Raw genomic sequence first — 55,200 nt, 5'->3', positions numbered from 1 at the left:
GCATATTCGGACGAGCCGCTCGTCTCGATCGACCTCAACCACTCGCCGGCGAGCTCGACCGTCGACAGCCTCGAGACCGCCGTGCTCGAGGGCAAGCTGGTTCGCGTCGTCAGCTGGTACGACAACGAGTGGGGCTTCTCGAACCGCATGGTCGACACGGCCTGCGCCATGGCCAAGCTGGGCTGAAGCCACTTCCCCTCCCGCGTGCGGGAGGGGGCAGGGGAGGGCCTGTTCCTCCTCGAAACTCCCTCCCCCGGCCCCTCCCGCGAGCGGGAGGGGAGAAGGACGACGATGAGCCAGTTCCGCACCCTCGATGACCTCCCCTCCGACCTCCAGGGCAAGCGCGTGCTTGTCCGGGTCGACCTCAACGTGCCGATGCAGGACGGGGCGGTCAGCGATGCGACGCGGCTGCAGTCGGCGCTGCCGACCATCCTCGAGCTCGCCGACCGGGGGGCGATCGTGCTGCTGCTGAGCCACTTCGGGCGGCCCAAGGGGCAGGTCCGGCCGGACATGTCGACGGCGCTGCTGGTGAAGCCGCTGACCGACCTTGCCGGACGGTCGGTCCGCTTCATCGAGAATTGCGCGGGTCCCGAGGCGGCGCGGGCCATCTCGACCATGACTCCGGGGTCGATCGGCGTTCTCGAGAACACCCGCTTCCACGTGGGCGAGGAAAAGAACGATCCCGAGCTCAGCCGCGGGATCGCGGCGCTCGGCGACTATTATGTCAACGATGCCTTCTCCGCGGCGCACCGGGCGCACAGCTCGACCGAGGGCGTCGCGCATCTCCTCCCGGCCTTTGCGGGCCGCGCGATGGAGAAGGAACTGAAGGCGCTCGAGGCGGCGCTGGGCAGTCCCGAGCGTCCGGTCGCGGCAGTCGTCGGCGGGGCCAAGGTCTCGACCAAGCTCGCCGTGCTCGGCCACCTCGTCAGCAAGGTCGATCATCTGATCATCGGCGGCGGCATGGCCAACACCTTCCTTGCGGCGCGCGGGGTCGATGTCGGCAAGTCGCTGTGCGAGCATGACCTGACGGGCGAGGCCGAGGCGATCCTCGAGCGGGCCGATCAGGCCAATTGCACCGTCCACCTTCCCTATGACGTGGTCGTCGCCAAGGAATTTGCGGCCAACCCGCCGAGCCTTCGCACCTGCAACGTCCATGAGGTGGCGGCCGACGAGATGATCCTCGACGTCGGTCCCTCGGCGGTCGAGGCGCTGGCCGATGCGCTGAAGACCTGCCGGACCCTCGTCTGGAACGGGCCGCTCGGCGCGTTCGAGACCGAGCCGTTCGACGCGGCGACGGTCGCGCTGGCGCGGACGGCGGCGGCGCTGACGCAGGACGGGAGCCTGATCTCGGTCGCGGGCGGCGGCGATACCGTGGCCGCGCTCAACCACGCCGGGGTGGCGGGGGACTTCACCTTCGTCTCGACCGCGGGCGGGGCCTTCCTCGAGTGGATGGAAGGCCGGACCCTGCCGGGGGTGGCAGCGCTCCAGCGCTAGCCCGGTTGCGCCGGCCATGACCCGCCGTTAGAGCCCGCCGCATACGTATGCAGATGGGTTCAGGAGCGTCATGACGAGCGAAGAAATGCGGGCCAAGATCGCGGCGGGCCAGGGGTTCATTGCGGCACTCGACCAGTCGGGCGGTTCGACCCCCAAGGCGCTCAAGGGCTATGGCGTCGAGGAAGATGCCTGGGGCTCGGACGAGGAGATGTTCGGCCTCATCCACCAGATGCGCAGCCGGATCATCACCTCGCCCTGCTTCTCGGGCGAGAAGGTCATCGGCGCGATCCTGTTCGAGCGGACGATGGACGGCGAAGTCGACGGCCAGCCCACCCCGCAGGCGCTGGTCGAGCGCGGCATCGTGCCCTTCATCAAGATCGACAAGGGCCTCGAGGACGAGGCCAATGGCGTCCAGCTGATGAAGCCCATTCCCGGGCTCGACGACCTGCTCAGCCGCGCCAAGGGGCTGGGCGTGTTCGGGACCAAGGAGCGCTCGGTCATCAACCTCGCCAACGAGGCGGGGATTGCTGCGGTCGTCGGCCAGCAGTTCGAGGTCGCGGCGCACGTGCTGCGGCACGGGCTGGTCCCGATCATCGAGCCCGAAGTGAACATCAAGAGCGCCGAGCGTGACGCCTGCGACCGGCTGCTTCGCGACGAAATCCTGCGTCACCTCGACCGGTTGGCCGAAGGCACGCAGGTCATGCTCAAGCTGTCGATCCCGGCGGAAGCGGGGCTCTTCCAGCCGCTCATCGACCATCCCCGCGTGCTTCGCGTCGTCGCGCTGTCGGGCGGCTTCAGCCGCCAGGACGCCTGCGCCGAGCTGGCGAAGAACCCGGGCATGATCGCGAGCTTCAGCCGTGCGCTTCTCTCGGACCTGCGGCACGGGCAGTCGGACGAGGAGTTCGACAAGACCCTCGGCACCGCGATCGACGAAATCCACGCGGCCTCGGTCGCCTAACGACGGCTCCGTAGCGCCAGCGCGTAGGCGAGGGTGAGGGCGGCGACGAAGATCGCCCCCTCGGCCGCCGCGCTGGCGAAGCGGGCGAGTGGCGGCAGGCCGCCGAACAGTTGCCCGAGCGGTGCATCGGGATGCATGGCCGCCAGGGCGGCGAGGCTCCCGGCCATCATCTTTCCGCCGCCCGCCGTCACGAGCAGCCCGGCCGCGGCCCCCAGCGCTCCGCCGATTGCGCTGAGCTGGGTCAGCGGCTTCGCCGCGGCGCGTTCGACCATCCAGTAAGCGGCGCCGGCAATGGCCCCGAGCAGGAGCCCTTCGCTCCCGCCGGTGATGGCGAGCGGGCGGCTGCCGGTGACGAGCGTGAAGGCGTCGAGGCCGATCAGCCGACCGATCGCGCCGATGGCGAACCCGCCGGCCGCCCCGCCGAGCATCAGCGGGAAGAGACGACCCGACGCGACGCGCCGACCAACGGCGATGCCCGCGCTGACCCCGAGGCTTCCGAGCATGGCGATCAGCAGGCAGAGGCAGGTCATCACCAGCACTACCGAGATCGCGCCGGTGGCGGGTGGGGGATCGTTGGCGGCGAGAAGACCATAGCCGATGCCGCCGACGAGGCCGGCCGCGGCTCCGCCGGCAAGGCCAGCCCCGGCGAGCAGCAGGTCGTCGGCAAGCGCGGCCTGCCGGCCTTCGGGCAGGGGAGGCGGTGCAGCGCCGGGCGTGGCGATGAAGCGATAGCCGTGCTTGGGCACGGTTTCGATGAAGCGCGGGCGGGCGGCCTCGTCGCCGAGCGCCCGCCGGAGCGAGCGGATGCACTGCGTCAGCGCTTCGTCGGTGACGGGGACGCCGCGCCACACCTCGCCCATGAACCGGTCCTTGGTGATGAGCTCGCCCGGGTGCCACGCGAGCAGGCAGAGCGCGTCGAAATAGCGCTGGCTGAGGTCGACCGGGGCTCCGTCGCGGCTGAGTCGGCGCTCGGCGGGATCGAGGCGGAAGGGCCCGAAGGCGAGGATCGCATTACTCACGCCGCTCAGTCACTCCTCATCTCCTGCTCATGCCTTTCAGCAGATGCGCGGCGAGGGTGGCAAGCATCGCACAATGACAAGGATGCTTGGGACATGACCACGACCGCCTCTTCCAGCCGGCCCTTCCTCAACACCTGGCGGATCGCCGGCTGGGGCATACTCGCGCTTCTCCTCGCGCTGCCCGCGATCCTGCACTTTCCCTGGAGCGGGGGCGACTTCGTGGTGATGGGGGTCATGCTCGCCAGCGTCGGCGGTGGAATCGAATTCCTGCTGCGTCGCTCCGGCAATGCGCTCGTGCGGCTCGGCAGCATCGTCGGGGTCGTGAGCTGCTTCCTCACGATCTGGGTCAACCTTGCGGTCGGGATGATCGCGAGCGAGGACAATCCCTATAACCAGCTCTTCCTTCTGCCGATCCTCCTCTTCGTCGGCGGCGCGCTGGTGATGCGGTTCCGCGCGTCCGGAATGACCTGGGCGACCCTGCTGGCCGCCGCGGCGCAGTTCCTCCTTGGCTTCGGCGGGCTCGGCACCGACCAGCGCGGGGCGATCTTCTCGATGGCCTTTGCCCTGCTGTGGCTGTTCGCCGCGGCCCTGTTCCGGGCGGGAGCGACGCGCTAGGGCGGCGCGATGGACGACGAACCCGAACTTTCGATCACCGGCTTTTCCGATCGCTTCGACCCGCAGGGGCGGGGCGACGCGTCGCTCTACCTCATCAGCCCGCAGGAGGTCGGAGGCGACTTTCCCGATCGGCTTCGGGCGGTGCTAGACGCGGGCGAGGTGGCGGCCTTCCAGCTTCGGGTGAAGGGGCTCGACCAGCATGCGCTCGCCCGCCTTGCCGAGCCGCTCCAGGCGATCTGCGCCGAGCGCGAGGTCGCCTTCATCGTCAACGACGACATGAGCCTCGCCAAGCGCATCGGTGCCGACGGCGTGCACCTCGGGCAGGAGGATGGCGATCCGCGCGAGGCCCGGGCGCTGCTGGGCCCCTCAGCACAGATCGGGGTGACCTGCCATGACAGCCGGCACCTCGCGATGGAAGCGGGCGAGGCGGGGGTCGACTATGTCGCTTTCGGGGCTTTCTTCCCGACCAGCACCAAGCCGGTGAAGCACGTTCCCGAGCCCGACATCCTCGGCTGGTGGACGACCCTCTTCGAACTGCCCTGCGTGGCGATTGGCGGGATCACGCCCGACAACGGGCGGCGGCTGGTCGAGGCCGGCGCCGACTTCCTCGCGGTCTGCGGGGCGGTATGGAACGCGCCCGATCCGGCTGCGGTGGTGCGGGCGTTCGGACCAATCCTCAAGCGGACCTGAGCGGGCTTTCGTCGAAGCCGGCGAGGATCGCCGCGACATTGTCGTAGATGGCGATGGCGCCGGTCAGGCTTCGGTCCGAGAACAGCCCAGAGCGGACCGCGACGGGCCTGATCCCCGCCGTCCGCGCAGCGGCGACATCATAAGGAGTGTCCCCGACGACGAGGGCCTCCTCGGGCGCGACGCCGGCCTTGTCGGCCGCGGTGAGGAAGACGTCGGGACAGGGCTTGGAACAGCCGACGTCGTCGGCGCTGCTCCACCCATCGACGAGGTCGCGGGCATCGAGCAGGTCGAGATGGTGCTTGAGCTCTTCCGCGCTGGCCGAGGTGGCGAGCATCACCTTCATTCCTTCCGACCGGCAGCGTGCGAGGAGATCGTGGGCGCCATCGAACGGCTTCAGCCGGTGCCAGTAATGCTGGCGAAAGAGGTCGCGATGCGCGTCGGCGAGCGCCTTCGCCTCGGTGTCGCTGCAGTCGGGGAGAAGAGCGCGGACGAAATTGTCGGCCCCCTGTCCGACCTGGTCGTGAAGCTGCTTCAGGCGGAAGTCGTGGCCGGCGCGATGAAAGGCTTCAGCCCAGGCGAGGACGTGGAAGCTGTTGCTGTCGACGAGCGTACCGTCGATGTCGAAGAGGATGGCGCGGGGCATGGGCCCTGAACGACGCACGCGGCGGACCGTTGCCCGCGCCCAGAACGAACGCGCGGAAAGAAGCGCGGCTTTGCTCGTTACGGGTGCAGTTCAACGGAAAAATGATTGAGGTGTGCTGGTGGCGAAATTGCGTGCAACGAGTATCGCGTTGGTGTCGGCCGCCGCCATTGCGGTGGCAGCTCAGACCTTTGCCCAGTCGCCCGCTCCGGCGCCGCGGCAGACCGCCGCGGCCTGGGTCCCGCCGGGATCGCCCGGTTCGCCGATCGACGGCACTGTCTTCCATGCGCAGGTGCTGCTCGACGTCGCCGGTTTCCCGAGCGGGGTGATCGACGGCAAGAAAGGCATGGTCTTCGCCCAGGCGCTCAAGGGCTTCCAGCAGAGCCGCGGGCTCAAGGTCACCGGGGAGCTCGATGGCGCGACCCGGACCGAGCTTTTGAAGCTGGGCCGGCCGAGCACCAAGCTCCTCCAGCTGACCGCGACCGACGTCGGCGGGCCGTTCGTCTATCCTTTCCCCAAGGATGCCGCAGACCAGGCCAAGCTCGACGGACTTTACTATCGCAACATGCTCGAGAAGCTTGCTGAGCGCTTCCACACCACGCCCGACACGATCGTCGCGCTGAACGGGCCGGACAAATTGATCGGTGCGGGCCAGACGCTGCGCCTGCCCAACGTCCTGCCGGGCTCGCGCGACTATGCGAACAGCGTCGACGACAAGCAGCAGGCGCTGCTCAACCTCTACAATGTCGATCCGACCCAGCCGACCGGCGACTTCATCGTGGTCGACAAGTCGGAAGGGGTGATGCGGGTCTATGCGGGCGAGGTGCCTTCGTCGAACAGCCTGCCCGACGACGCCGGCAAGCTGGTCGCGCAATTCCCCGTGACCATGGGCTCGGCGCAATATCCGCTTCCCATCGGGCGCTGGAAGGTCACCACCTATGCCTTCGACCCGCCGTTCAAATATCAGCCGCGCCTGCTCAAGGGCAAGGACCCGAACGAGCCCGAGCAGATGCTTCCGCCCGGGCCCAACGGGCCGGTCGGGGTCGCCTGGCTCGACCTCACCAAGGAGCATTACGGAATCCACGGCACCGACAGCCCGGAGACGATCGGCCGGGCCGAGAGCTCGGGCTGCATCCGCCTCGCAAACTGGGACGTGATCCGTCTGTCACGGATCATGAAGCCCGGCTTCACGGCCATTTTCCAGAGCTAGGAGCCGAACAGGGGATGAGCGGGCGGGCCCTCAGCGTCTTCGGCAATGCGGTCGTCTTCGCGGTGCTCGCGATCGGCGCCTGGGTGTGGTGGAGCAACGTCAGCAAGACGGCCGATCCACCCTCGGGCACGGTCGCGATCTTCGCCGAGACCGCCGAGAAGGTCGGGGTCAACAGCGCCCGCGGTGCGCCGCGAGTCGCGCCCAAATTGCCGGTCGGCCCGCTCCAGCTCGGCCCCACCGGTCTTGCGCTGCCGGTGGCCGGAATTCGCCCGTCCGAACTGGTCGACACCTTCACCCAGAGCCGTGCCGGGGGCGCACGCGTCCATAATGCGATCGACATCATGGCGCCGCGGGGCACCCCGGTCATCGCCGCCAGCGACGGCACGGTCGAGAAATTGTTCTTCTCGAACGGCGGGGGCGGGATCACGGCCTATGTCCGTTCGCCCGACGGCCAGTGGCTTCACTATTATGCCCACCTCGACGCTTATGCCCCCTCGCTCCGTGAAGGGATGCGGATCCGCCGCGGTGATCCGATCGGAACGGTCGGAAGCACCGGCAATGCCAGTCCGTCCGGCCCGCATCTCCATTATGCCATCTACCGGATGAGCCCGGGCGAGCGCTGGTGGCAGGGCGCGCCGATCAATCCCTACCCGCAACTTGCCGGACGGGCGCCGAGGCGCTAGGGGCGGCGGCTGTTCCGGCATCTGCTCCCCGCGGAGGCCGGAGGCTCTTTCAACTCGGTTCAGCGGAAAGCGGTGATCGCATGAAGATCAGCGGCGTGGACATTCGTCCCGGCAATATCATCGAATATGAAGGCGGTATCTGGCGTGCGGTGAAGATCCAGCACACCCAGCCCGGCAAGGGCGGCGCCTACATGCAGGTCGAGATGAAGAATCTCATCGACGGCCGCAAGACCAACGTCCGCTTCCGCAGCGCCGAGACGGTCGAGCGTATCCGCCTCGACACCAAGGACTTCTCCTATCTCTATGCCGAGGGCGACGACCTCGTGTTCATGGACAAGGAGACCTATGAGCAGATCACCCTCCCGCGCGACACGCTGGGCGACGCCGCGGCCTTCCTTCAGGACGGCATGGACGTGGTGATGGAGCTCCACGACGAGCGCCCGATCAGCGTCCAGCTTCCCGACCAGGTCGAGGCGACCATCGTTGAGGCCGATGCGGTGGTGAAGGGGCAGACCGCCTCCTCGAGCTACAAGCCCGCGATCCTCGACAATGGCGTGCGCGTCATGGTTCCGCCGCACATTTCGAGCGGAACGCGGATCGTCGTCGACGTTTACGAACAGACCTACGTTCGCCGCGCGGACTGAGCCTCTTTCCCCTCCCGCTCGCGGGAGGGGCCAGGGGAGGGCCTGTTCGCCGCCCTCCCGATCACAATCCCTCCCCCAGCCCCTCCCGCACGCGGGAGGGGAGGAGAATGACATGGTTTCCCACTCCGGCCTCATCGCCGTCATGCAGAAAGCGGCCCGCAAGGCCGCTCCCCGCCTCCGCCGCGACTTCGGCGAGGTCGAGCAGCTGCAGGTCTCGAAGAAGGGGCCGGGCGACTTCGTCAGCATGGCCGACAAGCGCTCGGAGCAGACGCTCGTCGAGGAACTGCGCGCGGCGCGTCCCGACTGGGGTTTCCTGCTCGAGGAAGGCGGCGAGATCGAGGGCAACCCGGCCAAGCCGCGCTTCATCATCGATCCGCTCGACGGTACGACCAACTTCCTCCACGGAATTCCGCACTTCGCCATCTCGATCGCGGTCGAGGAGAAGAAGCCGAACGGGCAGGGCGACATCACCCATGCGGTGGTCTACCAGCCCCTGACCGACGAGACCTTCTGGGCCGAGAAGGGGCGGGGCTGCTGGCTCCACGACCGGCGGCTCCGAGTCTCGGCGCGGCGCTATCTCGACGAGGCGCTGATCGGGACCGGGATCCCGCACCTCGGCCGCTCGGACGCGGCCAAGTGGACCCGGATCTACAATGCGATCGCGCCCGAAGTCGCCGGCATCCGCCGCTTTGGTGCTGCGAGCCTCGATTTCGCCTGGGTCGCCGCCGGCCGGATGGACGGCTTCTGGGAAGACGATCTCGACAGCTGGGACAGCGCGGCGGGCATGCTGCTGGTCAAGGAGGCGGGCGGATTCGTGTCCGACTTCCGCGGCCAGGACCGGATGAGCGAGCGACGCGAGTATCTCGCCGCCAACGGCGACCTCCACAGTCGCCTGCACAAATTGGTGGCGAACGCGCTGCGCGGCTGAGGCAACTTCGCAGCTCACGCACGGTTGTCTCGCCAAAGCCCCTGTTCTAGAGGGCGCCCAAGCTTTTTTCCGGAGTCTTGTCCGTGGCCGCAGTCGCCGCACAATATCTGCCGATCCTGCTGTTCCTGGGCGTTGCGCTCGGCCTCAGCCTGCTCTTCGTGGTGGCGCCGATCGTCGCCTCCAAGTTCACCGGCACCGATCGGCCCTATGCCGAGAAGCTGACCGAATATGAGTGCGGTTTCCCGGCCTTCGAGGACAGTCGCAGCCAGTTCGACGTGCGCTTCTACCTGGTCGCGATCCTGTTCATCGTGTTCGACCTCGAGGCGGCCTTCCTGTTCCCCTGGGCGGTGACGCTCGAGGAGACCGGCTGGCTGGGCTGGGGCGCGATGATGGTGTTTCTTGCGGAACTCGCGCTCGGCCTTGCCTATGCCTGGAAGAAGGGAGCGCTCGAATGGGAGTGATGCTTCGCCCGAACGAGGACCCGTTCCCGAGCGAGGATGAGCGCGCCCGCGCGCTTGGCCTCGTCCCGGGTTCGCCCGAGCACCAGCGGCTGACCGAAATGGGCCGCGATCTCGACGAGAAGGGTTTCCTGGTCACAAGCGCCGAGGACCTCTTCACTTGGGCCCGGACCGGTTCCTTGTGGTGGATGACCTTTGGCCTCGCCTGCTGCGCGGTCGAGATGATCCACGTCAACATGCCGCGCTACGACCTCGAGCGGTTCGGCGTCGCCCCGCGCGCCAGCCCGCGCCAGTCCGACGTGATGATCGTCGCCGGCACGCTCTGCAACAAGATGGCGCCGGCGCTGCGCCGGGTCTACGACCAGATGGCCGAGCCGCGCTACGTCATCTCGATGGGCAGCTGCGCCAATGGCGGCGGCTATTATCACTACAGCTACAGCGTCGTTCGCGGCTGCGACCGGATCGTGCCTGTCGACATCTATGTCCCGGGCTGTCCGCCGACCGCGGAGGCCTTGCTTTACGGGATCATGCAGTTGCAGCGGAAGATCCGCCGCGAGGGGACGGTCGAGCGGTGACCCATTCGGCTCCCAGGACCGCGTCCGACGAGGGCGTCATTGCCGCCGCCGAGCAGGCGCTCGGCGCACTGATCCTCGAGACTAAGGATCATGCCGACGAGATCACGCTGACCGTCGCCCGCGAGGGCGTCGCCGAGGCGTGCCGCCTGCTTCGCGATACGCCGGGCCTCGAATATCAGCAGCTGATGGAGATTGCCGGGGTCGACTATCCCGACCATCCCGAGCGGTTCGAGGTTAACTACCACCTGCTGTCGCTGACCCGGAACCGGCGCATCCGCGTCAAGGTCCGAACGGACGAGCGCACCCCGGTGCCGACCGTGACCACCCTGTGGCCGGTCGCCGGCTGGCTCGAGCGCGAGGTGTTCGACCTTTACGGCGTGACCTTTGCGGGCAATGCCGATCTTCGCCGCATCCTCACCGATTATGGCTTCGAGGGCCATCCGCTCCGCAAGGACTTCCCGCTGACCGGGTTCACCGAGATGCGTTATTCGGAAGCCGAGAAGCGCGTGATCTACGAGCCCGTCAGCCTCGCCCAGGATTTCCGCTCGTTCGACTTCCTGACGCCGTGGAACGGGCCCGAATACAAGCTTCCGGGCGACGAGAAGGCCGAGCCGCAGGCGGCCGGCGCGCCGTCGCCGGCTCCGGCCAAGGCCGAGGAGCCCAAGCTCAAGCCCGCAGCCGGCGTGGGCGAGCGGGCCGGCGAGAAGCCCTACAAGACCGACAATGAGGATCGGGCGACCGCGGGGGCCAAGGAAGCCGAGGCCGAAGCGAGCAAGTCGAACGAGGCCAAGGCCGCACAGGTCGGTGGCAAGGCGACCGGCACCGACGAGCCGATCCCGGACAGCCCCAATGTGACCCGCGACAGCGGGGAGGCGCAGTAATGGCAAGTGAGCAAGACGTCCTGCGGTTCGCGGACCATCCGCTGACGGTGAGCGAAGTGCAGAAGGCGACCCGCACGGTCGAGGTCGGAGTCCAGTCCGAGCCGGGCGACGACGTCATCAACAATTACACGATCAACTTCGGCCCGCAGCATCCGGCGGCGCACGGCGTGCTTCGCCTGATCATGGAGCTCGACGGCGAAATCGTCGAACGCTGCGATCCGCATGTCGGCCTGCTCCATCGCGGCACCGAGAAGCTGATCGAGTACAAGACCTACGCGCAGGCGATCCCTTACTTCGATCGGCTCGATTACTGCTCGCCGATGTGCATGGAGCACAGCTTCGTGCTTGCGGCCGAGAAATTGATGGGCCTCGAGGTCCCGCTTCGCGCCCAGTATATCCGGGTGCTGATGGCGGAACTCACCCGCATCAAGAATCACATGCTGAACCTCGGCTCCCACGTCATGGACGTGGGCGCGATGACCCCGAACCTGTGGCTGTTCGAGCTTCGCGAAGATCTGATGCAGATCTACGAGAGCGTGTCGGGCGCGCGGATGCACGCCAACTATTTCCGGGTCGGCGGCGTCCATCAGGACATTCCGCCCAAGGTGCTCGACGAGATCGGGACCTTCCTCGACACGCGCCTGCAATTGTTCGAGGACGCGATCAGCCTCGTCGCCGACAACCGCATCTTCAAGCAGCGCAACGTCGACATCGCGATCGTTTCCAAGGAAGACGCGATCCGCTGGGGCTTCTCGGGGCCGATGATCCGCGGCTCGGGCATCCCCTGGGACATCCGGAAGTCGCAACCCTACGAGGTCTATGACCGGATGCAGTTCGACGTGCCGGTGGGCACGCGCGGCGACTGCTACGACCGCTTCATGGTCCGGGTCGAGGAGGTCCGCCAGAGCTGGCGGATCGCGCGCCAGTGCCTGAGCGAGATGCCGGCCGGCGAGATCGGCACCACCGACCGCAAGGTCTTCCCGCCGAAGCGAGCCGAGATGAAGACCTCGATGGAGGCCCTCATCCACCACTTCAAGCTCTACACCGAAGGCTATCACGTGCCGGCGGGCGAAGTGTATGTCGCGACCGAAAGCCCCAAGGGTGAGTTCGGCGTCTATCTGGTCGCAGACGGCACCAACAAGCCCTACCGCTGCAAGATCCGGCCGACCGCCTTCAGCCACCTGCAGGCAATGGATTTCATGATGAAGGGTCACATGCTGGCCGATACGACCGCCGTCCTCGGCGCGATGGACATCGTGTTCGGGGAGTGCGACCGGTGAGTGCGGAAAGCGCAGGATATGCGGTCGGTCAGATGATCGGCTATTCGCTGCCGCTGCTGATCGGCATCGGCGCCTCTTTCTATCTTCGCAAGCGCCGCGGCAGCGCGAAGCTTCCGGCATGGCCGATCGTCATCGGCCTCGTCCTGACGGTGCTGGCCTGCACCAGTGCGTCGCGCGCGCAGGATCTCACCGTCAGTGGAGTGCAGTCGGGTGGCTGAGCGTCATTTTGCGCCTGATGTCCCCGAGCTTCGCGCGCGCTGGGGCAATTTCGCCTGGGACAAGGATCATGCCCCGGAAGCGCAGCGCGCGCTCGGCAAGTATCCGGAAGGCCGCAAGGCGTCGGCGGTGATCCCGTTGCTCGACCTCGCCCAGCGTCAGGTCGGCGCCGAGACCGGCACGCAGGGATGGCTGCCCATTCCCGTGATCGAGTTCGTGGCCGCCGAATGTGGCCTGCCGCCGATCCGCGCGATGGAAGTCGCCAGCTTCTACACGATGTTCAACCTCGTTCCGGTCGGCAAGTATCACGTCCAGGTGTGCGGCACGACGCCGTGCATGCTGCGCGGCTCGGACGACGTGCTCAAGGCCTGCTACGCCAAGGGCATGAAGAAGGGGAAGACGACCCCTGACGGCCTCTGGACGCTGACCGAGGTCGAATGCCTCGGCGCCTGCGCCAACGCGCCGATGGTGCAGATCAACGACGACAATTTCGAGGACCTGACCGAGCAGAGCATGACCGCGGTGCTCGACGCGCTGGCGTCGGGCAAGCCGGTCAAGGCGGGGTCGCAGATCGGCCGGCAGACGAGCTGCGCCGAGGGCGGTCCGACCAACCTCAAGAAGATGACCGAGCGCAACTACGACTATCGCCCGATGTGGGCGGAGTCGTCGCCGGCTGGCGAGGGCGCATGAGCATCGCCGTCATCGTGCTGGCGCTGCTCGCCGTCTTCCTCGCCTTCCGCTTCATCACGGGCGTGGTGAAGTTCGCCGTGATCCTGCTGATCCTGGGCGCGGCTTTCTATTTCCTCAGCCAGGGCGGCATCTGATGGGTTACACCGGACCTCTCGCGGACAAGGACCGCATCTTCACCAACGTCTACGGCTTCCAGTCGCCCGACCTCAAGGCGGCGCAGCAGCGGGGCGACTGGGACAACACCAAGGCGCTGATGGCCGTCGGCCAGGATGCGATCATCGACGCGGTCAAAGCGTCGGGCCTCCGCGGGCGCGGCGGCGCGGGCTTCCCGACCGGCATGAAGTGGAGCTTCATGCCCAAGGAGCCGAAGCCGGGTAAGCCGAACTTCCTCGTCATCAACGCCGACGAATCCGAGCCCGGTTCGTGCAAGGACCGCGAGATCATCCGCCACGATCCGCACAAGCTGATCGAGGGCGCGCTGATCGCCAGCTTCGCGATGCGTGCGCGGGCCTGCTACATCTATATCCGCGGCGAATATATCGCCGAGGCGCAGGCGCTCGAGAAGGCGATCGCCGAGGCTTATGCCGCGGGCCTGGTCGGCAAGAATGCCGCTGGCTCGGGCTATGACTTCGACATTTTCTGCCACCGCGGCGCGGGCGCCTACATCTGCGGCGAAGAGACCGCGATGCTTGAAAGCCTCGAAGGCAAGATGGGCCGGCCGCGCCTCAAGCCCCCGTTCCCGGCGGGCGCGGGCCTCTACGGCTGCCCGACCACGGTCAACAACGTCGAATCGATCGCGGTCGTCCCGACCATCCTGCGCCGCGGCGCGAGCTGGTTCGCGGGCTTCGGGCGCGAGAAGAACGAGGGCACCAAGCTCTTCCAGATCAGCGGGCATGTGAACAAGCCCGCGGTGGTCGAGGAAAGCATGAGCATTCCCTTCCGCGAGCTGATCGACCGCCATTGCGGCGGCATTCGCGGCGGCTGGGACAATCTCCTCGCGGTGATCCCGGGCGGAAGCTCGGTGCCGCTGGTGCCCGCGGCCGAGATCATGGATGCGCCGATGGACTTCGACGGTCTGAAGGCGCTGGGCTCGGGCCTCGGCACCGCGGCGATCATCGTCATGGACAAGTCGACCGACATCGTCCGCGCGATCAGCCGCATCAGCTACTTCTACAAGCATGAGAGCTGCGGCCAGTGCACCCCGTGCCGCGAGGGCACCGGCTGGATGTGGCGGATTATGGAGCGCCTTCGCGAAGGCGATGGCAGCCCCGAGCTCATCGACCGCCTGTTCGACGTGACCAAGCAGGTCGAGGGCCACACCATCTGCGCGCTCGGCGACGCCGCGGCCTGGCCGATCCAGGGCCTGATCCGCCACTTCCGCCCCGAGCTCGAGCGCCGTATCGCCGAGCGCAATGGCGGCGCGATGCTGGAGGCGGCCGAGTGATCGCGCTTCCTCTTTTCCTTGCCGCTGCCGCACAGGCGGGCGCGACGCCAGACGCGGCCGTGCTTGCGCTCCATAATTACGGAAAGTGCGCTGCAACGCGCCAGCCGACCCTTGTCGGCAAGCTGCTCGACCAGGATTATCGCTCGACCGAATATGGCCGCCTGCGCAGCGAAATCTTCCGCAGCGCGACGGGCTGCATGGCGGCCGGCGACCGCCTGTCGTCGACCGGCCTGCTGCTGGCCGGCGCGCTCGCCGAAGGAATGATGGCGCGCACGTGGGGTGGCTCGCTCGCCGCCAATCTCGGGACGCCTGCCCAGCCGATCGCCTCGCGCAACGAAAGCGAGACGATGGGCCTGTGCGTCGCGATGAGGGCGCCGGCGGAGACCGCCGCCTTGTTCGCGACCACGCCCGCCAGCGCCGAGGAAAGCGCCGCGATCAAGCCGGTCGTCGCGCAGCTTCCCGACTGCCTTGCAGCCGGGCAGCAGATGACGCTCAACAAGCCCGCGCTCCGCGCCGTGCTGGCCCTTGCTGCGCACCGCATCGCCGCGCTGCCCAAGGCGCCCGCCGGGGCGAGTGAAGCAGGACAGAAGTAATGCCCAAGGTTACCGTCGACGGCCAGGAAATCGAGGTCCCCGCAGGGGCGACCGTGCTGCAGGCCTGCGAGCTTGCCGGCAAGGAAATCCCGCGCTTCTGCTATCACGAGCGGCTGAGCATCGCCGGCAATTGCCGCATGTGCCTGGTCGAGGTCGCGCCGGGGCCGCCCAAGCCGCAGGCGAGCTGCGCACTCCCGGCCGCGGACAATCAGGTGATCCGCACCGACACGCCGATGGTCAAGAAGGCGCGCGAAGGGGTGATGGAGTTCCTCCTCATCAACCATCCGCTCGACTGCCCGATCTGCGACCAGGGCGGCGAATGCGACCTCCAGGACCAGGCGATGAGCTATGGTCGGTCGGCGAGCCGGTTCGACGAGAACAAGCGCTCGGTCGACGACAAATATATGGGCCCGGTCATCAAGACCGCGATGACGCGCTGCATCCAGTGCACCCGCTGCGTCCGTTTCGCCGAGGAAGTCGCCGGCACGCCCGAGATCGGCATGCTCTATCGCGGCGAGGATGCGCAGATCAGCGCCTATCTCGAGCGCGCGCTGACCAGCGAGATGAGCGGCAACCTCGCCGACCTCTGCCCGGTGGGCGCGCTGCTGCAGGCGCCGCAGAGCTTCGAGGCGCGCCCGTGGGAGCTTCGGAAGATCCCGTCGATCGACGTGATGGACGCGGTCGGAAGCAACATCCGCCTCGACATGCGCGGGCCGCAGGTGATGCGGATCCTGCCGCGCATCAACGAGGACGTGAACGAGGAGTGGATCAGCGACAAGACGCGGCACCATGCCGACGCGCTGGTCCGCAACCGTCTCGATCGCCCGTGGGTGCGCGAGAACGGCAAGCTGCGCGCGGCGACCTGGGCCGAGGCGCTCGAACTGTTCGCGACGAAGCTCAAGAGCGCCGGCGCGAAGGTCGCGGCGGTGGCCGGCGATCTCCTCGACGCCGAGACCATGTTCGCGGCCAAGAAGCTCCTCGAAGTTCAGGGTTCGTCGCTGCTCGAAGGCCGCCAGACGGGTCTCGACTATGACGTGACGAGCCTGTCGGCGGTGGCCTTCAACTCGACCCTCGCCGGGATCGAGGAAGCCGATGCCATCCTCCTGATCGGGACCAATCCGCGCTGGGAAGCGCCGCTGGTCAACACGCGCCTCCGCAAGGCGGTGCGTCGGGCCGGAGCGCAGGTGTTCAGTGTCGGCCCGATGGTCGATCTCACCTACGCCGTCACCGACCTCGGCGACGACCTTTCGATCCTCGGCAAGCTGCCCAAGGCGGTGACCGAAGCCTTCGCCAAGGCCGAGCGCCCGGCGGTCATCGTCGGTCCGGGCGCGCTTGGCGCCGGGGCGCTCGGTGCGGCGCTGGCGCTGGTTGACAGCCTCGGCCTCATCAAGGGCGACTGGAACGGCTTCAACGTCATTCACACCGCCGCGAGCCGGATGGCCGGGCTGATGCTGGGCTTCGCGCAGGCCGGCGGCATTGCCGATCTCGAGGCGGCATCGCCCGAACTGGTCCTGCTGCTCGGCGCCGACGAAGTCGCCGCGGAGCGCTTCGCCGGTGCGTTCAAAGTCTATGTCGGCCACCATGGCGACAAGGGTGCGCGCATGGCCGATCTCGTCCTTCCGGGCGCGGCCTACAGCGAGAAGCATGGCACCTTCGTCAATCTCGAGGGCCGGGTGCAGCGCGCCGAGAAGGCGAGTTTCCCGCCGGGCGAGGCGCGCGAGGACTGGACGATCTTCCGGGCCGTGTCCGATCTCACCGGCACGCCGCTGCCGTTCGACCGTTTCGACCAGCTGCGCGCGGCAATGATCGCCGAAGTGCCGCAGCTCGGCGCCGAGGGGCTGATCAACCTGCCCTGGCAGGCGCCCAAGCTCGATGCCAAGGCGAGCGGAACGGTCGGCCTTGCGGTCAAGGACTTCTACCTCACCAACGCCATCACGAGGGCGAGCCCGACCATGCACCGCTGCTCGGCCGAACTCATCCACGGCCAGACCTTCGCGGAGGCCGCGGAATGACTGCGACCTTCCAAAGCTGGGGCCTGACCTACGACTGGTCGTGGTTCCTCGCGACCATCGCCGGGATCCTCCTCATCGCGCTTCCGCTGATGCTGGCGGTGGCGATGATCATCTATGCCGAGCGCAAGATCTGGGCCGCCATGGCGCTTCGCCGCGGGCCCAACGTGGTCGGCCCGTTCGGCGTGCTGCAGAGCTTCGCCGACGGCCTCAAGGTCTTCCTCAAGGAAACCATCGTCCCGACCAGCGCCAACAAGGGCCTGTTCCTGCTGGCGCCGATCATCAGCTTCACCGTTGCGCTGATCGTCTGGGCGGTCGTGCCGTTCGACGTCGGGGTGGTGCTCAGCGACATCAACGTCGGGCTCCTCTACATCCTCGCGGCCTCGTCGCTCGGCGTCTACGGCATCATCATCGCCGGCTGGGCGTCCAACTCGAAATATCCCTTCTTCTCGGCGCTCCGCGCAGCCGCGCAGATGGTCAGCTACGAAGTCTCGATCGGCTTCGTCCTGATCTGCGTCGTGCTCTATGCCGGCACCTTCAACATGACGGGCATCGTCATGGCGCAGCAGGGGCATATCTTCGGCCTGCTCAACGGCTTCGGCTTCAATCCTTTGCTGTTCCCGATGGCAGTCGTCTTCCTGATCAGCTCGATGGCCGAAACCTTCCGCACGCCGTTCGACCTGACCGAGGCGGAGAGCGAACTCGTCGCCGGCTTCCAGACCGAATATTCGTCGATGAGCTTCGCGCTGTTCTGGCTCGGCGAATATGGCAACGTCATCCTGATGTGCGCGCTGAACGCCATCCTGTTCTGGGGCGGGTTCCTGCCGCCGCTCAACATCGACCTCATCCCGTGGTTCGATATTCCCGGCATCATCTGGCTGTTCGTCAAGATGATGTTCTTCTTCTTCGTCTTCGGCTGGGTCCGCGCGACGGTGCCGCGGTACCGCTACGACCAGCTGATGCGGCTCGGCTGGAAGATCTTCCTGCCGCTGAGCCTCGTCTTCGTCTTCCTCATCTCGGGCTGGCTGATGCTGACGAGGTATGCCGCCTGATGCCCATCGCGACGCTCCTTGCCAGCCTTTCTGTCTTCCCGGTGTTCCTCGATTGCGAGGGCATGGCGACGCTGCCCAATCCGACGCCCTACAAGGCGGCGCGGGCGATGTTCGCCGGCGGCGAGATCGGGTTCGATCCCACCCTTACGACCCTGATCGGCGCGCAGCGTGCCAAGGGTGAATGGGACGGGAGCGCCTGGCAGATGGCGGCCGATCTTCCGGAAAAGGGCAAGCTCGCCCTGAGCCTGGAATTGGCCGACAAGGACAAAGCGATATTCGTTCTCGACTGGAAGGCCGTGGAAGCGGCTGGAGGAGCGGTCCGCACCAGCGGTGTGGGCAAGTGCGTGGTCGTTGATCCAAGCAAAAAGGAAAGCGGCAAGTGATTGCCCAGTTCATCAAGTCGTTCACCCTGTGGGAGCTGGTGAAGGGTCACGCCCTCACCCTGAAGTATTTCTTCAAGCCCAAGGCGACGATCAACTATCCCTACGAAAAGACGCCGCAGAGCCCGCGCTTCCGCGGTGAGCATGCGCTGCGCCGCTATCCCAATGGCGAAGAACGCTGCATCGCCTGCAAGCTGTGCGAGGCGGTGTGCCCGGCGCTCGCGATCACCATCGAGGCCGAACCGCGCGAGGACGGCAGCCGCCGCACCACGCGCTACGACATCGACATGGTGAAGTGCATCTATTGCGGCCTCTGCCAGGAGGCCTGCCCGGTCGACGCAATCGTCGAGACGCCCAACCTCGAATTCTCGACCGAGACTCGCGAGGAGCTGCTCTACGACAAGGCGAAACTGCTCGCGAACGGCGATCGCTGGGAGCAGGCGGTTGCGGCGAACCTTGCCGCCGATGCGGCCTACCGCTAGGCGCCCGGCAATCCCATGATCGCGCTCCTCGCCTTTTACCTGTTCGCGGCCGTGACCGTCACCAGTGCGGTGCTGGTCATCTTCGCGCGCAATCCCGTCCACTCGGTCCTGTGGCTGATCCTCGCCTTCTTCAACGCGGCGGGACTGATGCTGCTGGTCGGCGCCGAATTCATCGCCATGCTGCTGGTGATCGTCTACGTCGGCGCCGTCGCGGTCCTGTTCCTGTTCGTGGTCATGATGCTCGACATCGACTTCAGCCAGCTACGTTCGGGCTTCAACCGCAACCTGCCGTTCGGCCTGCTGATCGCGCTTGTGCTGCTGAGCGAGATCATCATCGCTTTCTCGGCCTACAAGGCGGGCTATGCCGGTTCGGCGCCGGTCGCGCAGGCGGTCCCGAACATCGAGGCGCTGGGGGCCGAGCTCTACAGCCGCTACCTGCTGCCGTTCGAACTGGCGGGCTTCATCCTGCTGGTCGCGATGATCGGCGCGATCGTGCTCACCCATCGCAGCCGCGGCGACGCGCGCGGCCAGAATGCCAGCCGCCAGATCGGCCGGCGTCCGGAGGATGCGGTGAAGAACGTCAACCAGCCGGTGGGCGAGGGGATTAAGCTGTGATCGGGCTCGCCCATTATCTGACCGTCTCGGCGATCCTGTTCGTGATCGGCGTGCTCGGCATCTTCCTCAATCGCCGCAACGTCATCCTGATGCTGATGGCGATCGAGCTGCTGCTCCTCGCGGTGAACATCAACCTCGTCGCCTTCAGCGCCTTCCTCGGCGACATGAAGGGGCAGATCTTCGCCATGTTCGTGCTGACCGTCGCCGCTGCCGAAGCGGCGATCGGGCTCGCCATCCTGGTCATCTTCTTCCGCCGGCGCGGGACCATCGCGGTCGATGCGGCCGACAGCATGCGCGGGTAACATGCATCCGATCCTCTTCATCGTCTTCCTGCCCCTGCTCGCCGCGATCATCGCGGGGCTGGGCGGGCGCGCCATCGGCAAGGTGCCGGCCAAGGTCGTCACCACCGGCGCTTTGTTCATTAGCTGTGCGCTGAGCTGGCCGATCTTCATCGCCTTCATGAGCGGTGCGGCCGAGGCGCAGGTCGTGCCCGTGCTCGACTGGATCCGCTCGGGCGACCTGGTGGTCGACTGGAGCCTTCGGGTCGACACGCTGACTGCGGTGATGCTGGTGGTGATCACCACCGTCTCGAGCCTCGTGCACCTCTACAGCTGGGGCTACATGGCCGAGGACCCGAGCCAGCCCCGCTTCTTCGCCTATCTGTCGCTATTCACCTTCGCGATGCTGATGCTGGTGACGGCCGACAGCCTGATCCAGATGTTCTTCGGCTGGGAAGGGGTGGGCCTCGCCTCCTACCTGCTGATCGGCTTCTGGTACTACAAGCCCTCGGCCAATGCCGCGGCGATGAAGGCCTTCGTGGTCAACCGCGTCGGCGACTTCGGCTTCAGTCTCGGCATCTTCGGCACCTTCATGGTGTTCGGCACGGTGTCGATCCCGGCGATCCTCGAGATGTCGCCGGGCATGGCCGGCTCGACCATCGGCTTCGCCGGTCTTCGGGTCGACACCATGACCCTGCTCTGCCTGCTGCTGTTCGTCGGCGCGATGGGCAAGTCGGCGCAGCTTGGCCTTCACACCTGGCTACCGGACGCGATGGAAGGCCCGACCCCGGTCAGCGCCCTCATCCACGCCGCGACGATGGTCACCGCCGGCGTCTTCATGGTCTGCCGCCTCTCGCCGATGTTCGAGATGAGCGAGACCGCGACCACGGTCGTGACCTATGTCGGCCTTGCCACCGCCTTGTTCGCGGCGACGGTCGGCCTCGTGCAGAACGACATCAAGCGCGTGATCGCTTATTCGACCTGCTCGCAGCTCGGCTACATGTTCTTCGCCGCCGGCGTCGGTGCCTATGGCGCGGCGATGTTCCACCTGTTCACCCACGCCTTCTTCAAGGCGTTGCTGTTCCTCGGCGCGGGCTCGGTCATCCATGCGATGCACCACGAGCAGGACATGCGTTACTATGGCGCGCTCCGGAAGGAGATCCCGCTGACCTTCTGGGCGATGGTGCTCGGCACGCTGGCGATCACCGGCGTCGGGATCATCGGGATCTTCGGTTTCGCGGGCTTCTATTCGAAGGACGCGATCCTCGAGAGCGCCTTTGCCAGCGGAAGCACGGCCGGGACCGTCGCCTTCTGGGTCGGCGCCTTCGCCGCCCTCCTCACCAGCTTCTACAGCTGGCGCCTGATCTTCCTGACCTTCTTCGGGAAGGCGCGCTGGGCAGGCAGCGAGCATATCCAGCATGCCGTCCATGGCGATCACCATGATCACCCGGACGAGGAGCATGGCGACAGCAGCCATTCAACCGCGACCCCGGTGACCGGGACCGCCGGCTACCATCCGCACGAGAGCCCGCTCTCGATGCTGGTCCCGCTCGCCATCCTCAGCCTCGGCGCGGTGTTCGCAGGCTTCGGCTTCCATCACTTCTTCGTCGATGCCGAAGGTGGCCTTGAATTCTGGCGCGGGAGCCTCGTGTTCGACGAGCATCTGATGCATGCCGCGCACGAAGTGCCGCTGTGGGTGAAGCTCACTCCCGGGCTCGTCATGCTCGCAGGCCTCTTGATCGCCTGGAACAACTATATCCGCGATCCATCGGCGCCCGGCCGGATCGTCGCGGCCACCGGGCCGATCCACAACTTCCTGATGAAGAAGTGGTATTTCGACGAGCTCTATGCCGCCATCTTCGTCCGTCCGGCGCTGGCCCTCGGCCGCTTCTTCTGGAAGCGCGGCGACCAGCAGACGATCGATCGCTTCGGCCCGCACGGCGCCGCCGTCGCGGTCGGGGTCGGCAACCGCATGACCGCCCGGCTTCAGTCGGGTTACCTCAACTCCTATGCACTGGTGATGCTGCTCGGCCTGGTCGGCGCGGCCACCTGGGTGATGACCCGCTAAGATGGCCTTTCCCATTCTCTCCCTGATGATCGCCCTGCCGCTTCTGGCGGCGCTCGGTTGCCTGTTCCTCAGCGCCAATGGCGCGCGCTGGCTGGCGCTCGGCGCGACGCTCGCGCTGTTCGTGCTCGGCCTCGTGCTCTGGGCCAATTACCAGGTCGGCGGCCCCGAGTGGCAGTTCATGGAGCGGGTCAGCCTCGGCACGCCCTATCTCAACTGGAACCTCGGGATCGACGGCATCGCGCTGATGCTGATCCTGCTGTCGGTGTTCCTGATGCCGATCTGCATCGGCGCGAGCTGGCGGGCGATCGACAAGCGCGTCCCCGAATATATGGCGGCCTTCCTGCTGATGGAGGCGCTGATGCTCGGCGTCTTCATGGCGCAGGACCTGCTGCTCTTCTACATCTTCTTCGAAGCCGGCCTCATCCCGATGTACCTGATCATCGGCATCTGGGGCGGGGTCGAGCGGATCAAGGCCGCCTACAAGTTCTTCCTCTACACCCTGCTCGGCTCGGTGCTGATGCTGATCGCGATGCTGGTCATGATCGGCCGGGCGGGCACCGGCGATATCCCGACGCTGATGGCCTACGACTTCGCGCCGGGGCTCCAGACGTGGCTGTGGCTGGCCTTCTTCGCCAGCTTCGCGGTCAAGATGCCGATGTGGCCCGTCCACACCTGGCTTCCCGACGCGCACGTCCAGGCGCCGACCGCGGGCTCGGTCATCCTTGCCGGCGTGCTGCTCAAGATGGGCGGCTACGGCTTCATCCGCTTCTCCCTGCCGATGTTCCCCGATGCGAGCGCGCAGCTCGTGCCGCTGGTCTTCGGCCTGTCGAGCGTCGCCATCGTCTACACCAGCCTCGTCGCGCTGGTGCAGGCCGACATGAAGAAGCTGATCGCTTATTCGTCGGTCGCGCACATGGCCTTCGTCACCTTCGGCCTGTTCGCCTTCAACCGGCAGGGGATCGAGGGCGCGCTGATCGTCATGCTCAGCCACGGCCTCGTCTCGGGCGCGCTCTTCCTGTGCGTCGGTGTCATCTACGACCGGATGCACACCCGCGAGATCGAGAAATATGGCGGCCTCGCCGACAACATGCCGGCCTATTCCTTGCTCTTCCTGCTGTTCACCATGGCCGCCGTCGGCCTCCCGGGGACCAGCGGCTTCGTCGGCGAATTCCTGTCGATGATGGGCACCTACAAGGTGTCGACCTGGGGCGCGATCTTCGCGACCACGGGCATCATCCTCGGCGCCGCCTACATGCTCTACCTCTACTGGCGGATCAGCTACGGCACCGCCCGGACGGCCGAGGCCAAGGCGATGGTCGACCTCGACCGCCGCGAATGGCTGCTGCTGGCGCCGATCGCCGCGGTGGTCATGTGGATGGGCGTCTATCCCGAAAGCTTCATGGCGCCGATGCGCGACGATGTCGGCCGGCTGCTGACCCGGCTCGAGCGGGTCGTTCCCGCCGGTGACAGCCGCCCGACCGCCGGCAATCCGGCCGCCGCCAAGGCTGCCGCCACCGAACATGGCGCCGGGGAGGCGCACTGATGAACGCCGCTGCCATCCTTCCCGAGATCATCCTCGGTGTCGCCGCCATCCTCCTGATGATGGTCTCGGCCTTCGTGCGGCGGGCTTCCTCGCTCACCCACTGGGGTGCGATCCTCGCCCTCATTGCCGCGACGGTCGCGCAGATCGGCGCGCCGCAGACGGCGGGCACGGTGTTCGACGGCATGTGGGCCGCCGACGGCTTCGCGGCCTTCGGCAAGGTCATCATCTTCCTTGCCGCCGCGGTCGCGGTGGTGATGGCGCACAACTGGTTCGACCGCAGCCACGAGCATGGCGCCGAATATGCGGTGCTGATCCTGCTGTCGGCACTCGGCGCGTCGGTCATGGTCAGCGCGACCGACCTGATGATGCTGTATGTCGGCCTCGAGCTGCAGAGCCTCTCGGCCTACGTCCTTGCCTCCTACCGCCGCCATGACGAGCGCTCGGCCGAAGCCGGCCTCAAATATTTCGTCCTCGGCGGCCTTGCGAGCGGCATCCTGCTTTACGGCATCAGCCTGCTCTACGGCTTTGCCGGGACCACCTATTTCACCGGCATCGCCGCGGCCTTCGCCGATGGCGGGGTCGGCAATCTCGGGTTGCTGTTCGGCCTCGTCTTCACCCTTGCGGGCCTGGCCTTCAAGATTTCGGCGGTGCCGTTCCACATGTGGACGCCCGACGTGTACGAAGGCGCTCCGACCCCGGTCGCGGCCTTCTTCGCGGCGGGCCAGAAGGCGGCCGCCGTGCTGCTTGCGACCCGCGTCTGCCTCGAGGCGATGGGCCCGGCGACCGACGAATGGCGCCAGATCGTGATCTTCGCGGCGCTCGCCTCGATCATCCTCGGCGCGGTCGCGGCTTATGGCCAGAACAACATCAAGCGCCTCCTCGCCTATTCGTCGATCAACAATGTCGGCTTCGCGCTCGTCGGCCTCGCCGCCGGCGGCCGCGCGGGTGCGCAGGCGGTGCTGGTCTACATGGCGGTCTATGTCGTGATGACGCTCGGCGCCTTCCTCTGCGTTCTTCGCATGCGGGATTCGGAAGGGCGGCCGGTAGAGAGCCTCGCCAGCCTGTCGGGACTGTCGCAGACTCGGCCCGCGCTGGCGCTCGCGATGGCGATGTTCATGTTCAGCCTTGCCGGCATTCCGCCGCTGTTCGGCTTCTGGCCGAAGCTGATGGTCTTCCAGGCGGCGGTCGGGGCGGGGCTCCAGCTTCTCGCACTGGCGGCGGCAGCGCTGACGGTCGTCGGGGCCTATTATTATCTCAAGGTCATCAAGATCATGTACTTCGACGCCCCTGCCGAGGCCTATGCCCCGGCGCGGAGCGGGCTCGAATCGGGCCTGATCGCCCTGACCGCGATCATCATCAGCCCGCTTGGCTATTTCCTGATCAGTCCGCTGACCACGGCGGCCGCCAACGCGGCGAGCGCCTTCTGACCTCGATGCCGCGAATCCGCTTCGTCGAGCGGACCGGTTCGACCAACAGCGACCTGCTCGCCGCGACGGATGCGGCCGATGGCGAGTGGCTGGTCGCAGGCCTGCAGGACGGCGGTCGGGGCCGGCAGAATCGCCAGTGGGACAGCCCCCGCGGCAATTTCCATGGCTCGACCCTCGTCCGCCTGCTGCCGACCGATCCGCCGGCGAGCAGCCTGTCGCTGGTCGCGGGACTCGCGCTGATGCGCGCGGTCGAAGCGGCGGCGCCGGCCACTGGGCTGATGCTGAAGTGGCCGAATGACCTCCTGCTCGGTTCGGCCAAGCTGGCGGGCATCCTGCTCGAACGGCAGGGCGATCGGGTCGTGGCGGGATTCGGTGTCAATCTCGCCCATGCGCCCGCCATCGAGGGGCGCGAGACGGCGGCGCTCTCCGGGATTGCCCTCGTCAGTCCCGAAGCCTTCGCGCCCTTGCTCGCCGCCGCCTTCACCCGCGAACTCGCCCGCTGGCGCGAGGATCAGGTGACGGTCGCCGCCTTGTGGCTTGAAAGCGCGCATCCGGTCGGCACGCCCCTGTCGGTCCATGTCTCGGCCGAGGAGAAGATCGAGGGCCGGTTCGCTGGCCTTGCCGAGGATGGCGCGCTGCGGCTTTCCTTGCCAAGCGGCGAGGAGCGGCGCATCCACGCCGCCGACGTCATGCTCGGGAACGCCTGAACCTCATGCTGCTCGCCATCGATGCCGGCAATACCAACGTCGTCTTCGCGCTGGTCGGCGCCGACGGCCAGATCGCCGCGCGCTGGCGGATTGCGACCGATCCCCGCCGTACCGCCGACGAATATGCCGTCTGGCTTCATCAGCTCCTTAGCCTTGAAGGCTACGCACGTGGCGATGTCGAAGGTGTGATGATCGGCACCGTCGTGCCGCGCGCGCTCCACAACCTGCAGGTCTTGTCCTCGAAATATTTCGGGGTGGAGGCGCTGGTCGCGGGGCAGGGGGCTGCGGAATGGGGCATCCGCCTCGACGTCGACGAGCCGCACAATGTCGGGGCCGACCGCGCGCTGAACGCCATCGCCGCGCACGCGCGCCATCCGGGCGATCTCGTCGTCATCGACTTCGGTACGGCGACCACGTTCGACGTCGTCGACTATGACGGGGCCTACAAGGGCGGCATCATCGCGCCCGGGATCAACCTCTCGCTCGACGCCCTGGTCGCCGCGGCGGCCAAGCTTCCGCGCATTGCGATCGAGGCGCCCGCCGATCCGACCGTCATCGGACGGACCACGGCCAGCCAGATGCTGTCCGGCATCTACTGGGGATATGTCGCGATGATCGAGGGCCTGCTCGGCCGCGTCAAGGCCGAGATCGGCCGTCCGGTCACGACCATCGCCACGGGCGGCCTCGCCACCCTCTTCCAGCAGCATATGCGGGTGTTCGACACGATCGAGCCCGATCTCACCATTCAAGGGTTGGCCCTGCTGTGGCAGCGCGCCCGCAAGGACAAACAGTGACACCAGGCGACGAACTCCTTTTCCTAGCGCTCGGCGGGTCGGGCGAGATTGGCATGAACGTCAATCTCTATGGCACCCAGGGCAAGTGGCTGATGGTCGATTGCGGGATGACCTTCGGCGAACAGGACTATCCCGGGATCGACCTTGTCCTTCCCGACCTCGAATTCATCGAGAAGCGCCGCCGTGACCTCGTCGGGCTGGTGCTGACGCACGGTCACGAGGACCATATCGGGGCGCTTCCCTATCTCGCGGCCGACCTCAAGGTGCCGCTCTACGCGACGCCGTTCACCGCGGGCCTCATCGCCCACAAGCTCGAGGAAGAGGGGCTGACCGGCCAGGTGCCGCTGAAGCTCATTCATCCGGGCGACGTGCTCGACCTCGGGCCTTTCCGGGTGACCCCGGTGCCGCTCGCCCACTCGATCCCCGAGAGCAATGCGCTCCTCATCGAGACGGCGTTCGGCAAGGTCTTCCACACCGGCGACTGGAAGCTCGATGCGACCCCGGTGCTAGGCAATCCGACCAGTCCCGAGCAGCTTCAGGCGATCGGGGACCGCGGCATCGACGTGATGATCTGCGATTCCACCAACGCCTTCACCGAGGTGGAATCGGGGTCAGAGGCGACCGTGTTCGACGGCCTGCTGAAGACTGTGGCCGATGCTCCGGGCCGGGTGGTGGTCACCACCTTCGCATCCAATGCGGCGCGGCTGCACACGATCGGGCGCGTGGCCGAGGAAACCGGCCGCCGGGTCGCGGTCGCGGGCCGCTCGATCGAACGCTACCTCAAGGTCGCCAAGGCCACCGGCTACCTCACCGACTTCCCCGAGACCGTCCGCTACGACGAGGCGATGCGGCTGCCGCGCAAGGAATTACTGGTGATTGCGACCGGCGGGCAGGGCGAGCCGCGCGCGGCGCTCGGCCGGATCGCCTCGGGGCAGCATGAGATCAAGCTCGGGGAGAGCGACACCGTCATCTTCTCCTCGCGCCAGATTCCCGGCAACGAGACCGCGGTGGGGCGGGTGATGAACCAGCTTGCCGAGCTTGGCGTCCGCACCGTCACCGAGCGCCAGGCGCACGTGCACGTGTCGGGCCATCCGGGGCGGCCCGAACTGGTCAAGATGTATGGCTGGATCCGGCCCAAGCTGCTGGTCCCGGTCCATGGCGAGCGCCGCCACCTCCTCGAGCAGGCGCGGCTCGGCATCGCGAGTGGCATCCCCAAGGCGCTGGTCCAGACCAATGGCGACCTCATCCGCCTCGGACCTGGCGACGCGAAGAAGCTCGGCGAGGAGCGGGTCGGGCGGCTGGTGCTCGACGGCGACGTCATCCTCCCGTCCGACGGCGCCACCATCAACGAGCGGCGGCGGCTTGCCTTCCAAGGCGTGATCGCGGTCAGCGTGGTGCTCGGCAAGGGCGGGACGCTCGCGGCCGACCCGGTGATCCGACCCGTCGGCGTGCCGGTCGAGGCCGATCTCGAGGACTTCCTGCGCGATTGCACCGACACTGCCGCGCGGGCGGTCGAGCCCGGGCGCGACTTCGACAAGCTGCGCGAAAACGTCCGCCTGGCAGTCCGTCGCTGCGCCACCTTGTGGACCGGCAAGAAGCCGACCGTGGAAGTGCTGGTGACCCGCCTGTGAAGATCGGCTCGGCCCTTGCGATCTACTTCCTCTTCTTCACCTTCACGGCTTTCCTGCTGCTGCCGTTCGGGGTGAGGACCGACGAGGAAGTGGGCGCCGAGCGGGTGGCGGGACAGGCCGACAGCGCCCCCCACCGGTTCGACCTCAAGCGGCATCTCCTGCGCTCGGGGCTCGTCTCGCTGCTCTTGTTCGCGCTCTTTTACGCAAACTTCGTCTTCGGCTGGATCGGCGCCGAAGACCTCGACTTCTACAACTAGCGCCGCCGCTCCAGCACCTGCGCAAGCGCAGTGTAGAGGCGGCCCATGTCGCTCGACAGCAGCGTGACCGCCATCATGCCGCCCTCGCGCTCGGCCGAGACGCGGCGGAGCATGGCCTCGAAATCCTGGACGTAGCGGGTGACAGACGCTGCGAATTCGGCGTCGGCGCCGAACTGCTGGTCGAGCAGCCGCTGATCGCCCGACGAGAGCAGGCGCACCGCCTTGCGAGTGAAGACGCCGCGGTCGCCCTTCAGATAGGCCGACCAGGCGCGGTCATCGACCTCGTCGCTGAGGATCCGGCCGACATCGATCGAGGCCGAGTGGAGCGAATCGATGAGGACGCTGGCGCGGCGCGCGAAAGCTTCGCTCTCGCCGGCACGCTCGTCCTCGCTGACCTTGGTCATATGCTGGTCGAGCGCGGCGGCGGTTCGGCCGATGTTGAGCATCTGGCGCGACAGGCCCTCGGACGCGGTGCGGGCGGCGGCCAGCGCCTCGGTCGCGACCCGCTCGACGTCGGCAAGCTGCGCGCGGACGCTGTCCTCGACCGCGCGGGTGAGCGCGGCGCGGGCCTGCGCCGACAATTGGTCGGCGGTCTCGGGGACCACGGCGGCGAGCGCCTCGCGGGCCCGGGTCGAGGCCTGCGCGGCGGCCTCTCGGATCTGCACCATCGCCTGGACGAGGGCCGGGCCGGTCTCGGCCTGAAGCCGGGTCGCGTCCTGCTCGGCCGTGGCGATCGCCTGGCCCAGCTCGGACAGGCGCTGCTGGGCCGTGCCGACGCCGCTGTCGATGGTCGCGAGCAACGCGGCGAGGCGCTCCTGCTGGCCGGCGAGGTTTGCGGTGCCCTGCTCGAGCCGCGTTCCGGCTTCGCCTGCGGCTTCGCTGATCCAGCTGATGTCGGGCCGGGCGGCCTGGACCGCCGCGAGCAGCCTTTCGGCGCCGCCTTCGGCAAGGCCGAGCGCGCCCGTGAGTTCGTCGCCGCATTCGCGCTGGAGCGCGGCCACGGAGGAACGAAGTTGTTCGGTCCGGCTGGCAAGATCCTCGAGGGTGCCGCCGCTCGCTGCCTGCTGCGAGGCGAGGCCGTCGAGTTCGCGGCGGACCCGATCGATCGCGGTCGCCACGGCCTGGGCACGAAGGTCGCCTTCGGCGGCAAGGTCGACGAAGCGCTGGTCGACGTCGCCGAGCTGGCGCTCGAGCCCGCTGACGAGGGCAGTGACGGCACGGTCCTGCTCGGCGATCCGGGCGGAGAGGCCGTCGAGCGCCTGGCCGGCCGACCCGAGGCGGCTGCCGAGCCGCTCGGCGGCATCCTGGCCCGCGACTCCGATCGCCGCGGCACTCTGGTCGATCAGGCCGCGCACGGCGGCAGCCTGTTCGTCAATGCCCGACCGGATGTCGTTCAGCGCCTGGCTGGTGCGGACCAGCAGCGCGTCGACCTCGGCCGAAGCGGCGGTGCTGACGTCACCGACGCGGGTGGCGGCGGCCGATCCGGCCGTCTCGATCTGGGTAAGGTGCGCGACGAGGCGCTGCGCGGCCCCGCCGACCATGTCCTCGGCCTCGCGCGCGCGGCCGCTGATCGCGGCGAGCTGGGCTTCGAGCGATGCCGCCTGGGCGCTCGCCTCGCGGCCAGAGCCTCGCAATTCGGCGGCCATCGCGCGGCTGCTTGCCTCGGCGCGCGGAAGGTCGTCGAGCAGGACGGCAATGTCGTTGCGCGCGCTTTCGGCGGCGCGGTCGAGCGCGGCGGCATGACGCCCGAGCACTTCGCTTCCGGCATTGAGGTCGCGGGTGACGCCGCCGAGGCGGTGGCTGGTCTCGTCGCCAAGGCGCATCAGTCGGTCGGCATGAGCGCCGAGCGCCGCCTGCTCCTCGTCGAGGCGCTGGCGAAGGACGCCGAGCAGTTGCTCGAGGCTCTGCGCCTCGGACCGCATCGCCAGCACCGACTGGGTGAAGCGTTCGGCCTCGCGGCGGCGCGTGCGGCCGAAGACCAGCCACGTCAGCGCCAGCAGGGCGAGCGGGCCGGCGGCGAGCGACAGCCAGTTGGGGACGGCGGCCAGCGTCAGGCTCGTCTTCCCGAGCTGCCAGGCGATGAACCCGACCCAGGCGGTGCCGAGAATGACGAGGGTGACGGCAAGCACCTGACGCCCACCCGCCCCCTGGTCATGCCTCGGCGCGGGGAGGGTCGCATCATCCTCGCCAACCGCCGCCTGATCGACCGGCGCGTCCCAGCCAAGGCTGTCCGTCAGTTCGAGCGGTTCATCGGGAGTGCCGGCGGCGGAGCGGGGAAGGGGCGATCGCATAAGACCATGTTTACCACCTTTGCTCGCATTCGGAAGCGTGCAAGAGGATGCGCCACGGGAGGGGAGGAATGGCGCTCGGCGCATTGATCGCGGCTCATGGCGAGGATGATGGTGGTGCGCTTCACGCGCTTGCGCCGCTCGCTGGCCGTACCTTGGTGGAATATCAGGCGCGCTGCGCCGCCGCGATCGGCGCGGCCCCCATTGTCGTGCTCGTCGAGCGCGTTCCCCCGGCGCTCCAGGCTGCGTTCGAGCGGCTTCGCGGCGAGGGCATCGGCGTGGTGCCGGTCAGCGACGCGAGCGAGGCCGCGGCCCGCTTCGATCCCGATCTCGCCGTGCTGCAGATGGCGGACGGCGTCGCGCCCGCGCCCGCGCTCCTAGCCGACCTCGCCGAAGAGGAGGCGCGGACCATCCTCACCGTTCCTGACGACGAGCGGCACGAGGCGTTCGAGCGGATCGACGATCGCAGCCGCTGGTCGGGCCTTGCGCTGATCGACAGCAGCCTTCTTGCCGACACCGCGCGGATGCTCGGCGACTGGGATCTCCAGTCGACCCTGCTTCGCCGCGCGGTCCAGCATGGCGCCAGATTGGTTCCCGCACCCGAGGGGTTGACCCCGTTCATCGCCGGGAGCGTGGACAGCGCCGAGGCCTTCGACCGCCACCTGCTCGCCAGCTCGCGCAGCCGGCGGCGCGACTGGCCGAGCCGGTTCGTCCTTCCCCCGATCGAGGATTTCCTCACCCGCCAGCTGATGGGCGCACCGGTGCAGCCTTCCTGGCTGATCGGCTTGGCGCTGGCGTTGATCCTCGGGGCGGCGCTACTCTTCACCCGCGGCCTTCCGTGGTGGGCGATGGGCCTGCTCCTTGCCGCGACACCGCTCGACCGCCTCGCCGAGCGCCTGTCGACGGTCCGGCTCCGGCCCTTCTCGCGCCAGTCGCTGCCGCTGAGGCTGCTGGCACCAGCGCATGGTCTTGCGCTGCTCGGCCTTGCCTGGTTCGAGACACGGCATGGCGGGGGCTGGGGCGCACTGGTCGCGGCCGCCGCTACCATCGCCTTCGGCGAGGCGTCCCGGATCGAGCGCCGCAGCCGCGAACTCGGGCCCGATCTCTGGCTGTTCAGCCCGCGCGCGGCCCTCTTCGCCGCCATTCCCTTCGCTGCCTTCGGCGCCTGGAGCCTGTTGATCGTCATGCTTGCAGCCTATGCCGCGATCAGCTTCTTCATCGTCCAGCATCTCGTCCTCACGCCCACGGAAGGCGATTGACGCGCCGTTAACGCCATCTGCGCTAATGCGGTCAGCAATGCCCAGTGAGTGGCCTATTGCCGCCCCGCCCGTGATGGGCAGGAGCGACCGCCCGCCGACCGCCTTGCCGGTGTCGGGAGAGCGCCGGCTTGCGTCCGTCGTCCAGGATTTCTTCCTTCCACTGGATGCGCGCCTGACCGAGCAGGAGCGGGCACTGATGACGGCCATGCTCCATGGCCTGATCGAGCGGATCGCCGACGAACTTCGCGCCCGCCTCGACGAGGATCGGGCGCAGGCCTGCGCCGCCAATGCGGCCGAGCTTATCGCCGATCTCAGCCGGGCGAGCCTGCTTCAGGACGAGACGCTGGTCGGCGTCCTGCTGCGCCGCGCCGACGTGCAGCGGCTGGCCCAGGCCGGCCATGGCGGGCGGACGACCCTCCAGCGCTGGACGGCGCACGAAGAGGGCGAGATCGCCGCCGCCGCGATGGCGGTGGTCACCGCGCGGGGCCGGGGACGGGATCGCTATGGCCGCGCCGCGCTCGACCTTGGTGACCTTCCGCCGGTGCTTGCGCAAGGACTGGTCCTTGCCGTCGCGGCCGCGCTCGGCGCACGCTGCAGCGAACCGAGCGATGTCGAGGTCGCCAATGCCGCGGCGCAGATCATCCGCGAACGCCCGGAGCCGGCGACGGTCGAGGAGCTCGAGGTTGCGCTCGCCATCGCCCTCGGGCCCGATGGGCGCCGCGCGCCTGGCCTGCTCGTCGCGCTGGCGCAGGATGGCGAAGCGCCGATGATCGCGGCGCTGCTCGCGGTCGAAGCGGGCATCGCCGCCGACGAAGCCTGGCGGAGCCTGCTTGCCGGGGGCGAGCAGGTCGCCCTGTTGCTGCGCCTCGCCAACGTTCCGCGCATCGAAGCCGCGGCCTTCCTCGCCAATGCGGGCCCGGCGCTCGGGCTTGGCGATCCAGTTCAGGCAATCGAACAGTTCGATGAGCTCGCACCCGGTGATGTCGAGGCCGTCCGCCGCGAACTCGTGCTTCCGCCCAGCTATCGCCGGGCCAAGGCGATCCTTCACCGCCGTGGCTAGCCTGCCCGTCCAACCGCCGATCGGCGCCCGGATCGACCGCGAAGGTCGGCTGGTCGCGGCCGACCCGCCGCTGCTCGCGCTTCAGGAGGAGGCCGGAGCCGGCCTTGGCCTTGCGCTCGCGGTGCCGCAGATCGCCTCGCTGGCACGGCTCGCGGCGCGGCTCGGGGTTGCGATCACCCGGCCGGTAAGCGCGGCTTCCGCGGAGGAAGATCTCGACCTCATCATCCGTGCCGAACCGGATGCCGACGGCGTCACCCTGTCGGTCGAACGATGGATCGCGCGGCTTCCGGCGCGTGCGCGCTGGTCGGGCCGGGGTGCGGGCGCGACCGAGACCGAAGAGCGGGCTGCCGAAGACCTCGTCACCGACGCAGCGCTTCGCGTGCTCAGCATTGGCCCGTCACTCGCCCGCCGCTTCGACCTCGATCCCGCAGACGTGGTGGGGCAGCCGCTGACGCGCCTGTTCCGGCCGGTCGAGGACGACGGCGGCAACCTGCCCCTCCTGTCGGCGGCGAGCGAACGCACTGCGTTCGAAGGACAGCCGGCCGAACTGCGCTCGGGCGAAAGCCGGGTGATGCTCGACGGCACTCCGCGCATCGAAGGCGACCGCTTCCAGGGTTATGCGGTGACCGTCCGCAACGGCGGGTCGGTCCAGCCCCAGGCACCGCTTCCGCCGCTCGACGACCTCCTCAAGGAACCGCTGGCGTCGATCATCGGCCAGGCCGAGGAGATCGCCGCGCGTAGCCAGGGGCCGCTCAAGACCGATTATGCCGGCTATGGCTCGGATATTGCCGCGGCGGCGAAGCATCTCCTCGACCTGCTCGCAGCGCTCGGCCCGGGCGGCGAAGGCGAGGGGGGCGCGGTTCAGGGCGAGCCGGTCGACCTTGCCGAACTGGTGCTCGATGCCGCTGGCCTGGTGCAGGCGCAAGCCAGTACCCGCGGCGTGCTGCTCGATGTCGGCGGGGAAGGGAGCGTGCCTGCCCGCGGTCAGCCGCGCGCGGTGACGCAGATCCTCGTCAACCTGATCGGCAATGCCGTCCGCTTCTCGCCCGAGGGCGGGGCAGTGACCATCATCCTCGAAAGCGGGGCGGAAGCGGCGGTCACCGTCAACGACAGCGGCCCGGGGGTCGCCCCCGCGGACCGCTTCCGTATCTTCGAACGCTTCGAGCAGGCCGAGCCCGGGCAGGGCGGGGCGGGGCTCGGGCTCGCCATCTCGCGCCGGCTGGCGCGGGAGATGGGCGGCGATGTCGAACTGCTCGACAGCGCCGCCGGGGCCAGCTTCAGGCTGACCCTCCCGTCCTCTTAACGGCTGCCGACCGCCACATAATCGCGCTGCGTGGCGCCGGTGTAGAGCTGGCGCGGACGACCGATCTTCTGCTCGGGGTCGGCGATCATCTCGTTCCACTGCGCGACCCAGCCGACGGTGCGGGCAAGGGCGAACAGAGCGGTGAACATCTCGGTTGGGAAGCCGATCGCGTTGAGGATGACGCCCGAATAGAAGTCGACGTTCGGGTAAAGCTTCTTCTCGATGAAATAGTCGTCCGAGAGGGCGATCCGCTCCAGCTCCTTGGCGACGTCGAGGACCGGGTCGGAGATGTTGAGCTCCTTCAGCACCTCGTCGGCGGTCTGCTTCATGACCTTCGCGCGCGGGTCGAAGTTCTTGTAGACGCGGTGGCCGAAGCCCATCAGGCGGAAGGGATCGTCCTTGTCCTTGGCGCGGGCGATATATTCCGGGATGTTCTCGACCCGGCCGATCTCGCGCAGCATGTTGAGCGCAGCCTCATTGGCGCCGCCATGCGCCGGGCCCCACAGGCAGGCGATGCCTGCAGCGATACAGGCGAACGGGTTGGCGCCCGACGAGCCGGCGAGGCGGACGGTCGAAGTCGAGGCGTTCTGCTCATGGTCGGCGTGAAGGATGAAAATCCGGTCCATCGCCTTCTCGACCACCGGGTTCACCAGATATTCCTCGGCCGGGACGCCGAAGGTCATCCGCAGGAAGTTGCCGGTGTAGCTCAGCGAGTTGTCGGGATAGAGGAACGGCTGCCCGATGCTGTACTTGTGGGCCATGGCCGCGATCGTCGGCATCTTGGCGATCAGGCGGTGCGAGGCGATCTCGCGCTGCTTGGGATCGGTGATGTCGGTCGAATCATGGTAGAAGCTCGAGAGCGCGCCAACCACGCCGCACATGATCGCCATCGGGTGCGCGTCGCGGCGGAAGCCGCGGTAGAATTGCGCGAGCTGCTCATGGACCATCGTGTGGCGGCTGATGGTGTAGGTGAAGCGGTCGAACTCGTCCTTGCTCGGAAGCTCGCCGTGGAGCAGCAGATAGGCCGTCTCCATGAAGCTCGACTGCTCGGCGAGCTGGTCGATAGGGTAACCGCGGTGAAGCAGGATGCCCGCCTCGCCGTCGATGTAGGTGATCTTGCTCTGGCAGCTCGCAGTCGAGGTGAAGCCCGGATCGTAGGTGAAGACGTCGGCCTGGCCGTAGAGCTTGCGGATGTCGACGACGTCCGGCCCGACGCTGCCGCTCAGGACCGGCATGTCGAGGCTCTTGTCGCCCAGCTTCAGGTTGGCATTCGACATCATTCAAGCTCCGTTGAAGAAGATTTGTTCGTCATCTGATCGGCGATCCGGGCCAGGCTCTCGTCCTGCCCCAGCAGTACCAGCACGTCGAAGATGCCGGGGCTGGTGGCCCGGCCGGTCAGCGCCGCGCGGAGCGGCTGGGCAAGCTTGCCGAGCTTCAGTCCCTCCGTCTCGGCAAGCGCCTTGACCGCCTGTTCCGTTCCGTCGTGCGTCCAGTCGGCGCTGGCGAGCGCGGCGTGGATCTTGCCGAGCAGCGCGCGCGCGTCGTCGTCGAGCAAGGTCGCGGCCTTCTCGTCGAGCGCGAGCGGCCGCTGCACGAAGAGGAAGTCGGCATTGGCGCTGAGCTCGTTCAGATCCTTGGCCCGCGCCTTCAGCTCGGGCATCGCCCGCTCGAGCAAGGCCAGTCCCTCGCCCTCGAGCCCGCCGCGGCGCTGGCCGACCAGCACCGCCAGCCGGGCATCGTCGGCGTGCCGAATGTAGTGGCCGTTGAGGTTCTCGAGCTTCTTGGTGTCGAACCGGCTCGGGCTCTTGCCGACATGGTCCATGGTGAACCATTCGATCGCCTGCTCGCGGCTGATGATCTCGTCGTCGCCATGACCCCAGCCGAGGCGGAGGAGATAGTTGAAGAGGGCCTCAGGCAGGATTCCGAGCTCGTCGCGATAGGCGTCGACGCCGAGCGCGCCGTGCCGCTTCGACAGCTTGGCCCCGTCGGCGCCGTGGATCAGCGGAATGTGGCCGTAGGTCGGCTCGGGCCATCCCATCGCCTGGATGATGGTGAGCTGGCGGAAGGCGTTGTTGAGATGGTCGTCACCGCGGATGACGTGGGTCACGCCCATGTCATGATCGTCGACCACCACCGCCAGCATGTAAGTCGGAGTGCCGTCCGAACGGAGCAGGACGAAATCGTCGAGCTCCTCGTTCTTCACGACCACGCGGCCCTGGACCATGTCCTCGATGACCGATTCGCCTTCGCGCGGCGCCTTGATCCGGACGACATAGGGCGCGCCCTCGGGCGGAGCCTCGCCACTGTCGCGCCATTCGCTGGTCACGCGGAAGGGGCGTCGCTCGGCCTGCGCCTGCTCGCGCCGGCGGGCCAGCTCCTCGGGCGTCAGGTAGCAGCGATAGGCCGCGCCGCGCGCTATCAGCTCGTGGGCGACCTCGGCATGGCGGGCTTCGAACGCCGACTGAAAATAGGGCTCACCGTCGCCCGCAATCTCGAGCCAGCTGAGTCCGTCGAGGATCGCCTCGATCGCCTCGGGTGTCGAGCGCGCCTTGTCGGTATCCTCGATCCGCAGCAGGTAGCGGCCGCCGTGGTGACGGGCGAAAAGCCAGTTGAACAGGGCCGTGCGCGCGCCGCCGATATGCAGGAAGCCGGTCGGGCTGGGCGCGAAGCGGGTGACGATGCTGCTTGCGCTCAAGCGCGCTTTCCTCTTTCCTAACTCTGCCGGATCGCCCGCCATCCCGAAAGGGGGCAGCATGGACGTGGCCGCATCCGGATTGGACGCGCCGGCAGGCACGCACTGGCAAGCTCGCGCTCTCTTCGCAAGTGCGGAAAGCCTCCTCGAGGCCGAACGTTCCCAGTTAGCGCCGTGGTCGGTGGTTGCGTTCGGCACCGGAATCGCCGCCTGGCTGGTGCTTGCGGACCCCGCCGGATGGCGTGCCGCCCTGCTGGTCGCTGCCGGGATCGGGGGACTCGGCATCGCCCTTGGCGGACGGAGCGGCCGGGCGATCTTCTTCTTCGCGCTCTTCGCCGGGCTGGGGCTTGGGGTCATCTGGTGGCGGGCGACCGAGGTGGCGGCGCCGCGGCTCGACCGGCCGCGCATTGCCAGCTTCACCGCCGAGGTGCTCCAGGCCGAGCGACTGGTCGCCAAGGATTCGCTGCGCCTGACGCTGCGCCCGGACGACCCGGCGCTTCCGCCCAAGCTCCGCCTGTCGTTCCCCATCGCGGAAGCGGATGCCCTCGGCACGACGCTCGGTGAAGGCGCGCTGATCAGCGCGCGCGCCCGGCTCGCCCCACCAATGCCAATGGCGCTCCCGGGCACGCATGATTTCGCCCGCGACGCCTGGTTCGCGGAACTGGGGGCCACCGGGCGGGCACTCGGCCCCGTCACCTTGCTTCGCCCGGCTCGTGAAAGTGGCCTCGCAGCGGTTCGGCACCGCCTCGACTCCCATATCCGCGAGCGCTTGCCGGGGGGCGAGGGAGGGATCGCCACGGCCTTCGTGACCGGCGACCAGGGCTCGATCGCGAAGGAGGATGCCGAGGCGATGCGGCGCTCGGGCCTTGCGCATCTTCTCTCGGTGAGCGGCCTCCACATCGCCGCGGTCATTGGTTTCTTCTACGTCCTGACTCTGCGCTTGCTGGCGCTCGTTCCGGCGCTTGCGCTTCGGCTCAACCTCGTCGCGCTCGGATTTGCCGTCGGGGCGGCGGCGGGGATCGGCTATACCGTCCTCACCGGCCTGCAGGTGCCCACGGTCCGAAGCTGCATCGCTGCCGTGTTGATCCTGGCCGGTGTACTGCTCGGGCGCGAGGCGCTCAGCATCCGCCTGATCGCCACCGGTGCGGCAGTGGTGCTGCTGATCCGGCCCGAGGCCCTCGCCGGGGCGAGCTTCCAGCTCAGCTTCGCCGCGGTGACGACCCTCGTCACGCTCTACGCCGCGCGGCCATTCCGGCGCTGGTTCGAGCGCCGCGAGGAAGGATTTGTGCAAGCCCGACTGCGCGGTCTTGGGGCGATGATCGCGACTGGTCTCGCCATCGAGATCGCGCTGATGCCCTTCGCTTTCTACCATTTTCACAAAAGCGGTCTGTTCGGCGTATTGGCCAATCTCGTCGCCATTCCGCTGACGACCTTCGTCATCATGCCGCTCGAGGCCGCGGCGCTGATCTTCGACGGCGTGGGGCTGGGGGGTGCCTTCTGGCAATTGACGGGCCTCGCCATTGGCCTGCTCTTGCGGATCGCCCACCTGGTAGCTGGCTTCCCCGGCGCCGTCGCGATGTTGCCCGGCATGCCGCGCATCGCCTTTGGCCTGATCGTCGGCGGCGGCCTCTGGCTATGCATCTGGCTCCGTCCATGGCGCTGGTGGGGGCTGGCCCCGATGGCGCTGGGAACGTTGCTGGCGCTGCTGGCGCCGCTTCCCGCCCTCATGGTCACGGGCGACGGCAAGCATCTCGCGGTGATCGATCCGTCCGGCACGCCGTGGATCCTGCGCGACCGGGCAGGGGACTTCGTCCGCTCGATGATGGCCGAAAATGCCGGTTTCGATGGAGATCCGCCGCCGCTCGCCGCTTACCCACGGGCACGCTGCAGCTGGGACAGCTGCGTCGCCGATCTCGGCCACGGCCGGAGCCTGCTCGCACTTCGATCGGGCCAGCGGCTCGACTGGGTGGCGCTCACCCGCGCCTGCGCGGCGGCCGACGTCGTGGTCGCCGACCGGCGGCTGCCGCGCGGCTGCCGGGCGCGCTGGCTGACGCTCGACCCTCCGCAGCTGCGGCGGACGGGCGGGGTCACGGTCGATGTCGCCGGTGGCACAGTCCGGACGGTCGCTGCGCAGCTCGGTCGATTGCCCTGGTCGGCGCCTTAGGCCGGAGTCCAGACCGCCATTTCGTTGCCGCCCGGGTCGATGAACTGGAACCGCCGGCCGCCCGGGAAAGCGAAGATCGCCTTGGCGATGTGGCCACCCGCCTTCACCACCGCGTCGAAGGCGGCGTCGAGATCGTCGACCCGGATGACGGGGAGGGGCGCGGACAGGGCTTCCTCGCGGTCGCCCTGCAGCCCCACCGCCACGGCGCCGCCTTCATGCGCGCTATAGTCGGGCCCGTAATCGGTGAAGGTCCAGCCGAACGCTTTCCCGTAGAAGGCGCGGGTCAGTTCGTGCGCGCTGGCGCTCGGCAATTCGAGATAATCGACATGGGCCTGCGTCATAGTCCGGGTACTCCTGCGGCGATCCACCAGGTGACGGCACCGGCCAAAGCAAGACAGATCAGCAGCCGGACGGGTCCCGCCGCGACCATCGCCGTCGCGCCAGCCGGGGCCATCTCGGTGCGTCCGGTGACCATCGCCCGGACCAGTTTCTTGCCCTTCAGCCGGTAGACGATAATCGCTCCGACGTGGAGGATGATGAGCCCCTGAAGCACGGTGAACAGGGCTTCGTGGATGGTATGCGCCTGCTCGGCCGTGTCGAAGCTGACCAGACGATTGAGCGGGCCGCTGTAGAGGCCGTCCTCGTCGCTCAGCGGCAGACCGAAGCCGACCTGGAGCAGCAGCAGGAAGAGGAGGGCGATCACGCTGAGGCTGCCGAGCGGCGTATGGCCGATCCCGCGCCACGCGGTGGGATCACGCAGATAGGCGATCAATCGCCGCGGCCCGGTCACGAACGACGCGAAGCGCGCGGTCGAACTGCCGAGGAAGCCCCACAGGATCCGGAACAGCAGCAGGAACAGGACGGCCAGCCCGCTCCACAGATGCCACTCGATCCGCTCATTCTCCGCAGACCACCAGGAGAAGGCGATCAGCAGCACCAGGCTCCAGTGGACCAGCCGAATCGGGAGATCCCAGACGGGCAGCGCAAGCGACGCATCGGCCGCGAGCGTGCCGGGCCTATCAGTCATGCTTGTTGCGATAGAGGTCGTGGCAGGCGCCGCAGGTCTGGCCGAGGCGGCCCTGTGCGGCGCGGGCGGCGGCGAGATCGCCCCCGTTCGCGGCGGCCTGGAAGGCCTTGGCCGCAACCCCGAAGCTCCGCATCTTGGCGTCGAAGTCGGCCTTGTTCTGCCAGATCGCGGCCTTGGCGTAGGTCTTGCCCGCCTCCGGGCCGCTGCCGGCGGGGAACCAGCCCGGGGCCTGCGCGGCGAGCGCGGCGATCTGCCCGGCGGCCGCACGGGTCGCGCCGACGTCGCCCTTGTCGATGCCCTGCTTGGCCATGCGCATCGCCTTGCCGAGCTGCTCATAGCCATGGTGGCGCTGGGCCTGGATCTTGGCTGCGGCCGGCTTCGACAATTGGGCGGCGGCGATGGTGGCGGTTCCGGCGGCAAGTAGGCCGGTCGCGGCAAGGAGGGTGGTCACACGCATCTCAGTCTCCACGGCGGAGCCTCTCGCCCCGCAAATATCTACAAGCCTACTTGCTGTCCGCGGGCGGCGTCCAGCTGTCGTCGATCATCTTGATGATGGCCGAAAAGTCCTTCGGCCCGCCACCGCGCTGGACGAAGCGCTGGTAGAGCTCCTCGGCCTCGCCGCCCATCGGCGTGTAGGCGCCTGCGGCCTGCGCGGCTTCCATCGCAAGCTTGAGGTCCTTGAGCATCAGCTGTGCGGCAAAACCGCCCTCGTAGCCCCGATCGGCGGGGGTTTCGGGGCCGACGCCCGGCACCGGGCAATAGGACGTCATCGACCAGCTCTGCCCGCTCGCCTTGGACGAGATGTCGAAGAAGGTCTGCGGATCGAGCCCGAGCTTTTGCGCCAGCACGAAGGCCTCGCAGGTACCGGCCATGGTCACGCCAAGCAGCATGTTGTTGACGATCTTGGCGGCCTGCCCGGCGCCGCTGTCGCCCGCGTGGATCACCGCCTTGCCCATCTTCTCGAGGATCGGCCGGGCCTGCTCGAAAGCGTCGGCGCTTCCCCCGACCATGAAGGTCAGGGTGCCACCCTCAGCGGCGGCAATGCCGCCCGAGACAGGGGCGTCGACCATCGCATAGCCTGCCGCTTTGGCTTCGTCCTCGACCCGCTTGGCGGTGCCGACGTCGATGGTCGAGCAATCGAGCAGGATGGCGCTAGTCGGCGCCTTGCCGAAAACCGAATTGCGATAGACCTCGGCGACATGCTTGCCGGCGGGAAGCATGGTCACGACCGCATCGGCGCCCTCGACCGCGGCGGATGCGTCGGCTGCCCGGCTCACGCCGCGCTCCTCGGCCTTGGCCAGCGCGGCCTCGCTGAGGTCGAAGGCGCGGACCTCATGACCCGCCTTGGCGAGGTTCGCGGCCATCCCGCCGCCCATGTTGCCGAGCCCGATGAACGCGATCCGTGCCATGCTGTACGCTCCTACTTTCCGGTCCAGTTGCCCGGACGCTTCTCGACGAAGGCGCTCATGCCCTCCTTCTGGTCCGCGGTCCCGAACAGGCCATGGAACAGCCGGCGCTCGAAGCGCACGCCCTGCGCCAGCGGGAGCTCGAAGGCGGCATTGACCATTTCCTTGGCCGCGATCGCCGCGAGCGGGGGCATGGCCGCGATCTCGGCGGCGGTCTTGAGGGCTTCCTCGACGAGAGTCTCGGCCGGCACCACGCGCACCACCAGGCCCGCACGCTCGGCCTCCTCGGCACCCATCATCCGCCCCGTCAGGCACATCTCCATCGCCTTGGCCTTGCCGACCGCGTGCGCCAGCCGCTGCGATCCGCCCATGCCGGGGGTCACCGCGAGCTTGATCTCGGGCTGGCCGAATTTCGCCTTGTCACCGGCGATAATGAAATCGGCCATCATCGCGACTTCGCAGCCGCCACCCAGCGCGAAGCCGTTGACAGCCGCTATCCACGGCTTGCGGGTGTCGGTGACCCGCTCCCAGCCGGCGAAGAAGTTCGCGCCGTACATGTCGGCGAAGCCCTGGCTCTGCATCTCCTTGATGTCGGCGCCGGCGGCGAAGGCCTTTTCGGAACCGGTCAGGACGAGGCAGCGCTGGCTGTCGTCGGCGTCATAGGCCGCAAAGGCCTGGATCAGCTCGGCCAGCACCTGGCTGTTGAGCGCGTTCAGCGCCTGCGGCCGGTTCAGGGTGACCAGCGTGACGGCGTCACGCTGCTCGACGAGGATGGTGTCGTACTTGCTCATGCGATCTCCGGAAACGGCGTCCATTCCTCGCCGGGGACTTCGGCGAACAGCGCGTCCACCACTTCGTCGAGCACGGCTTCGGGCAGCGGCGGCTGCCAGTCGGGGTTGTTGTCCTTGTCGATCAGCAACGCCCGCACGCCCTCGGCGAAATCATGCGTCTTCACGACGTTGCGCGCGAGGGCATATTCGGCGCGCATCTCGTCCTCGAAGCTGTCGCGCGTCGCACCGTCGTGAAGGAGCTTCAGCGACACCTTGCACGACAGGGGGCTCTTGCGGCGGAGCGTGGCGAGTTCGGTCTGCGCCCAGTCGCTCTCGTCGGCCTCGAGCGCCGCGATGACGTCCTCGAGCCGGTCGGCGGCAAACAGCTTGGCGATGAGCGGCAGGTTCTGCTCGATCCTGGCGGCGGGCGGCGTATCCGCGAACGCACCGGCGGCGCCCGCCGCGCGGCTCGGCGCGGCCTTCAGCCGGTCGACCAGATCGGGCAACGCGGCCTGCGGGACATAATGGGTCGCAAGGCCGAGGTAGCGGCATTCCGCGCCGTCGAGCCGCGCGCCGGTCAGCGCCATGAACTGCCCGACCCGGCCCGGAAGCCGCGACAGGTACCACCCGCCGCCGACGTCGGGGAAGAGGCCGATACCGGTCTCGGGCATGGCGAGGCGGGTCGCCTCGGTCGCGACCCGGACCTGGCAGGGGAGGGCGATCCCGACCCCGCCGCCCATGGTGATCCCGTCCATGATGGCGATGGTGGGCTTGGGGTAGGCGAAGAGCAGGTGGTTGAGGCGGTATTCCTCGAAGAAGAAATCCTCCGCCTCTTTCCCGTCGGTCGCGCCCGAGCGCGCGAGCGCGACGACGTCCCCGCCGGCGCAGAAGCCGCGGCCCTCGGCATGATCGATGAGCACGGCCTCGATCGCGGGGTCGTTTGCCCAGGTGCGCAGCGCCGCGCTCATCGCGACGCACATGTCGCGGGTCAGCGCATGGATCGCCCGCGGGCGATTGAGCCGGATTCGGCCGAGCGGGCCGTCGACGATCGTCAGGACATCGCTGGTCACTGGCGGAGCATCTCGCGCGCGGTGATCATCCGCATGACCTGATTGGTGCCCTCGAGGATCGAGTGGACCCGAAGGTCGCGCCAGAAGCGCTCGATCGGATAGTCCATCAGATAGCCGTAGCCGCCGTGGAGCTGGAGCGCGCGGTCGGCGATGGTCGAGCCGGTGTCGGTCGCGAGGCGCTTGGCCATGGCGGCGAAGCGGGTCTTGTCCGGCGCATTGTCGGTGACCTTGGCCGCAGCGAGATAGAGGAGCGCGCGCGCCGCCTCGAGCTCGGTCGCCATGTCCGCCAGCATGAACTGGGTGTTCTGGAAGTCGGCGATCGCGGTACCGAACTGCTTGCGGTCCTTGGTGTAGGCCACCGCCTCGTCGAGGCAGCGCTGCCCGCCGCCGAGGCTGCACGCACCGATGTTGAGGCGCCCGCCGTCGAGGCCCATCATCGCGATCCTAAAGCCCTCGCCTTCGCCGCCGACGCGATTCTCGACCGGCACCCGGACCTCGTCGAAATTGACCTGCGCGGTCGGCTGCGAATGCCAGCCGAGCTTGCGCTCCTGCGCGCCGAAGCTGACGCCCGGCATGTCCTTCTCGATGACGAGGCAGCTGATACCCTTGGGGCCGTCCTCGCCGGTGCGGACCATGGTGACGTAGATTTCGTTCTCGCCGCCGCCCGAGATAAAGGCCTTGGAACCCGACACGACATAATGGTCGCCGTCACGGACCGCGCGCGTCTTGAGCGCGGCGGCGTCCGACCCGCTGGACGGCTCGGTCAGGCAGTAGGAGCCCAAACGCTCCATCCCGATCATGCTCGGCAGATATTTCTGTTTCACCGTGTCCGACCCGAAGCGGTCGATCATCCATGCCGCCATGTTGTGGATCGAGATGAACGCGCTGGTCGAGGGACAGCCATAGCTCATCGCCTCGAAGATCAGCGCCGATTCGAGCCGGCCGAGCCCGATCCCGCCGCTTTCCTCGGACACGTAGATGGCGCCGAAGCCCAATTCGGCGGCGCGTTTCACCGTGTCGCGCGGGAAGATATGCTTCTCGTCCCACTCGGCGGCATTGGGGGTGATCTCGGCGGCCGTGAAGGCCCGCGCCATCTCCTGGATCTGGCGCTGGTCATCGGTCAGGTCAAACTGGGACATGGCCGAGGCCGTTAGCTCAAGCGGCTCCGGACGGGCAAGCCGTGTAGGTGAGGTCGACCGGTCCTTCGTCGCCCCCCTGCTCGGTCCGTCGCAACTTGGGTCCGCTGCGCTCGAAGGTGATGACCCGCTCCCAGTTCATTCCCTCGCCAGAGAAACCGTAGTTGGCGGTGAAGACGTTGGCCGGAGCCCAGCGGTCGATCCGGTCGAGCGTGCCGCGGCTTTCGTAGAAGGTCAGCCGATTGTCGTCGATGACGAGGAGGCCCTTGGCGGCACTGGCATATTCGGGCTTGCAGTCGTTGGCGGTGAGACCCCAGCGGCCCCGGAACTGCTCGGGGATGTTGGTCGGCTTGGAGGCGGGGACCGGCTCGCGTTCGGCGACGTGCCCCTGGTCGATGTCGGCCGGGATTTCGGCTTTTTCGGCATCGCGGGAAACGGGGTTGCCGACGCGGCCGGTGGGACCGTCGCCGACTCCGGCGTCACGGGCCATGGCTTCGCCGGTATCGGCCTTGTCGGCGGCGGGTTGGCAGGCGGGGAGGGTGAGGGCGGCGCCCAGGCAGAGAATGATACGCATCAACGCACCAACGCCTCAGCTTCGATCTCGACCCGCCATTCGTCGCGCAACAGCGCTTTCACGACCACCATCGTCGCCGCCGGACGAATATCACGGAAGATTTCGCCATGCACCGCGCCCACCGCATCGGCGTCGGCGGGATCGACGATGTACATCCGCGTCCGCACCACGTCGGCGGCGCTTCCGCCCAGTTCGTCGATCGCGCGAAGGATGATCGCGAAGCAGCGGCGCGCCTGTGCGGCAGCGTCGCCGGGCGTAGAGGAGCCATCATCCTCGACCGGCGCCGTCCCCGAGACGATGATCCGCTCGCCCACCCGGACTGCCAGCGAAAAGTCATAGGCCTGTTCATAGGGCGAGCAGCCCGAAGTGCGCTTCATCGTCTTACAGCCCGCCCTCGGCCGTGGCGGTCGCCGCCGCCGCGAGGTCGGACGCGCCCGGCCAGTCGTAGCGGTCCATCGTCACCGCCGCGCAGCTGTAGGTCGCGCGGTTGACGATCGGGGCTTCGACCAGCTTTCCGGCCAGTTCGGGCCGAAGCCTGGCCAGCGCTTCCTGCGCCACGCCGAGGTTGCGGGTAAAGACCATGGTCGAGATCTTCTCGCCAGTGGAAAGCTGCGCGCCCATCATCGGGGTGGCATCAGCGAGATAGGCATATTCGCCTGCCTTCACCGTCAGCATCGGGGCGCCGAAGCAGTTGCTCGACATCGGCGGCATGTTGGTGCCGATCATCCAGCCGCCGAGCACATAGTCGCCCGCCGTCACCGGGATCACGCGCAGTTCGTAGGTCGCGCGGCGATCGCCGGCCGGGACTGGCACGACGTAGGTCGTCTTGTCGCCCTTCTTCTTCCAGTCGCGCGGCTGGTACTGGAGGTCGCCCTTCTCGCGGTCGTAGCGGAACAGCTCGAGCCGGGCGAAGCGGTCCTTGGCTGCCGGATGGTTGCGGCGATAGGCGACGACGATCGCGCCCTGGCCGGGCTCGAGAACCGGGAAGACCGCCTTGGCCGGGTCCTTGTGCAGCCAGAGTGTCGCCGGGCCGGTCAGGTCGGGCGCGACGGCGAGCGCCGGGTCGGCCGGCGGGGAGAAGCGGTCGCGTTTCTCGATCTCGCCCTCGACCGAGGCCGCACCGACGATGCTGTTGAAATAGGCGGTCTTGTCCGCGTCACTCATAGCGGCGACCGCGGCGGCCTTCGCCTCGGGCAGCTTCACCATCTGCCAGCCCTTGATCAGCAGGCAGCGCTTGCGGTTCTCGCGGCGCTGGATGCCCTCGGCGATGGCGGCCCCGATGGCTGCGCCGATCCCGCCGCCAACGCCGGCGGCAAGCGGCGAGATCGACGGATTGTAGAGCGCGGGATTATAATAAGTGGTGGCCCCGTTCACGAGCTTGGAGCCGCGCGCGATCAGTCGGCACTCCTGCCAGTCGGCGTCATATTGCGCGCGGGTCGCACCCGGCTTGTTGTAGAAGCGATTGTCCTTGAGGTCGCGCGCGGCATCCTTGGCGATGTCCTCGGGCGTGTCCTGGCTTTCGGGCTTCGGCTGAGCCGAGGCGGGCGCGGCGAGCGCGGTCAAGGTCGCGACAGCCAGCACGGCCGCCGTACGCGTCAGTTTCGTCATGATACCCCCCGAAGGCCGCGGGAAGCGCGGCTTTCGGGGAATGTTGGAGCAAGGACGGGGCCGGATTGTCAAGCAAGCCGACGCTCTATCCCTGCCGTGGCTCAGCCCATCGTTGGGATGACGAAGGCGTTCTCGTCGCCGCCCGCCGCGCCGTCGGGCCAGCGCTGGGTGACGACCTTGGTCTTGGTCCAGAAGCGCAGGCCCTCCTGACCATATTGCCCGATGTCGCCGAAGCCCGAGCGCTTCCATCCGCCGAAGCTGTGGTAGCTTACCGGCACCGGGATCGGCACGTTGACCCCGACCATGCCGACATTGACCCGGCTCACGAACTCGCGCGCGGCATGGCCGTTGCGGGTGAAGATGGCGACGCCATTGCCATAGTCATGCTCGCTCGGGAGGCGGACCGCTTCCTCGAAATCGGCGACCCGGACCATCTGCAGCACCGGCCCGAAGATCTCTTCCTTGTAGCTGCGCATGTCGGTGGTGACGTGGTCGAAGAAGGTCGGGCCGACGAAGAAGCCCTTTTCCGAGCCCTGCAGCGTGAAGCCGCGCCCGTCGACCACAAGCTCGCCGCCCTCGTCGACGCACATCCGGATGTAGCTCTCGACCTTTTCCTTATGCGCCTGGCTGACCACCGGGCCGTAATGCGCGTCGGGATCGGTCGAGACGCCGATCCGCAGCGCTTGAATCGCGGGGATGAGCTTTTCGCGCAGGCGGTTGGCGGTCTCCTCGCCGACCGGCACCACCACCGGCAGCGCCATGCAGCGCTCGCCCGCCGAGCCGAACGCCGCGCCGGTGAGGTCGGTCACCACCTGGTCGAGGTCGGCGTCGGGCATGACGATGCCGTGGTTCTTGGCCCCGCCGAACGCCTGCACGCGCTTCCCGTTCGCGGTGCCGCGCGAATAGATGTACTGCGCGATGTCGGACGAGCCGACGAAGCTGATCGCGCCGATGTCCTGATGGTCGAGGATCGCGTCGACCATCTCCTTGTCGCCGTGGACGACGTTGAGGATGCCGTCGGGAAGCCCCGCTTCCTTCATCAGTTCGGCCAGCCGCACCGGAACGCTTGGATCGCGCTCGCTGGGCTTGAGGATGAACGCATTGCCGCAGGCGATGGCCATGCCGAACATCCACATCGGGATCATCGCCGGGAAATTGAACGGGGTAATCCCCGCGCCGATGCCGATCGGCTGGCGCATCGAGTAGACGTCGATGCCCGGGCCGGCGCCCTGCGTATACTCACCCTTGAGCGCCTGCGGGATCCCACAGGTATATTCGATGACTTCGAGCCCGCGCTGGACGTCGCCGCGGCTGTCGGCGAGCACCTTGCCATGCTCGCTCGAGAGCATCGCGGCGAGCTCGTCCATGTTCGCTTCGATCAGTTCCTTGAACTTGAACATGACCCGCGCGCGGCGCTGCGGGTTGGTCGCGGCCCAGGCGGGCTGGGCGGCCTTGGCGGCGTCGACCGCCTTCTGGAGATCCTGCACGGTGCCGAGGCGAACGCTCGCCTGGACCGAGCCTTCGCTCGGATTGAACACCTCGGCCTGACGGTCGCCCGACTGGAAGCTGCCGCCGCCGATGAAATGATCGATGCTACGCATGGGGGATCTCCTCTTCGCGCCCGCCACTAGCCAAGCGCGATGCGCGATGCCAGTCAGGACCGCGTTGAGGAGACCCGTCCATGCGTCGATTTGCCGTCCTTTCCCTCGCCCTGCTCGCCGGAACCGCTGCCGGCGCTGCGACGCCCGAGCAGCAGATGCAGGCCGCCGCCAACGAGGTCAGCCAGGCCCGCATCCGCGCCGACATCGCCAAGCTGGTGAGCTTCGGAACGCGTCACACGCTGTCGAGCCAGACCGACCCGAAGCGCGGGATCGGCGCCTCGGTTCGCTGGGCCGAGTCGGAGATGAAGAAGCTCGGGCTCGAGACGCTCCAGACCTGCGACATGGTGACCAAGCCGCCGCGCGTGCCGACCCCGACGCGGGTCTGCAACGCGGTCGCGATCCAGCGCGGGACCGAGCGGCCTAACGACGTCGTCATCATCACCGGCCATATCGACAGCCGGGTCACCGACGTCATGAACGCCACCGCCGACGCGCCCGGCGCCAATGATGATGGATCGGGTACCGCCGCGGTGCTTGAAAGCGCCCGGGTGCTGTCGAAGCGCAAGTTCCCCGGGACCATCGTCTACGCCGCGCTGTCGGGGGAGGAGCAGGGACTCCTCGGCGGCAAGATCCTCGCCGACTATGCCAAGGCGCAGGGCTGGAACGTCGTCGCCAATCTCAACAACGACATCATCGGCAACAGCTGCGGCTCGGACGGGGCGTGCGACGGCAAGACCGTCCGCATCTTTTCGGAAGGCCCGCGCTGGCAGGGGCGGGAGGCGCTCGCCGCCGCGCAGCGGAGCCTCGGCGGCGAAAACGACAGCCCCAGCCGCAACATCAGCCGCTTCCTCGACCGTCTCGCCGAGCGCCTTCCGCAAATCGGCCTCGACGTCCGCCAGGTCTGGCGCAACGATCGCTTCGGCCGCGGCGGCGACCATACCGAATTCCTCAACGCCGGCTTCCCCGCAATCCGCTTCTCGGTCGCGGTCGAAAATTACGACCAGCAGCACCAGGACCTCCGGACCGAGAAGGGCGTCGAATATGGCGACACCATCGACAAGATGGACTTCCCCTATCTCACTAAGGTCATCCGCCTGAACACCGCCGCCCTGATGGCCCTCGCCAGCGCCCCGCCGCCGCCCGAGCCCACGGCCGAGGGCGCGGTGAGCACCGACACCAAGATCAGTTGGCGTTTCGTGCCCGGCTCGGCCCAGCATGTCGTTCGCTGGCGGCGCACGGACTCAAACCAGTGGCAGCAGACGCTGGCAGTGCCGATGCGCCGCCGCCTTGGCAGCGACACCGTCGCGACGCTCTGCACGCAGGCCAATCCCGAGCCCTGCAGCGTGATCCTCCCAAAGGTTCGGGTCGACGACTGGGTGTTCGGCGTTTCGTCGGTGAGCAATGGTGGCTGGGAAAGCCCGGTCGCCAGCGCGGTCCCCGGCGGCGCCTTCAAGCCCTATGTCGCGCCGGTCCCCAAGTGACCGCTTCGTCGAGCCTTCATGACGGTTGAGGACACCGACCGCCCGGCCGAGCAGCACCCGTTGCTCGGCATGCTCCTCCGCCTCGTCACCGCCGTCCTTCTCGCTGTCATGTTCGCAGCTGTAAAGCTCGCCGGCGAACGCGGCGTCCATGTCGTCGAAAGCCTCTTCTACCGGCAGATCGGCTCGGCCTTGTGCGCGACCGGCCTGGTCCTCGCCGGTCCCGGCCTTGCCTCGCTGCGGACAAAGCGCGTCGGCGCGCATGTCGGGCGGATGGCGCTGGGGCTGGTCGCCATGGGCCTCAATTTCCTCGCGATGATCATGCTTCCGCTGGCCGAGGCGACCGCGATCGGCTTCACCGTTCCGATCTTCGCGACCATCCTCGCCGCCGTCAGCCTCGGCGAGCCGACCGGGCGCTGGCGCTGGGGAGCGGTCGCCGCAGGCTTCGCGGGGGTACTGCTGATCCTTCATCCGGGGACGGGCGACGTGCCGCTGCTCGGCGCCGGCGTGGCCTTGCTCGCGGCCGTGCTCACCGCCTCGGTCACCGTCGTCATCCGCCGCCTCGGGCAGACCGAGCGGGCCTCCACCACCGTCTTCTGGTTCGCCGCGAGCAGCCTCGTTCCGCTCGGCCTTCTGATGCTCGTCTTCGGCCGGGCGCATGATGGCATGACCTTTGCCATCCTCGGGCTGATGGCGCTTGCCGGCGGCCTTGCTCAGCTGACGCTCACCGCCAGCCTCCGCCTGGCCCCGGTCGCGCTCGTCATGCCGATGGACTATACGAGCCTGCTCTGGGCGACCCTGCTCGGCGCCTGGCTCTTCTCCGAGTTGCCGAGCGCGTCCATCTGGTTCGGCGCCCCCGTCATTATCGCCAGCGGCCTCGTCATCGTCTGGCGGGAACATCATCTGGCCCGGCGCGCTGCCCTCGAAGCACGCGCCGAGACGTCATCCTAAGGAAGCGAATGCCCCGCAAGACCGCCCCCAAGGGCCTGCCGACCCCCAAGCAGATCCTCGACTTCATCCAGCAGTCGGGCCAGCCCGCCGGCAAGCGCGAGATCGCCCGCGCCTTCGGTCTTCACGGCCACGACAAGATCATGCTGAAGGCGCTCCTCAAGGACATGGCCGACGAGGGGCTGATCGACAGCGCACCCGGCCGCGCCTTCCACCGCGCCGGCGGAATCCCCCGCGTCACTGTCCTGCGGGTCGTGGGGGTGGAGGAGGGCGCGGTCGCGGTCCCCGACAATTGGGAGGGCGAGGGACCCGCACCCAAGCTCCGGGTCATCGAAAAGGGTCGCCGCTCGGCGCTTGCCTTGAACGACCGGATCCTCGCCCGGACCGAGGAACGCGGCACCGGCCATGTCGCCCACCTCATGAAGAAATTGCAGCGCTCGGCCGACCTCATCCTCGGCGTCGTCCACGAGGACGAGGACGGGCGCAAATGGCTGAAACCCACCGACAAGCGCGAACGCCGCCAACTGCCCATCTCCGAGCTCGGCGACGCCGCCACCGGCGACCTCGTGCTGGCCGAACCGTCGGGCAAGCCGCCGCGCGTCTCGGCCCGGGTCGACGCCGTGCTCGGCGATCCCTTCGCTCCGCGCAGCTTCAGCCTCATCGCCATCCACAAGCATGGCCTTCCGAACGAATTCTCGACCGAGACCGTCGACGAGGCCCGCAAGGTCTCCACGCTCCCCCTCGGCGACGACCGCGAGGACCTGCGCCACCTGCCGATCGTCGCGATCGATCCCGCCGACGCCCGCGACCATGACGATGCCATCTGGGCGGCCCCGCGCGAGGACGGCGGCTGGGACGCGATCGTCGCCATCGCCGACGTCAGCTTCTACGTCCGCCCGGGAAGCAATCTCGACCGCGAGGCCCGCCGCCGCGGCAACAGCGTCTATTTCCCCGATCGCGTCGTGCCGATGCTCCCGCACGAATTGTCCTCGGACATCTGCTCGCTGAAGGAAGGCGCCGACCGCGCCGCGCTCGCCTGCCATCTCCACGTCGCTCCCGACGGCACGCTCAAGAGCTGGCGCTTCACCCGCGCCGTCATCCGCGTCGCGGCCAATATCGCGTACGAGGATGCGCAGGCCGCGATCGACGGCAAGGGCGGGGTCGAAGCCGAACTCGTCGAACAGGCCCTCAAGCCCCTCTGGGAGTGTTGGAAAGCCCTCTTCGCCGCCCGCACCCGCCGCGAGCCGCTCGAGCTCGACCTGCCTGAGCGGCAGGTCGTTCTCGACGAGAAAGGCCGGATTACCTCGGTCGCCCCGCGCGAACGGCTCGACGCGCACAAGCTGGTCGAGGACTATATGATCGCGGCCAACGTCGCGGCCGCCAAGGCGCTGGAGGCCAGGAAGGCCCCGGTCATGTATCGCGTCCACGAGGCACCGAGCCGCGAGAAGCTCACGGCGCTCAAGGACTATCTCAAGACCTTCGACCTCGAGTTCGCGCTCGGCCAGGTGATCAAGCCCGGCACCTTCAACCGCATCATCGAGCGGGTCGGCGACAGCGACTCGCGGCCCGAGATCATGGAGCAATTGCTCCGAACGCAGATGCAGGCCCGCTACGCGCCCGATCATCTCGGCCACTTCGGCCTCGCGCTGGCGAGCTACGCCCACTTCACCTCGCCGATCCGACGCTATGCCGACCTTCTTGTCCACCGGGCGCTCGTCTCGGCCTATAAGCTCGGCGAGGGCGGCCTGCCCGCGGAGGATGCGACCAGCTTCACCGAGATCGGCGAACATATCTCCATGCTCGAGCGGCGCGCGATGGAGGCCGAGCGCGAGACGATCGATCGCTATGTCGCGGCCTATCTTGCCGACCATGTCGGGCAATTGCTCGACTGCCGCATCTCGGGCGTCCAGCCGTTCGGCTTCTTCGCCACCGTCGAAGGGCTTGGCGGCGACGGCCTCATCCCCGCGGCCGAGCTCGGTCAGGAATATTTCCGCTACGACGAGGCCGCCCGTCAGCTGATCGGCGATGAGAGCCAAGACACCTATCGCGTTGGCCAGCGTCTTCAGCTTCGGCTCGTCGAGGCCAATCCGGTGAGCGGCGCGCTTCGCTTCGAGCTTCCCGAAGGCAGCTATGCACGGGGCTCGACGAACCGCCGCGATCGCACCCGCGGTCCCGCGATGGGCAAGCGCGGCCGCCCCTCGAACATCCGGCACCAGGGTCGCAAGCGCCGCTGAGCAGCGCCGGGAACAGGCGGCCCTTCCGGCGGTTGGCAGCAACGAACGGACCGGCGCATCGCTCGTCACCACGCCCCAAGGCCATCTGGCTCGCGGCGGGTGACGGCAGCAGGACCGGTCCAGTCCCCACAACCAGCCTCGAAAGGTCACCATGCCCCGCACCATCGCCGTCCTTCGCGGAAGCCCGCGCGCCCAGAGCCTCACGACCCGCCTCGCCAAGGCGATCGAGCTCGCCGCCGGCGACCGGCTCAGCTTCCGGGACGTCGAGATCCACGACCTGCCGCTCTATAATCCCGACCATGAGAAGGATGCGCCGCACCCCCAGTGGGATGCCTTCCGCGCCGCGGTGAAGGGCTGTGACGGCCTCCTCTTCGTCAGCCCCGAGTGGAACCGCTCGATCCCGGGCGGGCTCAAGAATGCGATCGACATCGGGTCGCGCCCCTATGGGCAGGGCGTCTTCCAGAAGAAGCCGGCCGCGGTCGTCACCCAGTCGACCGGCGGGACCGGCGGCTTCGGCTGCAACCACCACCTTCGCCAGTGCCTCGTCCACCTCGACTCGATCGTGCTCGGCCAGCCCGAAATGTATGTCGGCAACCTGTCGGAAGATAAGTTCGGCGACGATGGCCGGATTACCGACGAGGGCCTCGCCAAGCTGGTCGACGGCTTCGCCGACACCTTCGTCGCCTGGGTCGACAGGCTGGCCTGAGGACTTTCCTCCGGGCGCTTGATCGCCGGCGATGCGAGGCGCATCATCGGCCGACTTCGGGCGCACGGAGGACGAGCATGGCAACGGCCGCAGCAGCAGTGATCGCGAAGGCGAAGCGCGAGATACAGCACGCCTTTTTCGCCGCCGATGCGGTCCGGCCCGACCGGACGATCGGCTTCACGCCCGCCAACGGGGCGGAACGCCGCCAGTTCGATCGACTTCGCGCGGAAGGCGTCATCCACGAGGAACGGCCAGGCAACTACTGGCTCGATCTTCCCGCCTATGACGCCATCCTTCAGGCGCGCCATCTTCGGGTGCAGATCGTCCTTCTGCTCCTCGTCGCCCTGCTGGCCGGCCTGCTGCTGTTCGGGGTCGGCCTCAATACCGGCCGCCACTGATCAGAGGCGGGGGAGGGTCACCCCGCGCTGCCCCTGATACTTGCCCGCCCGGTCGGCATAGCTGACCTCGCACGGCTCGTTGCCCTTGAGGAACAGGAACTGGCACGCGCCTTCGTTGGCGTAGATCTTGGCCGGCAAGGGGGTCGTGTTGCTGAATTCCAGCGTCACATGCCCTTCCCAGCCGGGCTCCAGCGGGGTCACGTTCACGATGATCCCGCAGCGGGCATAGGTCGATTTGCCGAGGCAGATCACCAGCACGTCGCGCGGCACCCGGAAATATTCCACCGTCCGGGCCAGCGCGAAGCTGTTGGGCGGGATGATGCAGACGTCGGTCTTGCGGTCGACGAAGCTGTTCGAGGCGAAGTCCTTGGGGTCGACCACCGCCGAATCGACGTTGGTGAAGATCTTGAACTCGTCGGCGACGCGCGCATCATAGCCGTAGCTCGACAGGCCGTAGCTGATGCAGCCGTCGCGGCGCTGGGCCTCGACGAACGGCTCGATCATGCCATGGGTTTGCGCCTGCTCGCGGATCCAGCGGTCGGATAGGATGGACATGGGTACAAGGCTTAGCCGCGCGCTGAACCGTTCGTCGATTCCGCTCGGGCAGAAATCCGCCGATTGCACGATTTCCCCGTTATCCACAGCTTGGCCGCGTCGGGCAAAGGCGTAAAACGCGCCCCCATGGCCGAGATCTTGATGCACCCGGGCGCCGTCAGCGAACCCGCTCCCGCGCAAACCCTTCCGCAGAACATCGAAGCCGAAGCCGCGCTGCTCGGGGCGCTGCTGCTCGACAATCGCCTGATCGAGGACGTCCAGCTCAAGCTCCGCGCCGAGCATTTCTTCGAGCCGCTGCATGGCCGGATCTACGATGCGATTCTTCGTCTCGTCGATCGCAATATGGTCGCGAATCCGGTGACTCTGCGCCCGCTGTTCGAAGCCGACGAGGCGATGAAGGAGGTCGGCGGCCCGTCCTATCTCGCCCAGTTGAGCGGCTCGGGCGCGGCGCTGATCGCCGCCCGCGACTTCGCCGCCCAAATCTACGATCTCGCGCTGCTGCGCAGCCTCGTCACGGTCGGCCGCGAGCTGGTCAACGGCGCGCTCGACACCTCCGAGGACGTCCGCCCGCTCGACCAGATCGAGCGGGCCGAGACCGAGCTCTACAAGGTCGCCGAGCAGGGCGGGGGCGAGGGCAAGGTCAAGACCTTCGCCGACGCCGC

58 protein-coding genes (2 of these 58 only partly in view) are annotated in these 55,200 nt (G+C 67.9%); 41 read left to right on the top strand and 17 right to left on the bottom strand.

All coding sequences use genetic code 11. The features are described from left to right. The 3 genes from gap to AC4GYU_RS12530 form a co-directional block, all read left to right on the top strand. On the top strand, positions 1-186 hold the end of the coding sequence (gene gap / locus AC4GYU_RS12540; protein WP_491087288.1) for a type I glyceraldehyde-3-phosphate dehydrogenase. Its footprint begins 822 nt before the window's first position; the window shows 186 of its 1,008 coding nt (coding positions 823-1,008); its start codon lies beyond the left edge, outside the window; its stop codon occupies positions 184-186. Positions 187-291: 105 nt separating this feature from the next. After that, positions 292-1,494, top strand: coding sequence for a phosphoglycerate kinase (locus AC4GYU_RS12535; protein ID WP_491087287.1), 1,203 nt, complete (start codon positions 292-294; stop codon positions 1,492-1,494). A gap of 70 nt (positions 1,495-1,564) precedes the next feature. Next, positions 1,565-2,452, top strand: a complete 888-nt coding sequence (locus AC4GYU_RS12530; protein WP_491087286.1) for a fructose bisphosphate aldolase — start codon at positions 1,565-1,567, stop codon at positions 2,450-2,452. Here AC4GYU_RS12530 and AC4GYU_RS12525 read toward each other — a convergent pair. Further along, positions 2,449-3,471, bottom strand: a complete 1,023-nt coding sequence (locus AC4GYU_RS12525) for a winged helix-turn-helix domain-containing protein (RefSeq protein ID WP_491087285.1) — start codon at positions 3,469-3,471, stop codon at positions 2,449-2,451. The genes AC4GYU_RS12530 and AC4GYU_RS12525 overlap by 4 nt on opposite strands. A 93-nt stretch (positions 3,472-3,564) precedes the next feature. On the opposite strand from AC4GYU_RS12525, the gene AC4GYU_RS12520 reads away from it, so the two are divergent. Then, positions 3,565-4,086, top strand: a complete 522-nt coding sequence (locus AC4GYU_RS12520; protein ID WP_491087284.1) for a hypothetical protein — start codon at positions 3,565-3,567, stop codon at positions 4,084-4,086. A gap of 9 nt (positions 4,087-4,095) precedes the next feature. Next, positions 4,096-4,776 carry a thiamine phosphate synthase gene (gene thiE / locus AC4GYU_RS12515; RefSeq protein ID WP_491087283.1) on the top strand — a complete coding sequence of 227 codons (681 nt, stop codon included), beginning with the start codon at positions 4,096-4,098 and terminating at the stop codon, positions 4,774-4,776. Here thiE and AC4GYU_RS12510 read toward each other — a convergent pair. Next, complete coding sequence (locus AC4GYU_RS12510; RefSeq protein WP_491087282.1) at positions 4,763-5,419, bottom strand: HAD family hydrolase; 657 nt, start codon at positions 5,417-5,419, stop codon at positions 4,763-4,765. The genes thiE and AC4GYU_RS12510 overlap by 14 nt on opposite strands. A gap of 172 nt (positions 5,420-5,591) precedes the next feature. On the opposite strand from AC4GYU_RS12510, the gene AC4GYU_RS12505 reads away from it, so the two are divergent. The 26 genes from AC4GYU_RS12505 to AC4GYU_RS12380 all read left to right on the top strand — a co-directional run bounded on the left by AC4GYU_RS12505 (position 5,592) and on the right by AC4GYU_RS12380 (position 28,261). Then, positions 5,592-6,626: a L,D-transpeptidase family protein gene (locus AC4GYU_RS12505; protein ID WP_491087281.1), complete on the top strand. Its 1,035-nt coding sequence runs from the start codon at positions 5,592-5,594 to the stop codon at positions 6,624-6,626. A 14-nt stretch (positions 6,627-6,640) separates the two neighbouring features. Then, entirely contained in the window at positions 6,641-7,309 is a 669-nt protein-coding gene (locus tag AC4GYU_RS12500) for a M23 family metallopeptidase (protein ID WP_491087280.1), read from the top strand. Positions 7,310-7,389: 80 nt separating this feature from the next. Beyond that, positions 7,390-7,953: an elongation factor P gene (efp, locus tag AC4GYU_RS12495; RefSeq protein WP_491087279.1), complete on the top strand. Its 564-nt coding sequence runs from the start codon at positions 7,390-7,392 to the stop codon at positions 7,951-7,953. Positions 7,954-8,065: 112 nt separating this feature from the next. After that, positions 8,066-8,881, top strand: coding sequence for an inositol monophosphatase family protein (locus AC4GYU_RS12490; protein ID WP_491087278.1), 816 nt, complete (start codon positions 8,066-8,068; stop codon positions 8,879-8,881). 83 nt (positions 8,882-8,964) lie between these two features. Beyond that, entirely contained in the window at positions 8,965-9,342 is a 378-nt protein-coding gene (gene ndhC / locus AC4GYU_RS12485) for an NADH-quinone oxidoreductase subunit A (RefSeq protein WP_491087277.1), read from the top strand. 98 nt (positions 9,343-9,440) lie between these two features. Next, the gene (locus AC4GYU_RS12480) at positions 9,441-9,914 is read left to right on the top strand and encodes a NuoB/complex I 20 kDa subunit family protein (RefSeq protein ID WP_491087363.1); all 474 of its coding nucleotides are present in this window, start codon (positions 9,441-9,443) and stop codon (positions 9,912-9,914) included. Then, positions 9,911-10,795 carry an NADH-quinone oxidoreductase subunit C gene (locus AC4GYU_RS12475; RefSeq protein ID WP_491087276.1) on the top strand — a complete coding sequence of 295 codons (885 nt, stop codon included), beginning with the start codon at positions 9,911-9,913 and terminating at the stop codon, positions 10,793-10,795. Before AC4GYU_RS12480 ends, AC4GYU_RS12475 begins: the two co-directional genes overlap by 4 nt. Further along, entirely contained in the window at positions 10,795-12,075 is a 1,281-nt protein-coding gene (locus AC4GYU_RS12470; protein WP_491087275.1) for an NADH-quinone oxidoreductase subunit D, read from the top strand. Before AC4GYU_RS12475 ends, AC4GYU_RS12470 begins: the two co-directional genes overlap by 1 nt. Then, on the top strand, positions 12,072-12,293 hold the full coding sequence (locus tag AC4GYU_RS12465) for a hypothetical protein (protein ID WP_491087274.1): 222 nt from the start codon (positions 12,072-12,074) through the stop codon (positions 12,291-12,293). Before AC4GYU_RS12470 ends, AC4GYU_RS12465 begins: the two co-directional genes overlap by 4 nt. Beyond that, the gene (locus AC4GYU_RS12460; protein ID WP_491087273.1) at positions 12,286-12,981 is read left to right on the top strand and encodes a complex I 24 kDa subunit family protein; all 696 of its coding nucleotides are present in this window, start codon (positions 12,286-12,288) and stop codon (positions 12,979-12,981) included. The genes AC4GYU_RS12465 and AC4GYU_RS12460 overlap by 8 nt, the downstream gene beginning before the upstream one ends. Beyond that, entirely contained in the window at positions 12,978-13,115 is a 138-nt protein-coding gene (locus AC4GYU_RS12455) for a hypothetical protein (RefSeq protein ID WP_491087272.1), read from the top strand. The genes AC4GYU_RS12460 and AC4GYU_RS12455 overlap by 4 nt, the downstream gene beginning before the upstream one ends. Continuing rightward, the gene (gene nuoF / locus AC4GYU_RS12450; RefSeq protein WP_491087271.1) at positions 13,115-14,425 is read left to right on the top strand and encodes an NADH-quinone oxidoreductase subunit NuoF; all 1,311 of its coding nucleotides are present in this window, start codon (positions 13,115-13,117) and stop codon (positions 14,423-14,425) included. The genes AC4GYU_RS12455 and nuoF overlap by 1 nt, the downstream gene beginning before the upstream one ends. Then, positions 14,422-15,018, top strand: coding sequence for a hypothetical protein (locus AC4GYU_RS12445; RefSeq protein ID WP_491087270.1), 597 nt, complete (start codon positions 14,422-14,424; stop codon positions 15,016-15,018). The genes nuoF and AC4GYU_RS12445 overlap by 4 nt, the downstream gene beginning before the upstream one ends. After that, positions 15,018-17,030, top strand: a complete 2,013-nt coding sequence (gene nuoG / locus AC4GYU_RS12440) for an NADH-quinone oxidoreductase subunit NuoG (RefSeq protein ID WP_491087269.1) — start codon at positions 15,018-15,020, stop codon at positions 17,028-17,030. Before AC4GYU_RS12445 ends, nuoG begins: the two co-directional genes overlap by 1 nt. Next, positions 17,027-18,079, top strand: coding sequence for an NADH-quinone oxidoreductase subunit NuoH (gene nuoH, locus AC4GYU_RS12435; RefSeq protein ID WP_491087268.1), 1,053 nt, complete (start codon positions 17,027-17,029; stop codon positions 18,077-18,079). Before nuoG ends, nuoH begins: the two co-directional genes overlap by 4 nt. Continuing rightward, positions 18,079-18,462: a hypothetical protein gene (locus AC4GYU_RS12430; RefSeq protein WP_491087267.1), complete on the top strand. Its 384-nt coding sequence runs from the start codon at positions 18,079-18,081 to the stop codon at positions 18,460-18,462. Before nuoH ends, AC4GYU_RS12430 begins: the two co-directional genes overlap by 1 nt. Continuing rightward, positions 18,459-18,941 carry an NADH-quinone oxidoreductase subunit NuoI gene (nuoI, locus tag AC4GYU_RS12425; RefSeq protein ID WP_491087266.1) on the top strand — a complete coding sequence of 161 codons (483 nt, stop codon included), beginning with the start codon at positions 18,459-18,461 and terminating at the stop codon, positions 18,939-18,941. The genes AC4GYU_RS12430 and nuoI overlap by 4 nt, the downstream gene beginning before the upstream one ends. Positions 18,942-18,956: 15 nt before the next feature. After that, the gene (locus AC4GYU_RS12420; protein ID WP_491087265.1) at positions 18,957-19,556 is read left to right on the top strand and encodes an NADH-quinone oxidoreductase subunit J; all 600 of its coding nucleotides are present in this window, start codon (positions 18,957-18,959) and stop codon (positions 19,554-19,556) included. Then, the gene (gene nuoK / locus AC4GYU_RS12415; protein WP_491087264.1) at positions 19,553-19,858 is read left to right on the top strand and encodes an NADH-quinone oxidoreductase subunit NuoK; all 306 of its coding nucleotides are present in this window, start codon (positions 19,553-19,555) and stop codon (positions 19,856-19,858) included. Before AC4GYU_RS12420 ends, nuoK begins: the two co-directional genes overlap by 4 nt. A gap of 1 nt (position 19,859) precedes the next feature. Further along, the gene (gene nuoL / locus AC4GYU_RS12410) at positions 19,860-21,902 is read left to right on the top strand and encodes an NADH-quinone oxidoreductase subunit L (RefSeq protein WP_491087263.1); all 2,043 of its coding nucleotides are present in this window, start codon (positions 19,860-19,862) and stop codon (positions 21,900-21,902) included. Between the two features lies 1 nt (position 21,903). Then, positions 21,904-23,445, top strand: coding sequence for an NADH-quinone oxidoreductase subunit M (locus AC4GYU_RS12405; protein ID WP_491087262.1), 1,542 nt, complete (start codon positions 21,904-21,906; stop codon positions 23,443-23,445). Further along, complete coding sequence (gene nuoN, locus AC4GYU_RS12400) at positions 23,445-24,872, top strand: NADH-quinone oxidoreductase subunit NuoN (protein WP_491087261.1); 1,428 nt, start codon at positions 23,445-23,447, stop codon at positions 24,870-24,872. Before AC4GYU_RS12405 ends, nuoN begins: the two co-directional genes overlap by 1 nt. A gap of 5 nt (positions 24,873-24,877) precedes the next feature. Further along, positions 24,878-25,579 (top strand): biotin--[acetyl-CoA-carboxylase] ligase, encoded by a 702-nt coding sequence (locus AC4GYU_RS12395; protein WP_491087260.1) that lies wholly within the window; start codon positions 24,878-24,880, stop codon positions 25,577-25,579. A 5-nt stretch (positions 25,580-25,584) separates the two neighbouring features. After that, on the top strand, positions 25,585-26,373 hold the full coding sequence (locus AC4GYU_RS12390) for a type III pantothenate kinase (RefSeq protein WP_491087259.1): 789 nt from the start codon (positions 25,585-25,587) through the stop codon (positions 26,371-26,373). Continuing rightward, the gene (locus AC4GYU_RS12385; protein ID WP_491087258.1) at positions 26,370-28,004 is read left to right on the top strand and encodes a ribonuclease J; all 1,635 of its coding nucleotides are present in this window, start codon (positions 26,370-26,372) and stop codon (positions 28,002-28,004) included. Before AC4GYU_RS12390 ends, AC4GYU_RS12385 begins: the two co-directional genes overlap by 4 nt. Further along, positions 28,001-28,261, top strand: coding sequence for a DUF1467 family protein (locus AC4GYU_RS12380; RefSeq protein ID WP_491087257.1), 261 nt, complete (start codon positions 28,001-28,003; stop codon positions 28,259-28,261). Before AC4GYU_RS12385 ends, AC4GYU_RS12380 begins: the two co-directional genes overlap by 4 nt. On the opposite strand, the gene AC4GYU_RS12375 is transcribed toward AC4GYU_RS12380, so the two are convergent. Continuing rightward, positions 28,258-30,552 (bottom strand): coiled-coil domain-containing protein, encoded by a 2,295-nt coding sequence (locus AC4GYU_RS12375; RefSeq protein WP_491087256.1) that lies wholly within the window; start codon positions 30,550-30,552, stop codon positions 28,258-28,260. The genes AC4GYU_RS12380 and AC4GYU_RS12375 overlap by 4 nt on opposite strands. A 68-nt stretch (positions 30,553-30,620) precedes the next feature. Between AC4GYU_RS12375 and AC4GYU_RS12370 the strand changes: the two genes are divergently transcribed. The 3 genes from AC4GYU_RS12370 (at position 30,621) to AC4GYU_RS12360 (ending at position 34,171) form a co-directional block, all read left to right on the top strand. Further along, positions 30,621-31,808, top strand: a complete 1,188-nt coding sequence (locus AC4GYU_RS12370; protein WP_491087255.1) for a hypothetical protein — start codon at positions 30,621-30,623, stop codon at positions 31,806-31,808. A 73-nt stretch (positions 31,809-31,881) separates the two neighbouring features. Beyond that, positions 31,882-32,868, top strand: a complete 987-nt coding sequence (locus AC4GYU_RS12365) for a hypothetical protein (RefSeq protein WP_491087254.1) — start codon at positions 31,882-31,884, stop codon at positions 32,866-32,868. After that, complete coding sequence (locus tag AC4GYU_RS12360) at positions 32,861-34,171, top strand: sensor histidine kinase (RefSeq protein ID WP_491087253.1); 1,311 nt, start codon at positions 32,861-32,863, stop codon at positions 34,169-34,171. Before AC4GYU_RS12365 ends, AC4GYU_RS12360 begins: the two co-directional genes overlap by 8 nt. Here the strand turns inward: AC4GYU_RS12360 and AC4GYU_RS12355 are convergent. Together AC4GYU_RS12355 and gltX are read right to left on the bottom strand one after the other, a co-directional pair. After that, positions 34,168-35,451, bottom strand: coding sequence for a citrate synthase (locus AC4GYU_RS12355; protein WP_491087252.1), 1,284 nt, complete (start codon positions 35,449-35,451; stop codon positions 34,168-34,170). The genes AC4GYU_RS12360 and AC4GYU_RS12355 overlap by 4 nt on opposite strands. Beyond that, positions 35,448-36,908: a glutamate--tRNA ligase gene (gene gltX, locus AC4GYU_RS12350; protein ID WP_491087362.1), complete on the bottom strand. Its 1,461-nt coding sequence runs from the start codon at positions 36,906-36,908 to the stop codon at positions 35,448-35,450. The genes AC4GYU_RS12355 and gltX overlap by 4 nt, the downstream gene beginning before the upstream one ends. 136 nt (positions 36,909-37,044) lie before the next feature. Between gltX and AC4GYU_RS12345 the strand changes: the two genes are divergently transcribed. Further along, positions 37,045-39,027: a ComEC/Rec2 family competence protein gene (locus AC4GYU_RS12345; protein WP_491087251.1), complete on the top strand. Its 1,983-nt coding sequence runs from the start codon at positions 37,045-37,047 to the stop codon at positions 39,025-39,027. Here the strand turns inward: AC4GYU_RS12345 and AC4GYU_RS12340 are convergent. The 11 genes from AC4GYU_RS12340 to AC4GYU_RS12290 form a co-directional block, all read right to left on the bottom strand. Beyond that, positions 39,024-39,368 carry a VOC family protein gene (locus AC4GYU_RS12340; RefSeq protein WP_491087250.1) on the bottom strand — a complete coding sequence of 115 codons (345 nt, stop codon included), beginning with the start codon at positions 39,366-39,368 and terminating at the stop codon, positions 39,024-39,026. The two genes, AC4GYU_RS12345 and AC4GYU_RS12340, sit on opposite strands and share 4 nt — an antisense overlap. Then, positions 39,365-40,054, bottom strand: coding sequence for a cytochrome b/b6 domain-containing protein (locus AC4GYU_RS12335; protein ID WP_491087249.1), 690 nt, complete (start codon positions 40,052-40,054; stop codon positions 39,365-39,367). The genes AC4GYU_RS12340 and AC4GYU_RS12335 overlap by 4 nt, the downstream gene beginning before the upstream one ends. Continuing rightward, positions 40,047-40,511 (bottom strand): cytochrome c, encoded by a 465-nt coding sequence (locus AC4GYU_RS12330; RefSeq protein ID WP_491087248.1) that lies wholly within the window; start codon positions 40,509-40,511, stop codon positions 40,047-40,049. Before AC4GYU_RS12330 ends, AC4GYU_RS12335 begins: the two co-directional genes overlap by 8 nt. 46 nt (positions 40,512-40,557) lie before the next feature. Beyond that, a complete protein-coding gene (mmsB, locus tag AC4GYU_RS12325; protein WP_491087247.1) occupies positions 40,558-41,463 on the bottom strand; it encodes a 3-hydroxyisobutyrate dehydrogenase in 906 nt (301 codons plus the stop codon). Positions 41,464-41,474: 11 nt separating this feature from the next. Beyond that, positions 41,475-42,251 (bottom strand): enoyl-CoA hydratase, encoded by a 777-nt coding sequence (locus AC4GYU_RS12320; RefSeq protein WP_491087246.1) that lies wholly within the window; start codon positions 42,249-42,251, stop codon positions 41,475-41,477. After that, positions 42,248-43,300: an enoyl-CoA hydratase/isomerase family protein gene (locus tag AC4GYU_RS12315; protein WP_491087245.1), complete on the bottom strand. Its 1,053-nt coding sequence runs from the start codon at positions 43,298-43,300 to the stop codon at positions 42,248-42,250. Before AC4GYU_RS12315 ends, AC4GYU_RS12320 begins: the two co-directional genes overlap by 4 nt. After that, the gene (locus AC4GYU_RS12310) at positions 43,297-44,439 is read right to left on the bottom strand and encodes an acyl-CoA dehydrogenase family protein (RefSeq protein WP_491087244.1); all 1,143 of its coding nucleotides are present in this window, start codon (positions 44,437-44,439) and stop codon (positions 43,297-43,299) included. Before AC4GYU_RS12310 ends, AC4GYU_RS12315 begins: the two co-directional genes overlap by 4 nt. Before the next feature lie 16 nt (positions 44,440-44,455). Continuing rightward, the gene (locus AC4GYU_RS12305) at positions 44,456-45,010 is read right to left on the bottom strand and encodes a hypothetical protein (protein WP_491087243.1); all 555 of its coding nucleotides are present in this window, start codon (positions 45,008-45,010) and stop codon (positions 44,456-44,458) included. Next, on the bottom strand, positions 45,010-45,387 hold the full coding sequence (locus tag AC4GYU_RS12300) for a RidA family protein (protein ID WP_491087242.1): 378 nt from the start codon (positions 45,385-45,387) through the stop codon (positions 45,010-45,012). The genes AC4GYU_RS12305 and AC4GYU_RS12300 overlap by 1 nt, the downstream gene beginning before the upstream one ends. Before the next feature lie 4 nt (positions 45,388-45,391). Further along, entirely contained in the window at positions 45,392-46,618 is a 1,227-nt protein-coding gene (locus AC4GYU_RS12295; protein ID WP_491087241.1) for a hypothetical protein, read from the bottom strand. Positions 46,619-46,719: 101 nt separating this feature from the next. Further along, entirely contained in the window at positions 46,720-48,219 is a 1,500-nt protein-coding gene (locus AC4GYU_RS12290; RefSeq protein ID WP_491087240.1) for a CoA-acylating methylmalonate-semialdehyde dehydrogenase, read from the bottom strand. An 80-nt stretch (positions 48,220-48,299) separates the two neighbouring features. Here AC4GYU_RS12290 and AC4GYU_RS12285 point away from each other — a divergent pair, with 80 nt between their 5' ends. From AC4GYU_RS12285 to AC4GYU_RS12265, 5 genes are all read left to right on the top strand, one after another. Continuing rightward, complete coding sequence (locus AC4GYU_RS12285; protein WP_491087239.1) at positions 48,300-49,700, top strand: M28 family peptidase; 1,401 nt, start codon at positions 48,300-48,302, stop codon at positions 49,698-49,700. Between the two features lie 18 nt (positions 49,701-49,718). Next, on the top strand, positions 49,719-50,648 hold the full coding sequence (locus tag AC4GYU_RS12280) for a DMT family transporter (RefSeq protein ID WP_491087238.1): 930 nt from the start codon (positions 49,719-49,721) through the stop codon (positions 50,646-50,648). 8 nt (positions 50,649-50,656) lie between these two features. Next, positions 50,657-52,879, top strand: coding sequence for a ribonuclease R (gene rnr, locus AC4GYU_RS12275; RefSeq protein ID WP_491087237.1), 2,223 nt, complete (start codon positions 50,657-50,659; stop codon positions 52,877-52,879). 151 nt (positions 52,880-53,030) lie between these two features. Continuing rightward, positions 53,031-53,585 carry an NADPH-dependent FMN reductase gene (locus AC4GYU_RS12270; protein ID WP_491087236.1) on the top strand — a complete coding sequence of 185 codons (555 nt, stop codon included), beginning with the start codon at positions 53,031-53,033 and terminating at the stop codon, positions 53,583-53,585. Positions 53,586-53,662: 77 nt separating this feature from the next. Continuing rightward, complete coding sequence (locus tag AC4GYU_RS12265) at positions 53,663-53,983, top strand: hypothetical protein (protein ID WP_491087235.1); 321 nt, start codon at positions 53,663-53,665, stop codon at positions 53,981-53,983. Here AC4GYU_RS12265 and dcd read toward each other — a convergent pair whose 3' ends face one another. Beyond that, the gene (gene dcd, locus AC4GYU_RS12260; protein ID WP_491087234.1) at positions 53,984-54,538 is read right to left on the bottom strand and encodes a dCTP deaminase; all 555 of its coding nucleotides are present in this window, start codon (positions 54,536-54,538) and stop codon (positions 53,984-53,986) included. 126 nt (positions 54,539-54,664) lie between these two features. On the opposite strand from dcd, the gene AC4GYU_RS12255 reads away from it, so the two are divergent. Next, positions 54,665-55,200 carry the 5' end (the start) of a replicative DNA helicase gene (locus tag AC4GYU_RS12255; RefSeq protein WP_491087233.1) on the top strand. The gene runs 955 nt beyond the window's last position, so only the first 536 of its 1,491 coding nucleotides appear in the window; the start codon lies at positions 54,665-54,667; its stop codon lies off the right edge, out of view.

The sequence above is a fragment of the Sphingomonas sp. SP2 genome (assembly GCF_058313385.1).
Note: the sequence above shows the minus strand (reverse complement) of the source record. Positions and strands in the feature narration are given on the sequence as shown.

What these genes read in the sequence shown, in the direction of transcription:
- AC4GYU_RS12335 (WP_491087249.1), bottom strand. Translation starts at nt 40,054, where the DNA reads ATGACTGATAGGCCCGGCACGCTCGCGGCCGATGCGTCGCTTGCGCTG.
- nuoL (WP_491087263.1), top strand. Translation starts at nt 19,860, where the DNA reads ATGCATCCGATCCTCTTCATCGTCTTCCTGCCCCTGCTCGCCGCGATC.
- AC4GYU_RS12510 (WP_491087282.1), bottom strand. Translation starts at nt 5,419, where the DNA reads ATGCCCCGCGCCATCCTCTTCGACATCGACGGTACGCTCGTCGACAGC.
- AC4GYU_RS12480 (WP_491087363.1), top strand. Translation starts at nt 9,441, where the DNA reads ATGGGCCGCGATCTCGACGAGAAGGGTTTCCTGGTCACAAGCGCCGAG.
- AC4GYU_RS12265 (WP_491087235.1), top strand. Translation starts at nt 53,663, where the DNA reads ATGGCAACGGCCGCAGCAGCAGTGATCGCGAAGGCGAAGCGCGAGATA.
- AC4GYU_RS12300 (WP_491087242.1), bottom strand. Translation starts at nt 45,387, where the DNA reads ATGAAGCGCACTTCGGGCTGCTCGCCCTATGAACAGGCCTATGACTTT.
- nuoN (WP_491087261.1), top strand. Translation starts at nt 23,445, where the DNA reads ATGAACGCCGCTGCCATCCTTCCCGAGATCATCCTCGGTGTCGCCGCC.
- dcd (WP_491087234.1), bottom strand. Translation starts at nt 54,538, where the DNA reads ATGTCCATCCTATCCGACCGCTGGATCCGCGAGCAGGCGCAAACCCAT.
- thiE (WP_491087283.1), top strand. Translation starts at nt 4,096, where the DNA reads ATGGACGACGAACCCGAACTTTCGATCACCGGCTTTTCCGATCGCTTC.
- AC4GYU_RS12430 (WP_491087267.1), top strand. Translation starts at nt 18,079, where the DNA reads ATGCCCATCGCGACGCTCCTTGCCAGCCTTTCTGTCTTCCCGGTGTTC.
- AC4GYU_RS12370 (WP_491087255.1), top strand. Translation starts at nt 30,621, where the DNA reads ATGGCGCTCGGCGCATTGATCGCGGCTCATGGCGAGGATGATGGTGGT.
- AC4GYU_RS12500 (WP_491087280.1), top strand. Translation starts at nt 6,641, where the DNA reads ATGAGCGGGCGGGCCCTCAGCGTCTTCGGCAATGCGGTCGTCTTCGCG.
- AC4GYU_RS12535 (WP_491087287.1), top strand. Translation starts at nt 292, where the DNA reads ATGAGCCAGTTCCGCACCCTCGATGACCTCCCCTCCGACCTCCAGGGC.
- AC4GYU_RS12295 (WP_491087241.1), bottom strand. Translation starts at nt 46,618, where the DNA reads ATGACGAAACTGACGCGTACGGCGGCCGTGCTGGCTGTCGCGACCTTG.
- AC4GYU_RS12520 (WP_491087284.1), top strand. Translation starts at nt 3,565, where the DNA reads ATGACCACGACCGCCTCTTCCAGCCGGCCCTTCCTCAACACCTGGCGG.
- AC4GYU_RS12365 (WP_491087254.1), top strand. Translation starts at nt 31,882, where the DNA reads ATGGGCAGGAGCGACCGCCCGCCGACCGCCTTGCCGGTGTCGGGAGAG.
- AC4GYU_RS12455 (WP_491087272.1), top strand. Translation starts at nt 12,978, where the DNA reads ATGAGCATCGCCGTCATCGTGCTGGCGCTGCTCGCCGTCTTCCTCGCC.
- AC4GYU_RS12305 (WP_491087243.1), bottom strand. Translation starts at nt 45,010, where the DNA reads ATGCGTATCATTCTCTGCCTGGGCGCCGCCCTCACCCTCCCCGCCTGC.
- AC4GYU_RS12375 (WP_491087256.1), bottom strand. Translation starts at nt 30,552, where the DNA reads ATGCGATCGCCCCTTCCCCGCTCCGCCGCCGGCACTCCCGATGAACCG.
- AC4GYU_RS12290 (WP_491087240.1), bottom strand. Translation starts at nt 48,219, where the DNA reads ATGCGTAGCATCGATCATTTCATCGGCGGCGGCAGCTTCCAGTCGGGC.
- mmsB (WP_491087247.1), bottom strand. Translation starts at nt 41,463, where the DNA reads ATGGCACGGATCGCGTTCATCGGGCTCGGCAACATGGGCGGCGGGATG.
- nuoH (WP_491087268.1), top strand. Translation starts at nt 17,027, where the DNA reads ATGACTGCGACCTTCCAAAGCTGGGGCCTGACCTACGACTGGTCGTGG.
- AC4GYU_RS12530 (WP_491087286.1), top strand. Translation starts at nt 1,565, where the DNA reads ATGACGAGCGAAGAAATGCGGGCCAAGATCGCGGCGGGCCAGGGGTTC.
- AC4GYU_RS12490 (WP_491087278.1), top strand. Translation starts at nt 8,066, where the DNA reads ATGGTTTCCCACTCCGGCCTCATCGCCGTCATGCAGAAAGCGGCCCGC.
- rnr (WP_491087237.1), top strand. Translation starts at nt 50,657, where the DNA reads ATGCCCCGCAAGACCGCCCCCAAGGGCCTGCCGACCCCCAAGCAGATC.
- AC4GYU_RS12470 (WP_491087275.1), top strand. Translation starts at nt 10,795, where the DNA reads ATGGCAAGTGAGCAAGACGTCCTGCGGTTCGCGGACCATCCGCTGACG.
- AC4GYU_RS12330 (WP_491087248.1), bottom strand. Translation starts at nt 40,511, where the DNA reads ATGCGTGTGACCACCCTCCTTGCCGCGACCGGCCTACTTGCCGCCGGA.
- AC4GYU_RS12355 (WP_491087252.1), bottom strand. Translation starts at nt 35,451, where the DNA reads ATGATGTCGAATGCCAACCTGAAGCTGGGCGACAAGAGCCTCGACATG.
- AC4GYU_RS12340 (WP_491087250.1), bottom strand. Translation starts at nt 39,368, where the DNA reads ATGACGCAGGCCCATGTCGATTATCTCGAATTGCCGAGCGCCAGCGCG.
- AC4GYU_RS12395 (WP_491087260.1), top strand. Translation starts at nt 24,878, where the DNA reads ATGCCGCGAATCCGCTTCGTCGAGCGGACCGGTTCGACCAACAGCGAC.
- nuoG (WP_491087269.1), top strand. Translation starts at nt 15,018, where the DNA reads ATGCCCAAGGTTACCGTCGACGGCCAGGAAATCGAGGTCCCCGCAGGG.
- AC4GYU_RS12270 (WP_491087236.1), top strand. Translation starts at nt 53,031, where the DNA reads ATGCCCCGCACCATCGCCGTCCTTCGCGGAAGCCCGCGCGCCCAGAGC.
- gltX (WP_491087362.1), bottom strand. Translation starts at nt 36,908, where the DNA reads ATGGCGGGCGATCCGGCAGAGTTAGGAAAGAGGAAAGCGCGCTTGAGC.
- AC4GYU_RS12320 (WP_491087246.1), bottom strand. Translation starts at nt 42,251, where the DNA reads ATGAGCAAGTACGACACCATCCTCGTCGAGCAGCGTGACGCCGTCACG.
- efp (WP_491087279.1), top strand. Translation starts at nt 7,390, where the DNA reads ATGAAGATCAGCGGCGTGGACATTCGTCCCGGCAATATCATCGAATAT.
- AC4GYU_RS12390 (WP_491087259.1), top strand. Translation starts at nt 25,585, where the DNA reads ATGCTGCTCGCCATCGATGCCGGCAATACCAACGTCGTCTTCGCGCTG.
- nuoF (WP_491087271.1), top strand. Translation starts at nt 13,115, where the DNA reads ATGGGTTACACCGGACCTCTCGCGGACAAGGACCGCATCTTCACCAAC.
- AC4GYU_RS12280 (WP_491087238.1), top strand. Translation starts at nt 49,719, where the DNA reads ATGACGGTTGAGGACACCGACCGCCCGGCCGAGCAGCACCCGTTGCTC.
- AC4GYU_RS12285 (WP_491087239.1), top strand. Translation starts at nt 48,300, where the DNA reads ATGCGTCGATTTGCCGTCCTTTCCCTCGCCCTGCTCGCCGGAACCGCT.
- AC4GYU_RS12310 (WP_491087244.1), bottom strand. Translation starts at nt 44,439, where the DNA reads ATGTCCCAGTTTGACCTGACCGATGACCAGCGCCAGATCCAGGAGATG.
- AC4GYU_RS12405 (WP_491087262.1), top strand. Translation starts at nt 21,904, where the DNA reads ATGGCCTTTCCCATTCTCTCCCTGATGATCGCCCTGCCGCTTCTGGCG.
- AC4GYU_RS12420 (WP_491087265.1), top strand. Translation starts at nt 18,957, where the DNA reads ATGATCGCGCTCCTCGCCTTTTACCTGTTCGCGGCCGTGACCGTCACC.